This is a genomic window from Rhizobium sp. P1_C7 (assembly GCF_056406295.1).
On sequence record NZ_JBFUAL010000015.1, the window covers coordinates 111,527 to 157,886 of the forward strand.

The 46,360-nt window shown below is 60.4% G+C and carries 41 protein-coding genes and 2 pseudogenes (1 of these 43 only partly in view); 26 read left to right on the forward strand and 17 right to left on the reverse strand.

Annotated features, from left to right (window positions below; genetic code table 11):
* The 5 genes and pseudogenes from AC1D2R_RS22215 to AC1D2R_RS22235 all read left to right on the forward strand — a co-directional run.
* Nucleotides 1-120 carry the 3' end of an FAD-dependent monooxygenase gene (locus AC1D2R_RS22215; RefSeq protein ID WP_477970525.1) on the forward strand. The gene continues 1,422 nt to the left of window position 1, outside the view, so only the last 120 of its 1,542 coding nucleotides appear in the window; its start codon lies beyond the left edge, outside the window; the stop codon is at nucleotides 118-120.
* Nucleotides 121-644: 524 nt separating this feature from the next.
* Nucleotides 645-1,084 (forward strand): annotated as a pseudogene (locus AC1D2R_RS22220) (VOC family protein).
* 76 nt (nucleotides 1,085-1,160) lie between these two features.
* Nucleotides 1,161-1,556: a cupin domain-containing protein gene (locus tag AC1D2R_RS22225; protein ID WP_477970527.1), complete on the forward strand. Its 396-nt coding sequence runs from the start codon at nucleotides 1,161-1,163 to the stop codon at nucleotides 1,554-1,556.
* A gap of 28 nt (nucleotides 1,557-1,584) precedes the next feature.
* A complete protein-coding gene (locus tag AC1D2R_RS22230; RefSeq protein ID WP_477970529.1) occupies nucleotides 1,585-2,898 on the forward strand; it encodes an epoxide hydrolase family protein in 1,314 nt (437 codons plus the stop codon).
* Nucleotides 2,899-3,269: 371 nt separating this feature from the next.
* The gene (locus tag AC1D2R_RS22235) at nucleotides 3,270-4,844 is read left to right on the forward strand and encodes a carboxylesterase/lipase family protein (RefSeq protein WP_477970611.1); all 1,575 of its coding nucleotides are present in this window, start codon (nucleotides 3,270-3,272) and stop codon (nucleotides 4,842-4,844) included.
* Nucleotides 4,845-4,866: 22 nt separating this feature from the next.
* Here the strand turns inward: AC1D2R_RS22235 and AC1D2R_RS22240 are convergent, their stop codons facing one another.
* The 6 genes from AC1D2R_RS22240 to AC1D2R_RS22265 form a co-directional block, all read right to left on the reverse strand.
* The gene (locus tag AC1D2R_RS22240) at nucleotides 4,867-5,109 is read right to left on the reverse strand and encodes a hypothetical protein (RefSeq protein WP_477970531.1); all 243 of its coding nucleotides are present in this window, start codon (nucleotides 5,107-5,109) and stop codon (nucleotides 4,867-4,869) included.
* A gap of 199 nt (nucleotides 5,110-5,308) precedes the next feature.
* Nucleotides 5,309-6,769 (reverse strand): aldo/keto reductase, encoded by a 1,461-nt coding sequence (locus tag AC1D2R_RS22245; protein ID WP_477970533.1) that lies wholly within the window; start codon nucleotides 6,767-6,769, stop codon nucleotides 5,309-5,311.
* A 4-nt stretch (nucleotides 6,770-6,773) separates the two neighbouring features.
* Entirely contained in the window at nucleotides 6,774-7,745 is a 972-nt protein-coding gene (locus tag AC1D2R_RS22250; RefSeq protein WP_477970535.1) for a branched-chain amino acid ABC transporter permease, read from the reverse strand.
* The gene (locus tag AC1D2R_RS22255; protein ID WP_477970537.1) at nucleotides 7,742-8,653 is read right to left on the reverse strand and encodes a branched-chain amino acid ABC transporter permease; all 912 of its coding nucleotides are present in this window, start codon (nucleotides 8,651-8,653) and stop codon (nucleotides 7,742-7,744) included. The genes AC1D2R_RS22250 and AC1D2R_RS22255 overlap by 4 nt, the downstream gene beginning before the upstream one ends.
* Complete coding sequence (locus AC1D2R_RS22260; protein ID WP_477970539.1) at nucleotides 8,650-9,393, reverse strand: ABC transporter ATP-binding protein; 744 nt, start codon at nucleotides 9,391-9,393, stop codon at nucleotides 8,650-8,652. Before AC1D2R_RS22260 ends, AC1D2R_RS22255 begins: the two co-directional genes overlap by 4 nt.
* On the reverse strand, nucleotides 9,390-10,187 hold the full coding sequence (locus tag AC1D2R_RS22265) for an ABC transporter ATP-binding protein (protein WP_477970541.1): 798 nt from the start codon (nucleotides 10,185-10,187) through the stop codon (nucleotides 9,390-9,392). The genes AC1D2R_RS22260 and AC1D2R_RS22265 overlap by 4 nt, the downstream gene beginning before the upstream one ends.
* A 124-nt stretch (nucleotides 10,188-10,311) precedes the next feature.
* Between AC1D2R_RS22265 and AC1D2R_RS22270 the strand changes: the two genes are divergently transcribed.
* The 4 genes from AC1D2R_RS22270 to AC1D2R_RS22285 are packed head-to-tail and all read left to right on the forward strand — an operon-like array spanning nucleotide 10,312 to nucleotide 13,726.
* Nucleotides 10,312-11,064, forward strand: coding sequence for a GntR family transcriptional regulator (locus AC1D2R_RS22270; RefSeq protein ID WP_477970543.1), 753 nt, complete (start codon nucleotides 10,312-10,314; stop codon nucleotides 11,062-11,064).
* Nucleotides 11,057-11,407: a TIGR04076 family protein gene (locus tag AC1D2R_RS22275; RefSeq protein ID WP_477970545.1), complete on the forward strand. Its 351-nt coding sequence runs from the start codon at nucleotides 11,057-11,059 to the stop codon at nucleotides 11,405-11,407. The genes AC1D2R_RS22270 and AC1D2R_RS22275 overlap by 8 nt, the downstream gene beginning before the upstream one ends.
* Before the next feature lie 10 nt (nucleotides 11,408-11,417).
* A complete protein-coding gene (locus tag AC1D2R_RS22280; RefSeq protein ID WP_477970547.1) occupies nucleotides 11,418-12,464 on the forward strand; it encodes an aldo/keto reductase in 1,047 nt (348 codons plus the stop codon).
* Between the two features lie 29 nt (nucleotides 12,465-12,493).
* Nucleotides 12,494-13,726, forward strand: a complete 1,233-nt coding sequence (locus AC1D2R_RS22285; protein WP_477970613.1) for an ABC transporter substrate-binding protein — start codon at nucleotides 12,494-12,496, stop codon at nucleotides 13,724-13,726.
* A gap of 503 nt (nucleotides 13,727-14,229) precedes the next feature.
* Here the strand turns inward: AC1D2R_RS22285 and AC1D2R_RS22290 are convergent.
* Complete coding sequence (locus AC1D2R_RS22290) at nucleotides 14,230-15,162, reverse strand: LysR family transcriptional regulator (protein ID WP_477970549.1); 933 nt, start codon at nucleotides 15,160-15,162, stop codon at nucleotides 14,230-14,232.
* Between the two features lie 71 nt (nucleotides 15,163-15,233).
* Between AC1D2R_RS22290 and AC1D2R_RS22295 the strand changes: the two genes are divergently transcribed.
* On the forward strand, nucleotides 15,234-16,142 hold the full coding sequence (locus AC1D2R_RS22295; RefSeq protein WP_477970551.1) for a DMT family transporter: 909 nt from the start codon (nucleotides 15,234-15,236) through the stop codon (nucleotides 16,140-16,142).
* Between the two features lie 520 nt (nucleotides 16,143-16,662).
* Here AC1D2R_RS22295 and AC1D2R_RS22300 read toward each other — a convergent pair.
* Nucleotides 16,663-17,178, reverse strand: a complete 516-nt coding sequence (locus AC1D2R_RS22300) for a hypothetical protein (RefSeq protein ID WP_477970553.1) — start codon at nucleotides 17,176-17,178, stop codon at nucleotides 16,663-16,665.
* Between the two features lie 40 nt (nucleotides 17,179-17,218).
* Nucleotides 17,219-17,905 (reverse strand): TetR/AcrR family transcriptional regulator, encoded by a 687-nt coding sequence (locus AC1D2R_RS22305; RefSeq protein ID WP_477970555.1) that lies wholly within the window; start codon nucleotides 17,903-17,905, stop codon nucleotides 17,219-17,221.
* Nucleotides 17,906-18,083: 178 nt separating this feature from the next.
* On the opposite strand from AC1D2R_RS22305, the gene AC1D2R_RS22310 reads away from it, so the two are divergent.
* The 6 genes and pseudogenes from AC1D2R_RS22310 to AC1D2R_RS22335 all read left to right on the forward strand — a co-directional run bounded on the left by AC1D2R_RS22310 (nucleotide 18,084) and on the right by AC1D2R_RS22335 (nucleotide 26,523).
* Entirely contained in the window at nucleotides 18,084-19,148 is a 1,065-nt protein-coding gene (locus tag AC1D2R_RS22310; RefSeq protein ID WP_477970557.1) for an efflux RND transporter periplasmic adaptor subunit, read from the forward strand.
* A gap of 1 nt (nucleotide 19,149) precedes the next feature.
* On the forward strand, nucleotides 19,150-20,247 hold the full coding sequence (locus tag AC1D2R_RS22315; protein ID WP_477970559.1) for an efflux RND transporter periplasmic adaptor subunit: 1,098 nt from the start codon (nucleotides 19,150-19,152) through the stop codon (nucleotides 20,245-20,247).
* Complete coding sequence (locus AC1D2R_RS22320; protein ID WP_477970561.1) at nucleotides 20,244-23,297, forward strand: efflux RND transporter permease subunit; 3,054 nt, start codon at nucleotides 20,244-20,246, stop codon at nucleotides 23,295-23,297. The genes AC1D2R_RS22315 and AC1D2R_RS22320 overlap by 4 nt, the downstream gene beginning before the upstream one ends.
* 1 nt (nucleotide 23,298) lies before the next feature.
* A pseudogene (locus AC1D2R_RS22325) lies at nucleotides 23,299-24,581 on the forward strand (alpha/beta hydrolase).
* Between the two features lie 544 nt (nucleotides 24,582-25,125).
* Complete coding sequence (locus tag AC1D2R_RS22330) at nucleotides 25,126-26,133, forward strand: sensor histidine kinase (RefSeq protein WP_477970563.1); 1,008 nt, start codon at nucleotides 25,126-25,128, stop codon at nucleotides 26,131-26,133.
* A gap of 87 nt (nucleotides 26,134-26,220) precedes the next feature.
* Nucleotides 26,221-26,523, forward strand: coding sequence for a hypothetical protein (locus tag AC1D2R_RS22335; protein WP_477970565.1), 303 nt, complete (start codon nucleotides 26,221-26,223; stop codon nucleotides 26,521-26,523).
* A 146-nt stretch (nucleotides 26,524-26,669) separates the two neighbouring features.
* Here the strand turns inward: AC1D2R_RS22335 and AC1D2R_RS22340 are convergent, their stop codons facing one another.
* From AC1D2R_RS22340 to glgX, 4 genes are all read right to left on the reverse strand, one after another.
* Nucleotides 26,670-26,822: a hypothetical protein gene (locus tag AC1D2R_RS22340; RefSeq protein ID WP_477970567.1), complete on the reverse strand. Its 153-nt coding sequence runs from the start codon at nucleotides 26,820-26,822 to the stop codon at nucleotides 26,670-26,672.
* Between the two features lie 523 nt (nucleotides 26,823-27,345).
* Nucleotides 27,346-27,942: a general stress protein gene (locus tag AC1D2R_RS22345; RefSeq protein ID WP_477970569.1), complete on the reverse strand. Its 597-nt coding sequence runs from the start codon at nucleotides 27,940-27,942 to the stop codon at nucleotides 27,346-27,348.
* Between the two features lie 16 nt (nucleotides 27,943-27,958).
* Complete coding sequence (locus tag AC1D2R_RS22350) at nucleotides 27,959-28,276, reverse strand: PepSY domain-containing protein (protein WP_477970571.1); 318 nt, start codon at nucleotides 28,274-28,276, stop codon at nucleotides 27,959-27,961.
* Nucleotides 28,277-28,785: 509 nt separating this feature from the next.
* Nucleotides 28,786-30,903, reverse strand: coding sequence for a glycogen debranching protein GlgX (gene glgX, locus AC1D2R_RS22355; protein WP_477970573.1), 2,118 nt, complete (start codon nucleotides 30,901-30,903; stop codon nucleotides 28,786-28,788).
* A 402-nt stretch (nucleotides 30,904-31,305) separates the two neighbouring features.
* Between glgX and AC1D2R_RS22360 the strand changes: the two genes are divergently transcribed.
* On the forward strand, nucleotides 31,306-32,082 hold the full coding sequence (locus AC1D2R_RS22360; RefSeq protein WP_477970575.1) for an SDR family oxidoreductase: 777 nt from the start codon (nucleotides 31,306-31,308) through the stop codon (nucleotides 32,080-32,082).
* 20 nt (nucleotides 32,083-32,102) lie between these two features.
* Nucleotides 32,103-33,875 (forward strand): malto-oligosyltrehalose trehalohydrolase, encoded by a 1,773-nt coding sequence (gene treZ / locus AC1D2R_RS22365; RefSeq protein ID WP_477970616.1) that lies wholly within the window; start codon nucleotides 32,103-32,105, stop codon nucleotides 33,873-33,875.
* 78 nt (nucleotides 33,876-33,953) lie between these two features.
* Here the strand turns inward: treZ and AC1D2R_RS22370 are convergent, their stop codons facing one another.
* On the reverse strand, nucleotides 33,954-34,502 hold the full coding sequence (locus AC1D2R_RS22370) for a response regulator (RefSeq protein ID WP_477970577.1): 549 nt from the start codon (nucleotides 34,500-34,502) through the stop codon (nucleotides 33,954-33,956).
* 190 nt (nucleotides 34,503-34,692) lie between these two features.
* On the reverse strand, nucleotides 34,693-35,193 hold the full coding sequence (locus AC1D2R_RS22375; protein WP_477970579.1) for a YciE/YciF ferroxidase family protein: 501 nt from the start codon (nucleotides 35,191-35,193) through the stop codon (nucleotides 34,693-34,695).
* Nucleotides 35,194-35,622: 429 nt separating this feature from the next.
* Here AC1D2R_RS22375 and AC1D2R_RS22380 point away from each other — a divergent pair, with 429 nt between their 5' ends.
* Nucleotides 35,623-35,862, forward strand: a complete 240-nt coding sequence (locus tag AC1D2R_RS22380; RefSeq protein WP_477970581.1) for a hypothetical protein — start codon at nucleotides 35,623-35,625, stop codon at nucleotides 35,860-35,862.
* 33 nt (nucleotides 35,863-35,895) lie between these two features.
* Here AC1D2R_RS22380 and AC1D2R_RS22385 read toward each other — a convergent pair whose 3' ends face one another.
* On the reverse strand, nucleotides 35,896-36,144 hold the full coding sequence (locus AC1D2R_RS22385; protein ID WP_477970583.1) for a hypothetical protein: 249 nt from the start codon (nucleotides 36,142-36,144) through the stop codon (nucleotides 35,896-35,898).
* A gap of 56 nt (nucleotides 36,145-36,200) precedes the next feature.
* On the reverse strand, nucleotides 36,201-37,094 hold the full coding sequence (locus AC1D2R_RS22390) for a LysR family transcriptional regulator (RefSeq protein WP_477970585.1): 894 nt from the start codon (nucleotides 37,092-37,094) through the stop codon (nucleotides 36,201-36,203).
* A 107-nt stretch (nucleotides 37,095-37,201) separates the two neighbouring features.
* On the opposite strand from AC1D2R_RS22390, the gene AC1D2R_RS22395 reads away from it, so the two are divergent.
* The 7 genes from AC1D2R_RS22395 (at nucleotide 37,202) to AC1D2R_RS22425 (ending at nucleotide 45,454) form a co-directional block, all read left to right on the forward strand.
* On the forward strand, nucleotides 37,202-38,344 hold the full coding sequence (locus AC1D2R_RS22395; protein WP_477970587.1) for an aldo/keto reductase: 1,143 nt from the start codon (nucleotides 37,202-37,204) through the stop codon (nucleotides 38,342-38,344).
* 52 nt (nucleotides 38,345-38,396) lie between these two features.
* On the forward strand, nucleotides 38,397-39,242 hold the full coding sequence (locus AC1D2R_RS22400) for an oxidoreductase (protein ID WP_477970589.1): 846 nt from the start codon (nucleotides 38,397-38,399) through the stop codon (nucleotides 39,240-39,242).
* A gap of 14 nt (nucleotides 39,243-39,256) precedes the next feature.
* Nucleotides 39,257-40,252, forward strand: coding sequence for an aldo/keto reductase (locus tag AC1D2R_RS22405; protein WP_477970591.1), 996 nt, complete (start codon nucleotides 39,257-39,259; stop codon nucleotides 40,250-40,252).
* Nucleotides 40,253-40,288: 36 nt separating this feature from the next.
* Complete coding sequence (locus AC1D2R_RS22410) at nucleotides 40,289-41,110, forward strand: SDR family oxidoreductase (protein WP_477970593.1); 822 nt, start codon at nucleotides 40,289-40,291, stop codon at nucleotides 41,108-41,110.
* A 35-nt stretch (nucleotides 41,111-41,145) separates the two neighbouring features.
* Complete coding sequence (locus AC1D2R_RS22415) at nucleotides 41,146-42,342, forward strand: (R)-mandelonitrile lyase (RefSeq protein ID WP_477970595.1); 1,197 nt, start codon at nucleotides 41,146-41,148, stop codon at nucleotides 42,340-42,342.
* Between the two features lie 18 nt (nucleotides 42,343-42,360).
* Entirely contained in the window at nucleotides 42,361-42,918 is a 558-nt protein-coding gene (locus tag AC1D2R_RS22420; protein ID WP_477970597.1) for a flavodoxin, read from the forward strand.
* A 1,498-nt stretch (nucleotides 42,919-44,416) separates the two neighbouring features.
* Entirely contained in the window at nucleotides 44,417-45,454 is a 1,038-nt protein-coding gene (locus AC1D2R_RS22425) for an AraC family transcriptional regulator (RefSeq protein WP_477970599.1), read from the forward strand.
* The last annotated feature ends 906 nt before the right edge of the window (nucleotides 45,455-46,360 follow it).

Genomic DNA, 46,360 nt, shown 5'->3' on the forward strand with positions numbered 1-46,360 from the left:
CCGCTGGGCTTGAAGGCCGTACTCATACGTCCTGATGGCTTCGTCGCTTGGGTCGGCGGTGGCGCCAGGCACGATCGGGAGTTTACCGAGGTCGCGATGCAATGGTTTGGTGAAACTTGAAAACGGGGTGGACGCCCGCTTCGGCCGGAAACGGTTATGACCGAGTGCCGCTTTGGGCGGTTGTGGCTGTCTCTCGATTGAGACATGCGCCCTCGTCAACTGGGGTGACAAAATGACATCTCTCCACTCGGCGTCTATGTCCAGCTCCTCATTCTGCTGAAAGACGTTCCTGGCATGACGACTGCAGCCGACTTAGTGGACGCAGCGATGATCGGTTTCGATCGTCAAGAATCTGTGACCATTCCGTCGCTGGAAAGCCCCCGGCGCTGGACGGGTTTCGAGCATGCCCGAAGGACCTTGATGCAGGAGTTGGTCAACGACGAACCTGCGCGTCGACACCGACCGGCCGGTGCATCTGAAGGTCAGCAAACGAGAGGGTGGCTCTCACTTTCCCTCAGTACCGGCCAAAGACCGTGGCGCTTAATTATCCTCCATTCGGCGGAGATTTTCAGCTGGATTGGCCCGCGTCCAACGCGCGCAGGAGGCTGGCGCCTCGACTGCCACATGAGAAAGGAATAGTTTCAGTGAACGACGTTTCAGTAAATCGCAAACAAGCGGTTCAACTCGACGAGGTGCGGGGCCTGCCGGGTCATTCCACTGTCGGAACGAACGATCTCGATGCAGCAGGGGCATTCTACGACAAGCTCCTCGCCGTATTTGGCATCGGACGGATCATCGTACAGCCTGGCCGCGCCGTCTATTATGGTCACCGCACTCTCGAGTTCGGTGTTGTCAAGCCATTCGACGGCCGGCCACTTGGGGTAACGGCGCAATGATCGCTTTCGAAGCCCGGTCGCGCTCCCAAGTCGATGAAGCCCATGCGGTCGCACTGGCTGCAGGGGGATCGGACGAAGGCGCTGCCGGCGCCAGAGGCGAAAATGGCGACGGCCCTTATTGCGCCTACTTCCGCGATCCGGAAGGAAACAAGTTTCTCGTCTTCCCTGCCGGACCGGACGAGGTGTGACCGCACTTTAGAACGAATGGAGTTTGGCTGCCTTGCTGCAGGCAAGCTTCGCCACAATCCACATAGGAAAAGCACAATGAAAGCCCGCAGGCTGATCATCGCCGCATTGGCAGCGAGCGTTCTATCGCTCGAGAGCGCCCATGCACAGGAGCAGGAAATACAGCGCACTGATCTCGTCAGGAACGATATCAGTGTAGCCGGAAAGGAAGTCATCCAGACGAGGGTCGATTTCAATCCCGGTGCGACCGCGATCAATCACAAGCACCCCGGCGAAGAGATCGCTTTCGTCTTGGAAGGCGTTGTCGAATACTGGCTCGAGGGCCGTGAACCCACCACCTTGAAGGCAGGTCAGTCGCTGTTCATTCCGGCGGGCATCGCGCATTCCGCCAAGAACGTCGGCACCGGCAAATCATCCGAACTTGCCACTTACGTCGTCACCAAGGGCGCCGTACTGGTCGAGCCCGTCCAATGAGTTTTCAGATCCAGGAAGGATGCATGTCATGACAATCGAGCAGTCCCTTGACCGAATGGACATGTCCCGGCGCTCCCTGCTCTTCGGCAGCGCCGTAGTCGGGTTTTCGGCGGCCATCCTGCCATTGTCCGCGGCCGCTGCAGATGTCGCTATCGCGGCCGGAAACCGGGAAATCCGTCCATTTCAGGTCAACGTTGCGGAGGCCGCGCTCGTTGATCTGAAGCGACGCCTTGCCGCGACGCGGTGGCCCGATGGCGAAACGGTAGGGGACCGCTCCCAGGGCGTCCAGCCGGAAAAACTCAAGGAGCTGGTAGACTATTGGCAGTCGTCCTACGATTGGAGAAAGGCCGAAGGCAAACTGAACGCTGTTCCCCAGTTCCTGACCACCATTGACGGGTTGGATATCCATTTCCTCCACATTCGTTCGAAGCACGAGAACGCATTGCCGTTAATCATGACGCACGGATGGCCGGGATCGGTGTTCGAATTGCTGAACGTCATCGGCCCGCTTACCGATCCCACTGCCCACGGAGGCAAGGCTGAGGACGCGTTTCATCTGGTACTCCCATCTATTCCCGGTTTTGGGTTCTCGCAGAAGCCGACCGACACAGGATGGAATCCGCAACGTATCGCCGCCGCGTGGGATATGTTGATGAAACGTCTCGGCTACGACCACTACGTCTCCCAAGGTGGTGACTGGGGTGCAATCATCAGCGATGCCCTGGGTCGTCAGGCACCGCAAGGTCTGCTGGGCATTCATGTCAACAGGGTTGAGCGCGCCACGACTTTTCCCGCCGATGCCGCGCTGGCGCTCAAGAACGGCGGCCCGGCACCGGACAGTCTGTCGCCGGACGAGAAGGTCATCTTCGACGAGGCGCGTGATTTCTTGAACAATGGCTTCGGTTACGCCGCGATCATGGGTACTCGTCCCGAGACCGTCGGATACGGCCTTGCGGACTCTCCCGTGGGTCTGGCCGCCTGGCTTTACGACAAGATCGCCGACTGGGTGTTTACGCGCGGGAACCCCGAACAAGCGCTGACAAGGGAAGCGATCCTCGACAACCTCACGCTCTACTGGTTGACCAACACCGGCCCGTCCAGCGGGCGGATCTATTGGGAGAATGTCATGTCCGGCGCGAAGCTCAGCCCGGTCAAGGTGCCAGTTGCGGTCACCGTGTTCCCCGGAGAGGTCTACAGGCCGCCGAGACAGTGGCTCTCGAAGGCCTATCCTCAGCTCGTCTACTATAGCCGCGCTACAAACGGCGGACATTTCGCGGCCTGGGAGGAGCCTGGCTTGTTCAGCGAAGAGGTCAGACACGCATTCAGATCCATGCGGGGCTGAATATCTGCCGTACGAAGTCCCGTCGAAGGCGCGCGGAAACGACGGCCGCCGCCGCCCGCGGTGCGTCAAAGTTAGGGAGCCCGGGCAACTGCAAGCGAGCCGCTGGAATTCCAGCCCTGCGCCCATGCGAGGAGAAGACAAAAAGCCTGTCTTGTCCGCGTTTGTCGATCACGTGATTGGCGGCGCAAGCTTTCCAACGGGACTTCCGTGCACCAGATTTGTACGCGACCAACGCTGGCGCGGGTTGTGAGACCGTGAGAAGGTCGACCCCATTTCACCTTACATTGGTCGACGTCGGATGAACCATTTCCGTTACCCGACATACGGGAGTATTACTCTCAGACCGTCTGAACTTAGCGGTGGAGGGTGCAGTGTTTGTGGACCACAGTCGCACGTTTCTGTTCTTTCTGGCAGTCGCAATTTGTCAGATGATGTTTGCACCTGAACTAGGTGCGGCGGACGACACCGTTAGGATCGACAGCGGAATGCTCAGGGGTGAGCGGTCCGGCATTGTTGTCAGCTTCAAAGGAATACCGTACGCGGCACCACCTCTTGGTGATCTGAGATGGCGCAATCCCAGACCAGTGCAGGAATGGAGCGGCGTCAAGGATGCGCGCAATTTCGGTCCTTCATGCATGCAGACCGACGACTTGCCGAAGTCAGAGGATTGTTTGACACTCAATGTCTGGACACCCGCCAAGCGTTTCAAGATACCCCTCCCGGTGATGGTTTGGGTCCACGGTGACGCTCTTGTCCATGGAAACGCCCCTCAATATCCCGGTGCCCAGCTAGCCGCCCAGAGGGTCGTGTTTGTCAGTATGAACTACCGCATGGGACGATTCGGCTTCTTTGCCCATCCTGCGCTCGTAAATGAATCGCCTGAAGAACCCGTGGGCAACTATGGTTACATGGACCAGCTTGCAGCCTTGAAATGGGTCCGGCAGAACATCAGAGCTTTCGGCGGCGATCCGACGAAAGTGACTATATTCGGAGAGTCAGCAGGTGGCGGCTCGGTCATGGCGCACATGATATCGCCGTTATCACGGGGGCTTTTCCGGGGAGTTATTCTACAGTCACCGGCCGTCCCTACAGCGCGTGCGCAGACCACGCCCTTGTCGTCGTTGGAAGACGCCGAGAGAGGCGCGTTAGACTATGCAGCTTCTCTTGGGATCAATGGTAGCGATGCCGCCGCTCTCACGGCGCTTAGAGCGCTGCCCGCCCAAAAGCTGACCGAGGGTGCATCAGCATCCGAGGTGCTGGTGGGAATGTCGACAGGCAAACCCGTCATCGGCATCTCAGGCGCGATTATTGACGGACGGTTTTTGCCCGAAACGCCAGAAACGGCTTTCGCCGCGGGCCGGCAAGCACAAGTTCCAGTCATCGTTGGGGCGAATAGTCGCGATCTCGGTGTCGGTCAGGCAGCGACGAAAGACGATCTCTTCCAGCAATTCGGGAACGATGCAGCCGAAGCCCGCACCGTCTACGATCCGACGGGCCAGGGAACTCTCGATGAGCTGAAGCAGCAGGTTCTCGCCGATAAAACGCTTGTTGAGCCCTCTCGCCACCTCGCTGACGAGGTGGCCCGCGCTGGTCAGCCGGCGTGGTGGTATCGTTTCTCGTATGTCGCCGAAGCCCTCCGGAACGATCCCAAATTGAGAGGGACCCTGCACGGCTTCGAAATTCCGTACGCTTTCGACATTCCGGCCGCACTGGTGAAGGACGAGGTCACGCCCCGCGACTGGGCCATGGCCGCATTGACTAGTGCATACTGGGTTGAATTTGCAACGACGGGTGACCCCAATGGCGGCTCGCGGCCAAAATGGCCTCTCCACGACCCAGCCGTGGACAGGGTCATCGACTTCACCAATCACGGTGCGACGATAGGAGCCGATCCGCTGAAGCCAAGGCTCGACCTCTGGCAAAGGTATTGGCAGGAACGGAAATGACGGGGTCGGTGCGTGTCGTGGGCTATGCGTCCATCACGGCTTTCGGCATGCCGTGGTCGGGATCGGTTACGCGCTGAAGCGGGTCCCGAAGATTGTGGGCGGCGAACTTCAAGACCAGCGCTTCGGGCACCGGGCAGGGCAGGGTTCCGGTCGCGGCATGGGGCCAGGCCCCCGTTGCGGCAGTCCAGTCGACAGGTAGAACCGTCGTATAGTCTTCATTTCGAACGGAAAGCGCTTTTCGCCGGATCTCGTCAATTGTACGCAATGGCGAGAAATGCGGATTTAGGTAGTAACTTCCACAAGTTGGTGTCCGAAATGAAACGCAGCCCTGTCGGAACGAACTGTGTTGCCACACATCGATGCGGCTCTTGGGCTCTGCGAATTCGAGGACAGCAGTTGTCATGCTGCGATCGGCCCAACGTTCCGCACCGTGCACCAACGCCGTACGGCAACGGTGCTCTCGCTCAGTCGCAGAGTGCTTCCGCCTCGATCTCGACCTCGTAGTCCCCAATCAGGTTTCCTGCCTCGATCAGCGTGTTGGCAGGCAGCAACGATGAGAAGGCGCGGCCGTGGGCACGTGCGACAGGCTCCCATTGGTTGGCGTCGCGCAGATAGATGCGGGTGCGGACGACGTCTTCCATGCTGCCGCCGAGCGCCGAGATGGACGCGGCGATCTTGTCGAGGATGTAAGTTGCTTGCGCACCGGCATCATTTGGAGCGATACAGCGGGTGGTGCCATGGGTCGCGGTGGTGCCGGAGACGAGAATGCGATCGCCGATCCTGACTGCGCGGCTGTAACCGGCGATCGGCTCCCAGATACTGCCGGATGAAACGCGCGACCGGCCTGGCCGGCCGGGCACGGCTTCTGCGGTGTAGATCGATGGGATCGCGTCCAGATGGTGGCTGAGGTCACCCGATGCCGTCAGGAAAGGTGGCTTGCGGTATTCGTCGCCGCAATCGCCCGGAATGGGCAGTGTGGCTGCAAAGGCGGTGTTGAGTGCCGCGTGGTCCTCGTCATCCAGTGCGAACGAAAACACCTTCAGATTGTCGCCGCGATGCTCGTTTTCCCCGAGACGCGCGCCAACAATTGTGGCGGCGACGGCTTGGTGTTCGAGCACCCAGCGGCTGGCGACGTTCGAGATCGAGACGTTGTGCCTTGCCGCAATGCTGCCGGCCGCGCGCAGGATACCCTGAAACGCTTCCCAGCCGCCAGCGGTGTCGATGAAGCGCTTGTATTTCGAGCGGCTCCAGTCAGCGATGGTCGTGGGCTCCGGTTGGCCGAGCCATTTCTCCGAGAGGAAACCACCGCACAGCGTGCCGTAGGCCAGCAGCTTGACACCGCTCTTGGCGCAGAGATCCGATAATGCCACGCCAGCCCGCCGATCGACCAGCGAGAAGGAGACCTGATTGGTGGCGATGTCGATGCCATCGGCCAATGACAGCGCCAGGTGTCCCGCGTCGAAATTGGTTAGGCCGATAGCACCGATCAGGCCTTCTTCGCGCAGGCGCTGCATCTCGTGCAGGGCGTCGAGCCAGGCGGGATGCTCAAAGCTCCACCAATGGAACTGAAGCAGATCAACCTTGTCCACGCCAAGCCGGGTAAGACGCTCCTCGACGCCGCGACGCACCACGTCGGCTGTCATCGGGCCGGGCTTGGGGCACCACTTGGTGAAAGCGACCGGTCGGTTGCGGCCTTCATAGCGCGCTAACAATCGGCCGGTGATCACCTCGGCCGAGCCGTAGTGATCGGCCATGTCGAAGGTATCGAAGCCGTCGCGAGCATAGGCCTGCAGCGCATCGGCCCCCTTGTCGGGATCGATCGTCGTGCCGTTCTTCTCGATGTCAGCTACTTGCCAAAGCCCGCAGACGATGCGGCTGATGGAGAGGTCTTCGGTGAGCGCTATGCGAGGGGCCAGCTGCGGCATGGTTCTATTCCTTGGATTTCTGTGTGCGCTTGCGCGACAGGGATGCCAGTGCATTGGAAGCGCCGAGAATGCCGCGGGGGCGCAGCAGGAGGATCAGGCACAGGCCGACCCCGATCATGACGATCTGGAGCGATGCGGCGCGCGCCTGCTGCTCCGGTGGTACGAAAGCGGCAACCGCGGCGGCCGACAGCGCCCAGAGACCCCAGACGAGCACTGCGCCAAGGATCGCTCCGAGATTGTTGCCGGAGCCACCGACAATCAGCATCACCCAGACCTGAAAGGTCAGGATCGGTAGATAGTTGTCAGGCGCGATGAAGCCGATGAAATGCCCTTGTGCGGCACCAGCGAGCCCCATGATGGCGCCCCCGATAGCAAAGGCCTGTAGCCGGAAACGGATCGGCCGCTTTCCGAGCGCCTGCGCCGCAGTCTCATCCTCGCGGATCGCCCTGAGCACGCGCCCCCAGGGGCTTTTGGCCAGGTGCTGGAGCGCGAGGTAAAGTGCCAGCACGATGGTTGCCATCAGCGCGAGATTGGAGATGCCGAAGGAGAGCGGATCGCCGGCCAGACTGCCGAACGGTCGTGGAATGAAGCCGATGCCGAAGGCACCGCCTGTGAGCGGTTGCAGGTTGAGGACGCAAAGCTGCACAGTGACTGCGACGCCGAACGTGGCGATGGCGAGATAGTCGGACCGCAGCCGGACGGTGAGCGCCCCGACCAGCCAAGCGGCAAGGCCCGCAACAAGTGCTCCTCCGATCCAGCCGACCGCAATCGGCAGGCCGAAGCCGCCAACGCGACCGACAGCGTCGGGCGTCGTCAGCAGGGCCGATACATAAGCGCCGATGGCCACAAAGGCGGCGACCCCGACATTGAAGAGGCCCGTCTGGCCCCATTGCACGTTGAGGCCGAGGCACATGATGGCGTAGGCCAGCGCCATGGTCAGGAAGAAGGCCGCATAGGCGATCAGGTCCAGGCTCATGCCACCCTCCCGAAGAGGCCGCGTGGGCGCACAAGCAGAACCGCAACGAGGATGACGAAGGAGACAGCCGCTCGCCATTCCGCGCCGACCAATTGGACGGCCGCGGCTTCCGACAGGCCGACGATCAGCCCGGCAATCATTGCACCCGGCACGCTGCCGATGCCGCCAAGGATCGCAGCGGCAAATAGCGGAAGCAGCAGGTCGTGGCCGAGATAAGGGCGGATCTGCACCAGCAGCCCGGTCATGATGCCGGCGATACAGGCGAGCGCTGCGCCAACGAACCAGACGACACGGATCACCCGGCGCACATCAACGCCCGCAATTCCCGCAAGCGCCGGGTTCTCACTGACGGCGCGCATCGACCGACCGATATCGGTACGTGTCATCAGCAGATGAATGGCAATGAGCGCGACGAGCGCGACGCCAAGCGCCAGAAGCTGGTCCGGAGTGGCGCGCAACCCGCCGCCGATCTTCAGCGCAATCTGGAGTGCCTTGGTGTAATAGGCGGGTTTCGAGGTGAAGATAAATTCGAGCAGGCTGCGCAGCGCCAGCGAAGCGCCGAAGCTTGCCATCACCAGAATGATAACGGCGCCGCCACGCGCCCTGAGACGACCAAACAGCACAGCGTCCACGGCAAGTGCCAACAGTCCAGTGAGAATGATCGCGAGAACGGCTGCGAGCGGCAAGGACCAACCGAAGGAGAAAGGGCCGATCGGTTTTGTCAGCGTCACGGAGAAGAGGCCGAGGCCGCCACTCAGCGCCAGCGCCAGATAGGCGCCCCAGGAGAGCAATTCGCCATGCGCAAAATTGGCAAAGCGCAGGATCGAATAGGTCAGTGTCACGCCGATCGCACCAAGGCCGATCATCGCACCGGCAATCAGGCCGTCCATCAGAAATTGCGGGTTCATGGCTGCTGCGCCTTTTGCGGCTGGCTGATGCCGAGATAGAGCTTGGCGATCAGCGGATCGCCGAGCAGGGAGGACGCCTCGCCCTCATGACGGATCTTGCCTTCAACGAGGATGACAGCACGACTGGCGATCGCCAGCGCCGCCTTTACGTTCTGTTCGACAAGAATGACCGTGATGCCGCCCGCATTGATCTCCTTCAGCATTGCAAAGACTTCCGCCACGATCTTCGGCGACAGGCTTGCCGAGGGCTCGTCGAGTATGAGCACCGTCGGGTCGACGACGAGCGCACGCGCGACCGCCAGCATCTGCCGCTGCCCGCCGGAGAGGGCACCAGCCAGCCGCGATGGCTTTTTCGCAAGATCGGGAAAGCGCCGGTAGAGCGCCGCGATCGTTTCCGCGCGCCGGGTATTCGGCAGCACGGCGGCGGCAAGCTGCAGATTCTCGTGAATGGTTAGCGTCGCGAAGATGTTTTCCGTCTGCGGCACGAAAGCGAGGCCTTCGCTGATCTTGCGGTGCGCGGCGACGCGGGTGATGTCGCGTTCGCCGAGCGAGATGCTGCCGGAGTGCACGGGCACAACGCCGGCGATCGCCTTGACCAGCGTCGACTTTCCGGCGCCGTTGGGGCCGAGAAGCACCAGCAGCTCGCCCGGTGCGACAGAGAGATCGACACCGCGCACGATCGGCAGGTCGGGCTCGTATCCGGCGACCAACGCTTGGGTCCGAAGAGCAGGAACCGTCATGCCACAGCTCCGAGATAGGCCTCGATCACATCCGGATTAGAGGCGACATCGGCGGGCGTACCCTCGGCCAGCGGCCTGCCGAGCGCCATGGCAACAACGCGCGAGCAGAGCCGTGAAACCATGTCCATGTTGTGTTCGATCAGCAGGATCGACTTGCCCTGCGCGTTGAGCGAGAGAACGCGCTCCATGATGATCTCGAGCAGCGCAGGGTTGACGCCCGCCGCCGGCTCATCGAGCAGGATCGCCTGCGGGGCGGCCATCAGGATGCGTGCCAGTTCCAGCAACTTGCGTTGGCCGCCTGAGAGCACCTTGGCAGGCTGAGCTTCGAGGCCCGACAGCGTCACGAACTCCAGCAGCGTTCGCGCCTTGTCGATTGCCAGCTTCTCCTGCTGCCGGACGCGGCCCGGGCGCAGGAAGTTTGCAAACAGGCTCTCGCCATCCTGCGCCTGCGCGCCAGCCAGCACGTTTTCAAGCACAGTCATCTCGAGAAAGGGTTTGGGGATCTGGAAGGTCCGCCCCACGCCGCGGGCGATGCGCTGGTCCGGCCTCTCCTGCGATACATCCAGGCCGCCGATCCAGATCTCGCCCGATGTCGGCTTCAGGCTGCCAGCAATCAGGTTGAACAGTGTCGTCTTGCCCGCCCCGTTCGGCCCGATCAGCCCGACCATCTCGCCGTCGGCTAGCCTTAGCGACATGCCTGCAACGGCAGTGTTGCCGCCGAACTTCTTCACCAGATTGCGCGCATCGATCACGGCTCGGGCCGGTGGCACGGCGCTCGATGTTGCTTCTGGCATGGGCGAGGGCATGGTTGAAAGAAGTCTCTTGATTTGATCGATGATGTTTGATCAAACTTCACTACATGGCGAAATGCAACCGAAAAAAGCTACTATGGGCGGAGCAGGTCGGATGGCAGTCCAAATGAGAAGAACGTCCGAGACCGGTGCCGGTGGCCACGATCGCGACGATGCTCTGTCGCCGGTCGGCCGCGAGACCCTGCAGGACCGGGTCTATGCGCAGCTGCGCAATTCGCTTATCAACGGCATGTTCGATGCAGGCGACGTGCTGCGTATCGTCGATCTCGCCGAACGGCTGCAGACCAGCACGATGCCGGTGCGCGAGGCGCTTGGCCGACTTGTCTCCGAGCAGGCGCTGGAATCACTGCCCAACCGGTCGGTCCGCGTGCCGCTGATCACCCGCCAACGTCTCGACGATCTCGCCCGCGCCCGCATCTTGATCGAGGGCCAGATGGTGGCATTGGCTCTGCCAAACCTCACGACCGATGATTTGGAGGTGCTGAAACAGATCAATGTCGACTGTGATATGGCCTTCGAGCAGCATGGCAAGGACATCGGCCATGTCACCTCGGCGCTGAACCAGCGCTTTCATTTCCACATCTACCACGCGGCGCGCTCGCAGGTGCTGAACCCGATCGTCGAAAGCCTGTGGCTGCAGTCGGGCGCGATCATCCGCAAAGCTGCGCAGATCCATGACGAGCAGGGGGGATTGGCTGCGACCAACCACCACTGGGCCCTGATCGATGCGGTGGAGCGGCAGGATGTGGAGGGAGCGATGCAGTCACTCTCCAACGATATCAGCAGGTCCTTTGATCTCATTCGCGGGCGGCTGGATGCGGAGCCGGACAGTGCTGCGGAGGGATCGAACCATGGTTGATCCCGTTGACGATAGCTTCGACCTGTTCGACCTGCGGGTCGATGTGATCATTCCCGAAGGCGGTGCCGTCTATTGCGGTGCCAAGCCCGGCGATCATTTCGAACTGCGTGGCGAAATGCTGCATCTGCCACCGGGCCAGGGCATCTCGATCTATTCGCTGTCATCCGTCCTGCCGCTTCTAGCCGCCAAGCAACGCCCGACGGAGCGCAACGACTGGATGACGACGGATGCCGATATCGCCTGCCCGGACCCGAATTGCTCCACACGGCTAAGGATCACCCGCACCAACATCCGCCGTTTCAGCCATGCCGCGACCACAGCGGTTCCATTGAATGACGAATAGGCCAGGCCACATGCAACGTATCTCCATTGCCCCGAATTACGAGATCTCCCGCGTCATCCGCGGTGGCTGGCAACTGGCGGGCGGTCATGGCGCAATCGATGCCGAAAGCGCCATCCAAGACATGTTCGCCTTTGCCGATGCCGGCATCACCACCTTCGATTGCGCCGATATCTACACTGGTGTCGAGGAGCTGATCGGCCGCTTCCGTGTCGAATACGGCAATCTGCGCGGCACTGAGGCGCTCTCCCGGATTCGCGTGCACACCAAATTCGTGCCGGATCTGACGATCCTGCCTGTGATCAGCAAGGCCTATGTCGAAAGTGTCATCGACACCTCGCGCAAGCGCCTCAATCTCGATTGCCTCGATCTCGTCCAGTTCCACTGGTGGGCCTATGATATTTCGGGCTGGTTGGAAACGGCAGAATGGCTGAAGGAGCTGCATCAGGCCGGCAAGATTGGCAAGATCAGCGGCACCAATTTCGACACCGACCACATTGAGGCGATCGTCTCGTCAGGTGTGCCTTTCGCCTCACTGCAACTGCAATATTCGCTGCTCGACCGGCGCCCGGAAAAGCGAATGGTGCAGCTCGCTTTCGAGAAGGACTTCGCACTGTTCTGCTACGGCACGGTGGCCGGCGGCTTCCTTGGCGATCGCTGGCTCGGCCAGTCGGAACCAGATCATCCGCTCGAAAACCGGTCGCTGACCAAGTACAAGCTGATCATCGACGATTTTGGCGGCTGGGACCTCTTCCAGGAGCTGTTGTCGACGCTGAGAAAGATCGCCGACCGGCATCAGGTGGATATCGCCACCATCGCAAGCGCTGCGATGTTAGCCAAGCCCGGCGTGGCCGCGGTGATCGTCGGTGCGCGCAACCGCGATCATCTGCCATCTAATCTTGCGATCGCCGATATCGAGCTTACGGAAACCGACCTGGCAGAGATCGAAACGATCCTGTCACAAGCCCATCCGCTGAAAGGCGACGTCTATACGCTGGAGCGGGACCGGGAAGGCCGCCACGGCAGCATCATGAAATACAATCTCAACAAAGGGGAATAACAATGAGAACCACATTTCTGCTTTCTGCCATGGTTGCTGCCCTGGCAGCGTCTACGGCACCCACGTTTGCAGCCGACTGCGACATCACCGTCGGTCTCGTCATGGAGCTGACAGGCCCCGCGGGTGAATATGGCCAGGCGGGCGCTAAGTCCGTCGAGATGGCCTTCCGAGATTTCAATGATGCGGGGGGCATCGGCGGCTGCAAGATCGTTGCCGACACGCGCGACAGCCAGAGCCAGGGCAACGTCGCCGTCGATCAGGCGACCCAGCTGGTCAACATCAAGAAAGTGCCCGTCATCATCGGCGGCATCATCTCGTCTGTGTCGATCCCGATCCTGACCTCCGTCACAGCACCAGCCGGTGTCGTGCAGGTGTCACCGGCCTCGTCCTCGCCGACGCTGACCGAGCTCGGCCGCGACGGCAAGACGAATGGCGTGTTCTTCCGCACCATCACCTCCGATGCTCTACAGGGCACTGCGGCCGCCAAATACGCGATGGACCAGGGCCTGAAGAAGATCGCTATCATCAACGTCAACAGCGACTTCGGCGTCAACATGGTGCGTGAGTTCGCAACTGCCTACCAGAAGCTCGGTGGTACAATCACCTCGACCACGCCTTACAACGAGAAGCAGTCGAGCTATTCTTCCGAGGCAAGTGCCGCCATGGCCGGCGAGCCGGATGCGCTCTATCTCGTCAGCACGCCGGTTGACGGCGCAACGATCGCCCGGGCCTGGATCTCCGGCGGCGGCAAGCAGACCTTTCTGCTGAACGACGGCATGAACTCCAAGGACTTCATCGAAAGCGTCGGCGCGCAATATCTCGAAAATGCCTACGGCACGTCGTCCGGCACCAGTCCGACGGCATCAACCGAGTATTTCAATAGCAATTATGGGGCGTTCTCGGGAGGCATTTCTCCGTCCGCTCCGGCTGCGGATCGCTCTTATGATGCCGGTGCGATTGTTGCACTCGCGATTGCCAAGGCCGGCAAGTCGGATCCGGTCGCCATCAAGGCCGCCATGCCTGAAGTGGTGGCCGAAGGCGGCACACCAATCCATGCCGGAAAGGAAGAGTTTGCCAAAGCCCTGCAACTCATCAAAGACGGCAAGCCAGTGAAGTACGAAGGCGTCATCGGCCCTGTGAGTTTCGACCAATACGGCGACATTACCGGCCCGTTCCGCCTCTGGAAGATAACCAAGGGTGAGGTGACCACGGTGGGCGAATTGAGCGCAGACGAGGTTACTAAGATCAAGGCCGCGAACTAAGCGAAAGCAAGGGCTTGTGGCAGTACCCCAAGCCCTTGCTATCCAGAAAGACGCGATGGTGTCGCCCGAGCGGTTTCGAGGGAAGGAGCGTTCCCTCTCGCAAACGGATTGCCTCGGACGAACCTCTGGAGGAAGAATTCGATTTTTGATTGAGTTCAGTGGACTATCAGGATTCTGCAACTGGGGTCGAGATCAGGTCACATCGAAGCTGTTGGCAGCCGATCGAGCCCAGCATGTTGCCGGGTCGCGTTCTCGAGGGATCGCGGCTTAGCTCCTAGGGCGTCTCGCTCGGCTCAAACGCTCCTGGAACGGAGCTGTCGATCTCCTGGCTGGGGATGACCCGTCTGTCTCCCTGCTCAGCTGTGGGCGGCCTTGGATTGCGCGATTGGCCAATCACGCCGCGCCTTCAGTCACACCTGGTGAGTGATCTTTCCAATTGGAGGCGAGAAGGTCGAGAAACCCTTGCTCGCCTATCGGCCGACTCCCCTTTTAAAATAGGACCGTCAGAGGGCCTTTGCCCTGGCTGGTGCAGTAAAGGCGGCGATCGTGGCCTCTTCGTGCCCCGCTTCGCGCAACAGACGCTGGCCAAGTTCCGCGGCCGGTCCGCTCAACGCACCGTCTGGCCGGACAAGGTGAAACGAAACATGGTAGTCCAGCGCCCGATGGGAAACCGGGAGCAGGCTACCGGCTGCAAGCGCCGCATCCGAAAGAGGCGGCCGCGCCAAAGCAATACCAACCCCGTGGATACATGCGTCGATGACAAGATTGTAGTCCTCGAACCGGCGGTCCTGCCCGCGCGGTAGATATGCGATTCCGTCGGCAGCCAGCCAGCGGCGCCACCCCTCGATGTTTGAGTCATGCAAGATAGGCAGGGTCAGGATTGTGGGGGCGTCGCTGTTCTGTCCAAGTCGTTCCGCCAGCGAGGGGGCAGCAATGGGGAACGATTTCTCGTGCCAGAGAGGAATTGCGCGTACGCCTGCCCAGGGACCTTTCCCGCAACGAATGGCAAGGTCCGTGCCCTCGCTAAAATCCGCCAGCCGGTGCTCGAGCAGAAGGTCAATGTGAATGTCGTCGCCCTCCAGTTTTGGTAGACGTGAAAAGAGCCAGAGGGATGCGACGGAGGGCGTAAGCGAAAGGCGAACGGTTGCCTTATGCCGACGAGGGATCCAACGCTCGTCAGTTTCACTAAGGAGAGCAAGGGCTTCCTGCGCTCTAGCAAAGAAGCGCATCCCCTCGGGGGTAAGGGTGACACCCCGGGGCTGCCGCGAAAAGAGTTGCACGCCAAGCCAGCGCTCGAGCCGCGATATTTGCCGCGAGACGGCACCATGCGTGATTCCACTCTCTTCGGCGGCAGCGGAAAATGAACCAAGGCGTGCGGCGCGGGAGAAGGCTTCCAGCGTATCGAGTGGGGGAAGAGTTTGCGAGCTGTGAACCATAGGCACATCAGATCATCGATTGCGATGCTTTTCAAGCCAAGGTCGAACGGCGTAAATCGTGGCGCGAACAAATGGAGGCGAGCATGACCGTGGTGAACAGCAGCGAAGCGGCGAACAGCAGATTTGACGTGGCCGCCCTTCTTGCTATCTTTGTCACGGTTGTATTTTGGGCGTCTTCGTTTGTCGTCATCCGAATCTGTCTCGGCCCTTTGACGCCCATCGAACTTGCCACCGCGCGCTACGTGACGGCCGGGCTCATTGCTTTTGTCTATCTGGCAGTTCAGTGGACTCTACCGAGCACGAGAGATCTCGCGCGAATCTCGGTAGCGGCAGTTTTTTTCATCGCTGTCTACGCAGTTCTGCTTAATACCGGCGAGCAAACCGTCCCGGCGGGTCCTGCGAGTTTTATCATCAATACGATGCCGGTCTTTACCGCGCTGATCGCCACCTTTGCCCTTGGCGAGCGCTTCGGATTGTGGGGATGGATCGGGACGGCAGTTTCATTCTGTGGTGTGGCACTGATTGCCGCAGGCGCAGGCGACGGGTTCGGCCTCGATCCCAATGCTATCCTGATCCTCGGCGCGGCACTCTGCTCTGCAGTTGCCAGTGTTCTTCAGAAGCCAATTCTAGGCCGCATGCCGGCATTGACGGTGACCGCCTGGGTTCTGATGATTGGTTCGTTTCCGCTGCTGCCCGCAGTTCCGGCGACCGTTTCGGCGCTGGCTGCCGCGCCGGTGATCGTCAACTGGAGTGTTGCCTATCTTGTGATTTTTCCGACAGTCATTGGCTATCTGACCTGGGCCATCGCCCTGAAGCGCCTTTCCGCTGCGCGGGCATCGAACTTCCTCTATGGCGTTCCGCCAATGGCGACCCTTATAGGGTTTGTCTGGCTCGGAGAAACGCCATCCATTACAGGCGCAATCGGCGGCGCAACGGCTATTCTCGGCGTGTTCATCGTTAACGCGATGCGTGGGAAGTAACGCCTTAAAGCGTTGTTTTTGCTACGGCGATCCTCAGTTGAAGGCGAGCCTACCCTTACGCACGGTAATCGCCGCGGCGAAGGCTACGGATGCAAGTAGGGTACGGCGGTTCACGGACATCGCCTCGTTTGACCTTGGCCACCAACCTGCGACCGCCCTGAATGTTTCCCCGAAGATCGGTTCTGGCCCTCAGCGGGTTCATGTTGAAGGAATAAGTTCCTGACTTTTCCGCACCTTGGCACCGTGTACATAAGGTACAGATCAAGTTTCCAAACGACGTGATGTCGTCCTGTCCAACGCGATTTCGAAAGGATGTCGGCTGCCGGCGCGCTAGCCATCGCCGATCTCCCCGTGAACGCTCGAGGCTTTCGAAGGCGCCGGCGCGAAGGAGAAGGGTTGCCTGCCTTTCGGCAACCCCGAAATCGACCAGGACGCAGTCGAACGCCGCCCGAACCAACGCAACCGCACCGCTTGCACCAAGGGAAAGGTCGCCCGGAGCCTGACGCGACGGGAAGGTGGTTCAGTGGGCGGATGAAAGCGAGGCCGCGGGATGTCGGGCGATATCACGCCCGCGAAGTTCATAGCGCTTCGCGGAGGAGGCCGTAGGCCGTCCCGCCAGTTCCGCCCGGCATGCCTCGCCGAAATCCAGGAGAAAGTTCATCGCTCCGGAATGTGCGAGGTCCCGCATTTCAGAGAGCGAGCGATTGGGGGTCAAGTAGGTTTCGACGATCCTTGCCATCGCCAATTCTGCTGCGTCCACGACCGGGCGCGACGCGATCAGGCGCATCTGGGCGACCAATGCGTAAAGCAGCACGAGATCGGAAACGTCGTCCTTCTGATGGCTTATTGCGTCACCGTAAAGCCGCGTAGCTTCGCCGATGAAGTCCGAAAAGAGCTTTTCCCGCTTGGCGGCCTCGAGCTCTCGTTGCTTTTCCCTCACCTGTGAACGGTGCGTCATCCAGGCAGTGGCGAACGAGGCGAGACCTCCGATCGCGACGCCGGCTAGTCCCATCAGGGCGGAGATGTATGCATCCATGAGAATTCCTTTTCGGGACGAAGGGCGCCACCGAGTATCTTTAACCCGCTAGCGGAGGACCAACCCAAACGCCTTCTGGCACTGCTGGGATGCTGTTCACCAATCCGTCGAGCATTCCTTGCAGGACATTCTCGGTCAGCTCCTCCATCTTGTCGCTCGGGCCGACGAGGCGGTCCACAAGCAGCAACGTGAGCCCATGCATCTGGGACCAAAAGACAAGAATCGCCCCATCGATCGTGCGGGTATTGGGCTCGGTGCTTGCGATCGGCTGCCCGAGGGCGCCGTCGTGCATGGCATCAACTACCAAGGCTTTCATGTTGTAAGCCGCGGTTCTCTCGATCACTGGACGCCCATCGTCCTGGCCGGCAAGGTAGCCACCGAACATCAATCGATAGAGCGCCGGATTGTTGACGCCGCCGGAGACATAGGCGCGGGCCATGGCTGCCAGTCTCTCGCGCGGGCTGTCGAGTTCCTTGGTTGCGTCAGCCATGCGCTTGGCTAGCAGTTCGAACCCCACGGCGGAAACGGCTGCCAGCAATTCGCGCTTGTCGGCGAAGTGCTTGTACGGGGCGTTGTGACTGACGCCCGCTCGGCGGGCGAGCTCACGTAGCGAAAACTCGGTGCTTTGAGACTCGCTCAGCACGTCCAGTGCGGCCTCTACGATCGCCTTGTGCAGGTCGCCGTGGTGGTAGGGCCGCTGGTCTTTGGTGGAAAGTTCCTGGGTCATGTCGTTTATCTAGAGAGTGAAGTTGCTCATGTCAACATTTCGCTTCGAGGATGTTGACAGCGCCCACTTTTGCTTCTAAGTGGGCGCTGTCAACATGGGCGATGGCCCACAGCTCAGACAGGAGACGGCCGCGACGAACGCCGGCTCCTGCTGATCGGAAACCCTATCGGAGCAAAAAATGCAGTCCTTTCGATTGCTGGGAATTGGTCTCGCCTGCACACTTCTGGCTGCCTGCGAGAAGAAAGCTGAAGTGGCGCCACCGCCGCAGCAGGTCCGCGTCGTTGCGGCCGCCGAAACTCAGTATCAACCCTGTGCGGAAATCACCGGCGAGGTGAAGGCACGGGTCCAGACCGAGCTCTCGTTTCGAATAAGTGGTCGGGTTCTCGAGCGAAAGGTCGACGTCGGGTCGCACGTCCACGCCGGCGACGTTCTGGCTCGCCTCAACGACACCGAACAACAGGCGGACGTGATTGTCGCCCGCGCCGCGCTGGAGTCGGCGCAGGCCGTCGTTGCGCAAAAGACGCTGGCCTTCGAGCGGTCGAGGTCGCTCCTGCAGTCGCAGGCGGTTCCTCGGGCGATCTTTGACGATGCGCAGAAGGAGCTCTTGAGCGCGCAGGCGTCCCTCGAGGCCGCGGAGGCCGCGCTGGCGACGGCCGAGGACGCACGGTCCTATACCGAGTTGAAGGCCGCCGCGGACGGCATCATCACGTCGCGCGGCATTGAGGCTGGGCAGGTGGTACCAGCGGCGCAGTCTGCCTTCACGCTCGCCCATGACGGCCCGAGAGACGCGGTGTTCGATGTCTTCGAGGCGTTCTTCCTGGATGGCCGGCCGTTGAAGGACGTCGAGGTCGCACCGGTGTCGCACCCCACCCGCGACGTCCATGCCGGCATACGCGAGGTCTCGCCCGTCATAGATGGGAAGGGTGGCACGATCCGGATCAAGGTGGGGCTCCAGGAAGCCGCGCAATGGCCGCTCGGGACGCCTGTCATAGGCAGGCTACGGGCCTCGCCGCGCGACGGAATCGTGGTGCCCTACACCGCGATCGCATCAGCCGAAGGCGAACCCGCCGTGTGGCTGGTCAATACCCAAAACCATTTGGTCTCGCTCCGCAAGATATCGGTCGGCCGGTACCGCCAGAACGATTTCGTCGTCACCAACGGCGTGGCGGCGCAAGACATGATCGTCACCGAAGGCGGCAAGTTCCTCAAGGAAGGCCAGGCTGTCGCCTGGGAAGGTAAGTGAGATGCACCTCAACCCAATATACACGTGTCTTCCGGTTCTTCTGTCGATCTCCCTGCTTGTCGGCTGTGATCAAAACTCCGCCGCAGGAGAGCAGGCGACCCCCCGTCCTGTCAAAGTCGTCATGGCTGCGGCTGAACAGGACAAAGTGCCAAGCTTACCCGGCGTCGTACGAGCCCGCATCGAGACAGACCTGGCGTTCCGGACGCTCGGGCGAATGGTGTCTCGCAAGGTCGATGTCGGCGACCTGGTGCACAGGGGCGATGTCCTGGCGGAAATCGATCCTCTCACTCTGCACCTCGCGGTCAAGAGCGCGGAAGCCGACCTGCGCAGCGCCCAGGCGCAGTTGGAGAACGCCGCGACCACCGAAACGCGCAAGCGAAGGCTCGTGCAAAGCAATGCAGCAAGCATTGCCGATCACGATCTTGCCGAACAGCAGCTCAAGTCGGCTACCGCCAATGCTGCGAGAGCAAAGGCGAGCCTTGCCAAGGCGAGTGAGCAACTTGGCTACTCCGCGCTGAGAGCCGAGTTCGATGGCGTCGTGACCGCCACGTCCGCAGAAATGGGCCAGACCGTCTCTGCGGGCCAGCCAGTCTTGAAACTGGCGCGCCTTGAGCAGCGCGACGTGGTCGTCGACGTGCCAGAAGCGCAGTTCAGTAACGTTCGCCTGGACGACCGCTTCAGCGTCTCCCTCCAGCTCGACAGCAGGATCCAGGCCATTGGCGTGGTCCGCGAGATCGCGCCCCAGGCCGATCCGAATACCCGCACCTATCGGCTGAAGATCGCCGTCGATGAGGCCCCCGACATCTTCCGCCTCGGCGCCGTGGTCACCGCGATGCCGCTTGTCGGAGAAGTGAAGCAGGCTATCGCGCTGCCGCTCTCCGCTATCCGCCATGAAGGCGGTGCCAGCCAGGTCTGGGTGGTGGATCGTTCGACAGCCCAAGTCGCCCTGAGGGCGGTTGAACTCGAGGGCCCGGCGTCCGCCCCCCGTTCCGTCCTGGTTCTGTCCGGCCTGCGCGAAGGGGAAGAGATCGTCGTCGCCGGGATCGATGAACTCGTCGATGGACAGAAAGTGAAACTCGGACAGGAGCTACGCCCGTGAATAAATTCAATCTTTCGGACTGGGCGCTCGAGCATCGTTCTCTCGTCTGGTATTTCATGATCATGTTCGCGGCAGCGGGCGCCTTCGCCTATCTCGGGCTCGGCCGCGAGGAAGATCCGTCCTTCACGATCAAGACGATGGTGATCCAGGCACAGTGGCCCGGCGCTTCGGCCGCTGAGGTGACGCAGCAGGTTACCGACCGTATCGAAAAGAAGCTGCAGGAACTCGACAACCTGGAACACACCCGCAGCATCACGACCGCCGGTCAGACGATCGTCTTCGTCGACCTGCTGCCGGATACGAGCGCGCGGGACGTGAAGCCCACCTGGTCGCGAGTGCGCAACCTGGTTGACGACATCAAGCACGAATTTCCTCAAGGCGTCATCGGCCCCTTCTTCGACGACCAGTTCGGCGACGTCTACGGCAACATCTTTGCCTTCACGGGCGACAGCGGACTGAGCCAGAGGGAACTCCGCGACTACGCCGAGAACGCCCGAACGCAGATCCTCAAGATCCCCGACGTCGGTAAGGTCGACATCGTCGGGGCGCAGGACGAGGTGATCTACCTGGAATTCTCCACCCGCAAGATCGCCGCCCTCGGCATCGACCGCTCCGCCATCATCGCCACCCTGCAGGCGCAGAACGCCGTCACCCAGTCCGGCTTTGTCGAAACCGGGCCCGAGCGCGTCGCCTTACGGGTCGGCGGACGGTTCATCTCCGAGGAAACGTTGCGCGGGATCAATCTTCGGGTGGACGACCGCTTCTTCCCGCTGACCGACGTCGCCACCATCACCCGCGGCTATGTCGATCCGCCGACGTCGCTCTTCCGGTTTGACGGAAAGCCGGCCATCGGCCTCGCGATCGGCATGAAGACGGGCGGCAATCTGCTCGCCTTCGGGGAGACCCTCGAAAAGACGATGGGCAACATCATCCAGAACCTTCCGGTCGGCGTCTCCGTCGAAAAGGTCTCCGATCAACCGAAGGTGGTCGAGGAGGCGGTTGGCGGCTTCACCAAGGCCTTATTCGAGGCAGTCGCCATCGTGCTCGCAATCAGCTTCATCAGCCTCGGGATGAGAGCGGGGATGGTGGTGGCCGTCGCAATCCCGCTGGTGCTCGCCATCACCTTCCTGGTGATGCTCTACACCGGCATCTCGCTGCAGCGCATCTCGCTCGGAGCGCTGATCATCGCGCTTGGCCTTCTCGTCGACGACGCGATGATTGCCGTCGAGATGATGGTCGCGCGGCTGGAAGCAGGCGACAGCCTCAGGAACGCCGCGACCTACGTTTACACGTCGACGGCCTTCCCGATGCTGACCGGCACGCTGGTCACCGTGGCGGGCTTCATTCCCGTCGCTTTCAACAAGAGCAGCGCGGGCGAGTTCACCTTCACCCTGTTTGTCGTCATCGCTGTTTCGCTCGTCGTTTCATGGGTGGTCGCGGTTTTGTTCACGCCTCTTATCGGTGTGACCATTCTACCGAAGACCATGAAGAAGCACGCCGAGCATAAGGGCCGCTTTGCGACGGTGTTCTCGAGCCTTCTGCAGTTTTGCCTGCGCTGGCGGTGGATGACGATCGTTGCAACGGTCCTACTCTTCGCTGGATCGGTCGTCGGCCTGTCGATGGTGCAGCAGCAATTCTTCCCGAGCTCCGATCGCCCGGAACTGATCGTCGACTGGAACCTGCCACAGAACAGTTCGATTGCCGAAACGAGCCGCCAGATGGCCCAGTTCGAGCATGAGATACTGGCCGGAAACGCTGACGTCGAACATTGGTCGACATATGTGGGACGGGGCGCGCCGCGTTTCCTTCTTTCCTTCGACGTGCAGCCGGCTGACGTGTCCATCGGCCAGACGGTCATTGTCACCAAAGGGCTCGACGTCAGGGACAAGCTGAAGCAGCAAATGGAAGCCTACCTTCAGAAGACTTTTCCGGGAACGGACGCTTACGTGAAGCTTCTGGACATCGGGCCTCCAGTCGGCAAGCCGATCCAGTATCGCGTGTCCGGCGAGAACCTGGAGACGGTGCGCGACCTGGCACAGAAGCTGGGGACAATCGTCGGCACCCATCCCTCCCTCAGGAACCTTGCCTTCAACTGGAACGAGCCGGCCCGCGTCGTGAAGATAGACGTGCTGCAGGACAAGGCCAGACAACTCGGTGTTTCGTCCCAGGATATCGCGACGGCCCTCAACACCGTCGTCCAGGGCAGCGCACTGACGCAGGTTCGCGACGACATCTATCTGGTCGACGTCATCGGCCGTTCGGCGGAAAAGGAGCGGGGCTCGATCGACACCCTGCTTGACCTGCAACTGCAGAGCAGCAGCGGCCAGTCCGTCCCGCTGTCGTCGGTGGCAACCTTTCACTACGAGCTCGAACAGCCGACGATCTGGCGGCGTGACAGAATTCCGACCATCACGATCAAGGCCGGGATCGGTGATGCGACGCAGCCGGCGACCGTCGTGAAGGCGCTTTCCGACAAGGTTTCGGCCTTCGAGAAGACGCTGCCGGCCGGGTACTCGGTCAAGGTCGGCGGCGCGGTCGAGGAGAGCGCAAAGTCGCAGGGTCCGATTGCCAAGGTGGCACCGGCCATGTTCGTCATCATGGCGACGCTGCTGATGATCCAGCTTCAGAGCTTCCACCGGCTGTTGCTGGTCTTCTCGGTGGCGCCGCTGGCCCTTATCGGCGTCGTCGTGGCGCTGCTCGCCAGCAATTCGCCGCTTGGGTTCGTCGCGCTCCTGGGTGTGCTCGCGCTGGTGGGGATCCTCATCCGCAACTCCGTCATCCTGATCGTCCAGATCGAGGAGCTGCGTGCAGAGGGAGTGCCGCCGTGGAAGGCGGTGGTGGAGGCGACCGAGCACCGCATGCGACCGATCATGCTCACCGCCGCGGCCGCGACGCTGGCCCTGATCCCGATCTCGCGCGAGATATTCTGGGGGCCCATGGCCTACGCGATGATGGGTGGGATCGTCGTCGGCACGGCGCTCACCCTTCTCTTCCTGCCGGCGCTCTACGTCGCATGGTTCCGGATTCCTCGTGAAGTCGAGCAGCACTGAAATGAACACGTCACTCTTCTTCCCCGGGCGAATTGCCCGGGGTTCCATCGGGTGTGGATTTTCCAAGGCGATCGCGGGCCGCTTCGGCCGAGCCGTTCCGATCCTTGTGGCCCTATCTCTCGCTGCATCGGGTTGCGCCAACCGGGCGCAGGATGTCCTTCAGCCTCTCGCGGTTGCCCCGACCGGTACAAGTCGGGTCACCATGCTCGTCGCCACGACACGCAAACCTTCGGAGGATCCCGGCAAACTCTATTCCGGCGACCGCGGAACGGCGATCTCGCTTAACAGCGTCGACGTGTCCATCCCGCCCGACCGCAACCGCAAGATTGGCGAGGTGCAATGGCCGTCCCGGATGCCGCCCAACCCACAAAAGCAGTTTGCGGTCACGCACGTCGCCAGGGTGCAATCCGAAGGCCAGGCTTTCGACTGGTACCGGAAGAATCGAAACACGAAGCATCAGGTGGTCATTTTCGTACATGGCTTCAACAATACCTATGCCGACGCTGTCTTCCGTTTTGCGCAGATCGTCCATGACTCGGGAACCGACGCCGCACCGATCCTCTTCACCTGGCCATCAAGGGGACGTGCCTTCGACTACCTCTACGACAGGGAGAGCGCCAACTATTCGCGCCGCGCGCTGGAGGATCTAATCCTCCAGGCCGTGAACAGTCCCGACGTCTCCGACGTGACGATCCTCGCCCATTCCATGGGCGGTTGGCTTGCGGCCGGGCACTGCGCGGCGTCGCCATGCGCGAGAAATCAATCCCGACGAAGGTCAAGAACGTCGTTCTGGCATCGCCGGACATCGACATCGACGTGTTCCGTCGCCAGTTCACCGAGATGGGGCCGAAGCGGCCGCACTTTGTGATCCTGACATCGACACGCGACAAGGCACTGGAGGTCTCCGGCTGGCTATCGGGCGGCATCAATCGCCTTGGTGGAACCGACCTCAGACCCTATGCGCCTCTTCTCGACGAACTTGGCGTTTCGGTCATCGACACCAGCGCCGTCGCGACCAACGATCCGCTCGGCCACAACGCCTTTGCCCAAAGTCCCGAGATCGTGCGCCTGCTCGGGCGGCGGCTGGCCGGCCAGAGCCTTGAGGGCGGAAAGACCAGCGTTGCCGATCAGATCGGCGTGAGCGCGGCAAATTTCGCCGGCTCGGCAGCGCGGGTTGCCGTGGCGGCTCCAGTTGCGGTCATCAGCCCGGAGGCACGAGAAATCCTGAAGCGGGAGATCTCTCCCTCAAGCGGACAGATCCTTGACGGCCAGATCTCGTACTGAACTATCTTCCGCTTCAACCAGACGCCGCCGGAAGCCCGTCCCAGCCAGAGAACTCGGTACGATACGCAAATGGAAATTGGCACGACAATAGGAAGCGAGACGCGAGCTGATCCTAAATCCTCGATCGGCGAGGCCGGCATGGCAGCGTGTCGGCTGTACGGACTGTCGAGAACAAATGTCGCCGATATTGCCCGGCTACTCGCGAAATCCCCGGCAAGCGTGTAAAAAATCTATCGCTCCAAGGCTGCGATATTAGATGCCATTGCAGGCTATTTCTACTGGTGCTTGCCGCCTCGATCGATAAACGACGGCCGAGCATAGGGATGATCATTTTCGGGGAGGGTGATGGTCAGCCGGAACGCGCTCGCGGCGTGTTCCTCTCCAAGTCGTGTACGACGTCGACGATCTCGCCCACGCTTCGGCGACATGGCGTGGTAGCGCCCCCGCTTCGTTCAGACCATTTCACGCGGCCTCGGAAATCATCCCTATATAAGGGGTGGCAGTCGGCACAGAGATCGCCCTCCTCAAGACGGGACCGAAAACGGTGACAGACAACGAGCCCCTCGACCAGCCCGAGTGGAACTCCAATCAGCTACGCAGCGCCATCAAGGCCGCGGGCGTCGCGCTCTGGACGTGGAACGTAGATGACGACGCTTTCCTGATGGACGCCAAGGGTTATGATCTTTGGGATGTCTCCAGGGGCAGTGGGCTAACGTTCGACCGTCTGTCCGCGAAGATTCATCCCGCCGACCGCGACAGGGTTCGGTCCGCGTTCGTCGCAACACGTGCGATCGCCGGCCCATATGAGATTGACTTCCGCATTTTGACAGAAGCCTCCGAAGTCCGTTGGATATCCGCTAGGGGCCAAGGCGACGATGCAGACATCGCCGACCGAAAGATGACCGGGATTTTTCTCGACGTAACCGGCCGCAAACAGGCCGAAGAGGGACACGAGCTGCTTGCCGGCGAGATGAGCCACAGGGTCAAGAACCTGCTGGCACTTGCGTCCGCCATGACTGCTATCACCTCCCGCTCGACGACGTCGAAGGAGGAGATGGTCGTGCAGCTCACGCAACGCCTGACGGCGCTCGGGCGCGCGCACGATCTCGTCCGGCCGCTCAAGGGTGGACAGGGAAGTGCAGCGCTGCTTGGAGATCTTTTTACCGTTCTGCTCGCGCCTTACGAGGACGAAGGGGCATTTGCCGGAAGAATCCGCGTCGCCGTTCCACGGATGGGTGTCGGCGAGGCGTCGGCAACGAGCCTCGCTCTTGTCATCCACGAATTGGCCACGAACTCCCTCAAGTATGGCGCACTCTCGGTCGAAACGGGAACGTTGGACATCGCCGGTCTTCTTTCCAACGGCGAGGTCAAGATCGCCTGGACCGAGCAGGGCGGGCCGGAAGTCGAGGCTCCCACGGATTCAAGCGGCTACGGAAGCAAGCTTCTTCATCGCACAGTGACTGGCCAGCTCGACGGTTCGATCGCCTACGACTGGACCAGGAGTGGCCTCCTGGTATCGCTAACACTGAAGGAAAGCCGGTTGTCGCAATGATGGACCTCCCGTTCTGAACGGACAAAGGCGTGCGGGAACAAAAGGCCGAGATTGGCATTCCTTCTGTCCATCAGGGAGTGCACGCTCATGCAGATCATCGACACCAATGTTACAAACAATTCCAACGGCAAGGTCACTGTGGAATTCAAGGGCGAGGGAGGCGAGGGCATCGCCGTCACCGTAGCTTCATCGACCGGGGATCTCGACGGCGACGCCGCCGTTTGTAGAGCAAAGGAAATGATGGTCCAGGTCGCGACGTTTGGAATCCCGAACGAGGCTTTTGTCGAAGCGCGGCAAGCCGCGGACGAACCTGCAGGCGATCCAGACGACGATCTCGAAGCGACGCCGCCCGCGACCGGTTCGTTCTCTTCTCCCAACGCCGCGTCGTAGTCCCTCGGATTAGAGACGCTCGATCACCACGGCACGGAGGTCGATTTCTCCTGCCGGAAGCGAGCCTCAAGGTCGGCGCGGTACGACGACCACGACGGGCGGTCGAGATTCTCAACCATACCCTCAACGGCGATGACGAGGTCTTCCTAGACTGTGCTGTCGTCCTCCCACAGACCTTCCGCAGGCGCGTTGACATGGAGAGTGACGCCGCCGAAGCGCTCGGCAAGTTCCTTGCGCACGATGTCGAGATTCGCGCGACTGCGGGTGATCGGGAGAAGTATTTCGACAAGACAGGCCATAGGGTGCTCCCGCAGTCGACCTATGCGAGCTCAACATCTTTGAAGCAAACGGTGTCCTGGGCCACCGAAACGTCGAGGCGCCGTTGCGTGTTGTCGAGGGCCAACATGGCAAGCACGAAGAAGATTAACTTGAACTCCGCGAACCCGCAGCTCGACCTCATAAGAAGGTAGCGGCAATCGCGGACACTCTCACTGCGCAAAGGCGTGGTAACGCATCACGAAACGGCCGCCGCGCAGCGCTCTTTCCGATCCCCGTCCTGCTCGGCAACGAAGCCGCCTAGCGCGGCAAGAAGTTCACCTTCTCGGGCTACGCCGACTGGTGGCGTGTTGCGGATCTGCGGAGTCGGATGGGACATCATTCCGGAAGTCAGGAACCACTCCCCTTTTTAATTATATGCGCGATGATCGCAAGCTGCGCGACGCAGTCAGCGATCACCCTCCCGCCTTGAGCAAACCGAGCCCCATAAGGTGGAACCCCCTCGCGAAAACGCGAGGAGGTGAAACCAAGCTCCAGGACAAACACCTAAACAGTGGTACGATAGCGGTTCCGCTCTTGCTCGATCTGCTCGGGTGCGTAGGGATCGAGCGTGTCGTCAAACCGCGTCCAGCCTTGCTCGTTGTACGCTCGCCGACGTTCGACAGGGTCGACCCAATTCGCGCCTCTGAGAATGGTCTCCGCGTCAACAACGCGCGCTTCGTCGACCTTGGCTGTGACCAGTGTTCCACCGCGGCGAACGCCTTCGGCATACAGATGAGCATCTTGTTCCGATACTCCCGAGTCGGTCAGTGCCCCGATCAGCCCGCCGGCCGCTCCACCGGCGACCGCGCCTGCAACGGCGCCGGCAGCCGTCGCGGCCAACCAACCTGCAGCGACAACGGGCCCGACACCGGGTATGGCCATCAGGCCCAGCCCCGTCAGCAGTCCGCCAGCACCTCCAACGGCGGCGCCGATGCCAGCGCCCGTTGCTGCATCTTCTCCGGCATCGGAACCGCGATCAGTTCGGCCGGCTTTGTTGGAGACGATACTGATGTCGCCAGAAGGAACGCCCACCGCTTCCAATTTACTCACTGCGGAGCGAGCGTCCGAGTAGTCGTCGAAAAGTCCAGTTACAGTTTTCATCATGCTTCTCCTTGGGTTACTTGGCGACAATGTTGCCCTGGTAATCGAGGGCGATAGAGACTGCCTTGCCGTCCTTCATGCCGGACGCCATCCAGATCCCCTTGTCATCGAGCTTCAGATCCTTGACGCCGGTGTAGCCGGCTTCGGCGATGCGATCCTTCGCTTGGGCTTCGGTAAAACTATTGGCTCCCTCTACGGGTGCGGTCGGATTTTTTGTGTCTGGAGTTGCAACCGCAGGTGTGTCTCCATTGGCAGATGGTGCTGGCGTTGTCTGGGCGATGGCTCCAAAGGCCGAAGCGCCGAGAATTGCCGCCGCGAAGATGATGTTCTTCATATGTGGTTCCTCCATTTTGCGGATCACGTGACGGATCCATGAACAGAAAACACGCAAAGGCCATTTTTGTTCCGACCGAAACAAGTCATTATACAATTGATTTTTTTGCATATATTTCATCGTTGGTGGGGGATACGCCTTGCGTGATCCTCCCCGGCGGTGTCGAAGGCAACGAATCCGAACAACGAAACCTACGGCGAACCGTCGATCCACCAGGTACATTTTGGAAGTCTCTCAGAGGCAGACCAAGGTCCGATTATCAACCCCTAAAGTTGTGTTGCACTCTAATGTTCGAGGGTTTTTGTGAGCCATAAAAGGCGAGGATGTTCCATGTCCGAATTCGTAATCACCTCTTTCTGTCCGACGGGTTCCAGGCTGCGTCGCCGTCCTATTCCATGGCATACATCGCCATCCGCTCGGGACCGAACCCATCACATGTCCTCATCAGGTGATGCAGTTGCGGTTGTCGATGGGGCCGACCTATCTACAATGGTCGCAGGTAAATAGCTCTAGGTTGGCTCGTCCATGATCTTCGCGTGTCGGGGAGGCTCCTTTGACCTGAAAACTGCGAGAGTTCGAGGTGCCATGACAACGGATCCAGGGGCCGCGTTGTCATCGCCCTGCCGGGCCGGATCAGCGGTGGTGAGTTCCTGTATCCAGCCGGGAAAAATATCCGGAAGCTTGAAATGGACTTCACCGTCGTGCGGATTGAAGACTACGACAACGTCCCGCATCCCTTCGAGACTGGCGTCTTCCGAAGTGAGGCGAAGACCGATTGTCGTGCTCCCTGCATCCTGCCACTGCTCCTCCGTCTGTTCGTTGCCGCCCGGATTGAGCCAGGCAACACTTACTCCGTCACGCCAGCTTTCGCGGCGAAAGATCGGGTTGCCGTGACGCAAGGAAATGAGACGGGTGGCAAACTTTCGAAGCTGATCAGCAGAGTCAGGCAGGTCTTCCCAGTGCACCCAGCTCAGATCGCTATCCTGACAATAGCCGTTGTTGTTGCCCATCTGGCTGCGGCCGAATTCGTCTCCGGCGAGCAGCATAGGCGTTCCATGCGAAAGAAACAGGGTGGCAAGGAAGTTTCTCTTTTGTCGTTCACGTACAGCGTTGATGCTATCGTCCTCGGTCGGACCTTCAACGCCGTAGTTGGAGCTGCGGTTGTCGTTGTGACCGTCCTTGTTATCCTCACCATTGGCTTCATTATGCTTTTCGTCGTACGACACGACGTCGTTCAACGTGAAGCCGTCGTGAGCCGTGATAAAGTTGACGCCGGCCCACGGGCGGCGACCTCTCAGATCGTAGACGTCGCCGGAGCCGAGAACGCGAGCCGCGAAATCCGGCGTCGTTCCGTCGGTGTCCCTCCAGTAGTCGCGGACGGTATCCCGATACTTGTCGTTCCATTCGGCCCACCCTGGCGGGAAGCCACCAACCTGGTAGCCGCCGGGCCCGATGTCCCAAGGTTCGCCGACGAGCTTCAATTTCGAAAGTACAGGATCTTGGCCAACTGCGTCGAAGAATCCGCCCCGCTGGTCGAATCCTTCAGGCTCGCGCCCGAGGATGGTCCCCAGATCGAAGCGGAAACCATCGACGTGCATGTCTTCGGCCCAGTAACGCAGGCTGTCGGTCACCATCTGCAAGACCCGAGGGTGCGACGTATTGACCGTGTTACCGGTGCCCGTGTCGTTTATGTAGTAGCGGGCATTGTCGGGCATCGTTCGATAGTAGGAAAAATTGTCGATACCCTTGAACGATAAGGTCGGTCCAAGTTCATTACCTTCGGCCGTGTGGTTGTAGACGACGTCCAGGATAACCTCGATACCGCCGTCATGGAACGCCCGCACCATGTCCCTGAACCCTGCAAGGGCATTCGGCCCGTAATAGCGGGAGGCGGGCGCGAAGAACCCAAGCGTATTGTAGCCCCAGTAGTTGTGAAGCCCCTTGTCGAGAAGGTGGCTGTCATCTGGGAAGAAATGGATTGGAAGCAGTTCGATGGAGGTGACGCCGAGACTTTTCACATAGTCGATGATCGCCTTGTTGCCGAGACCCTCGAACGTTCCCCGGAGCTTTTCTGGTACAGCGGGGTGTAGTTTGGTGAAGCCTTTGACATGGGCCTCGTAGAAGATCGTCTTAGACCAGGGAACCAGGGGCTTGCGATCCTTCCTCCGGTCGTAGTCTGCAGGATCGATGACCCGGCACTTCGGCATGACGGCCGCGCTGTCGCTCTCGTCGAAAGCGAGGTCTTTGTCCTCGCTGTCCATATCATAGGCGAAATGCGCCTTCGACCATTCAACCTCGCCTACGAGTTCACGGGCATAGGGATCGATCAGAAATTTGTGCGGGTTGAAACGATGGCCATTCTCAGGCTCATATGGCCCATGAACACGGAAGCCATAAAGCGCGCCAGGTCTCAAACCCGGCAGGTAGCCGTGCCATATTTCGTTCGTGTATTCGGGGAGCGTAATGCGGCCGGTTTCATTCCGCCCGCTTTCGTCGAACAGGCAAAGTTCGACACGTTGTGCGTGAGCGCTGAAGATGGCGAAGTTGACGCCCTCGCCATCGTAGTTTGCGCCTAGTCTGGTCCAGTCGCCTGGTCGAATGTCCTGGCCTCCACGATTGTCCGTCATCTGTAACCCTCGTTATTCGCAAGTGCGCCAGAAACACGTGTTGAATGCTTTTGTTCCGCGCATGCTGATCGGTGGGCGCAGGCAAACCCCCGCTCATCTTCCCAAGCACGCGGGGTGGCCAGAATGACGTAGCGTCGTCGAACCTGAACGGCGGCAGAAGTGTGGTTTCACCGGGTCCACTCGTCCCGATATGTTTTTACCGTCCACGGTCCCATTGGAACTTGCGGCGGTTGTCGAAGTTATAGAGCGCAGGTCTGGGAGCGTCATACGACAATCACCCCCAAACCAATAACGGCCAAAGTCAATGTCGTTGGCTGCACCGAATGCCAGATTAGCCGGTAAGCGCGGCGAAGGAACTTGGGCGGAAGACAAGTTGATGCGGCATTGGCAAGGGAGCTATGAATGGACAAGTACGTAGCCCTGGTGACGGGCGCGGGATCAGGAATCGGAAAAGCTTCGGCTTTGGCGCTTGCCATGGATGGTTATGCCGTCGGCGTACTTGGGCATAGCCGCGACGAGCTTCTGCAAACTGTCGGGGAGATAGAAGCAGCGGGGGGTGAAGCTTGCGTTCTTCAGGCCGACATCGCCGTTGAGGCCGAGATGAGAAGCGCGATGACGCCTCTCATGGAACGGTGGGGTCGTCTGGACGTAGTCGTCGCAAATGCTGGCATAAACGGGGTATGGGCTCCCATCGACGATCTGACGCTGGACGAGTGGAATAGGACCATTTCCGTCAACCTGACGGGCACTTTCCTGACCATACGATCCGCCGTCCCTCATCTGAAACGGTCTGGGGGCGGATCGATCATCGTAGTGTCCTCGATCAACGGAACGCGCACATTCACCACGCCGGGCGCGACGGCCTACACCGCGACGAAAGCAGCACAGGTGGCCATGGTCCAGCAGCTCGCCCTGGAACTCGCGCGCCATCACATCCGTATCAACGCCGTTTGCCCAGGCGAGATCGAAACGAACATCGATGCAAACACAGACCTCAGAAGCGAGGAGCAAACCGCCATCCCTGTGATTTGGCCAGAAGGACAGGTTCCCATCACGGGGGGAAGGCCTGGACGCAGCGAGGATGTCGCGGATGTGATCTCGTTTCTTGCGTCTAGCAAGTCCAGGCATATAACGGGATCGCCGATCTGGGTCGATGGCGGGCAGGGGTTGCTGCGATGAGCCCTGACCTGCCGACGTTGATGACTTCGAAGGATCGGGAACAGCAATGGGGTCCATTTCGTCTCCCCGATGGCAGGACCCGCTTCCAGCTATGGGCTCCCGCGGAAGAATCTGTCGGCCTTCGTCTAGGGGGTATGGATCTGCCCATGACCAGAACAAATGATGGCTGGCACCGCTCAGAGGTGCAGGCGGAGTACGGATCATCCTATGCCTTTATTTTGGCAGACGGTAACGTCGTCGGTGATCCCGCCTCAAGGCAGCAGGCTGGAGATCTGGATGGTCCGTCCGTGCTTGCAGATGGCGAGAGCTACGTGTGGCAGAATGCGCAGTGGACAGGAAGGCCGTGGGAAGAGACGATCGTCTACGAAATTCATATGGGTGCCTTCACGCCAGAAGGTACGTTTCGCGCGACGATCGACAAGCTTCCGGTCCTGGCCAGGCTGGGAATAACTGCGGTGGAAATTATGCCGCTTGCTCATTTCCCGGGAACGTGCGGATGGGGTTATGATGGCGTCCTGCAATTCGCCCCTCACAATGCCTACGGTACTCCCGATGACCTCAGGGCTCTTATCGACGCCGCTCACGGATATGGGCTGATGGTGTTTCTCGACGTCGTCTACAATCACTTCGGTCCGGAAGGAAATTATCTTGGGAAGTATGCTCCCGGTTTCTTTCGCAAGGACGTTCCGACCCCGTGGGGGGCAGCGATAGCCTACGAAAGGGAACAAGTCAGAACGTACTTCGTCGAGAACGTCCTCTACTGGCTTTGCGAATTCCGGCTGGACGGACTTCGGTTCGATGCGATCGACCAAATCGAGGACGGCAGTGAGGTTCATATCCTCGAACAGTTCGCCCATGTCGTGCGGGCCGAGATCACCGGGCGCCATGTGCACCTCATTACGGAAAATCCGGCGAACGGAACCGACCTTATGGCCGAAATCCCTGGAGGACGGTATTATAAGGCGGACTGGAATGACGATTTCCATCATGCACTCCATGTCGCGGTCACGGGCGAGGCCGTAGGCTACTACGGGCCATTCAAGGACGATACATGGGGAAAGCTTAGGCGGGTTATGGCGCAAGGATATCTCCGGCCCGGCAAGCCTACCGTCAGCGACACTCCGCCCCCGACAGAAGCTCTCCCTCCGACCGCGTTCGTGCATTTCCTCCAGAACCACGACCAGGTCGGAAACCGCGCCTTTGGAGATCGTCTCCATTTGGGCATAGACCGCCAGCTCTATCGTGCACTGACAGAGGTTCTGCTCCTTTCGCCGCAGATCCCGTTGCTGTTCATGGGCGACGATCACCTGTCCCTGAGCCCGTTCCATTTCTTCACTGACTACGACGGGGAGATTGCCAAAGCCGTTCGGGAAAACCGTCCGAAGGAGGCGGCCAACTTTGGCGGAATTCCGGAAGGAAAATCGGCGGCAGACATGCGTGATCCGAACGCCTACGACACTTTTGCGTGCAGCAAGCTCAACTGGGACGAAGCGAAATCGGAAGATGGGGTTGCACGCGCCGAGCACATCCGTTCCGTGATCGGTGTTCGTCGGGAAAGGGTTGTTCCACTTCTAGCGGACGCCGGCGGCTATTGCGGGACAGCGCTTCACGCCCCGGACAAATGTTTGTTCATAGACTGGAGGCTTGGCAGTCGGATTCTTCAGTTGCGGGCCAACCTTTCCGAAGATCACGTGCCACTCCCGACCGGGTTGGGCAATCGCGTCTATTGCTCTGCGGAACCAGCCGTTGATACGGTTTTACGATCTAAATCGGTTCAAGTTTTCATCAGGTAAGTGAAGAACGGCAATGACGCAGCGGGAGCCCCGATCCTCAACGCCCGCTGGCGATCTGCGACGCTCAACGATGATTGGCTATCGTGGGGTGGCCATAATGGTCAGAAGTGTCTGGGCGGCGAGGGGCTTTGCGAGGAACGACACACCTGGCAAAAGGTCCTGATCACGCAGACGCACCAGGCCGGACGCAATGATGATCTTCGTCCTTGGCCAGAAGGATCCGATATGGGCTGCCAATCCGAGCCCGTCGAGCGAACCCGGCATGTTGATGTCTGTAATCACCGTATCGAACGGCCGATTTCTCAACAGGACCAATGCCTCATCTGCGTTGGCTGCCTCTTGGGTCGCATAGCCTGCGTTTTCCAAAACATCGACGGTATCGAAGCGGAGTTGTGGTTCGTCTTCCACGACGAGCACAGTTCCATGATTGAGCCCGATCTCATCAACGCCTCCGCGTGTTCGCGTCATCACCTCGTTTCCGTCGACGGACGCCATCGTGCGTTCCATCAGCTCTCGTTCGGTGGAGGCCTGCAGCCAGTGGTCCTGATCTCTGCCGAGCGGGCATCCCGCCTGTTCCCAGAGTGCGTATGCCCGCTTGCTGATCCAATTTGATCTCTGATCCGACATGTCACGCTCCATGTTGGCCGCTGTTGACGCGCTTTATGACAGCCAAATTCACAAAGTCTCTAGATCCCGGCCGTATTGGGTTGCCGCCGGGCGACCCAATACGGCTTCGAACACCTGGTATCCTGGTGGTGCCAGGACGGAAGGGCGAGCAAGAGAGGCCCACTCGTATGAGGCCCTTGCTGCAGATCGATCAAGCAGCTTTCTTGCCCTTGGCATTGGCCGAGGCCTGCGCAAGCTGCGTCAGCTTTTTATCAGTCGCTTCTTCCTCAGCAAGGTTTGCCTGCAGAAGCGGTACAACGTCTTTCAGGCCGAGCTGCCTTGCCCAAGCGATCAGCGTTCCGTAACGCGCGATCTCGTAGTGCTCGACAGCCTGTCCCGATGAAATAAGACCTGCATCCAGAGCGGCGGAGCCCTTGTAGGCTTCGATGATTTCCTCACCTTCAGCGATGATCCCTTGAATTGCTTCGCAGGTCTTGCCGCGGGCTGGCTTGCCGAGGAGCTCGAATACCTGCTCGAGGCGCTCGATTTGGCCTTGCGTTTCGTCGCGATGCTGGAGAAAACCGGCTTTACCTTCTTCTGACTGCGCTGCGCGCGCCATTTTCGGCAATGCCTTCAGGATTTGCTTTTCTGCAAAATAGATGTCCTTGAGCGTATCAAGGAAGAGGTCGTCGAGTGTTTTTTCCGTAGCCATTTTGTCCTCCTAAAGGGCTTGGATTTGCAGCGACAGAACGTCGGAGGAGCACCAATGTTCCATGGTCGAGATTGTAGACGTGGCACCCGTGCTTGATGGTGCCGGCAACGTCTGCCCGTCTCTCGAAGCCTCTCTTCTTTTTGAAGCCTCATGACGTAAATTATGACGCCGACGTTCGTTTGCCGACGTCAAAACCTGTCCAACGCCTGGTTTCTTCCAGATCGTGTTGTCGGACGATATTGCAGCCATCCAACCGATCGAAGACGGAATGCCCCGCCGAGGAAGGAACTTACTCCACCTGGCCGTGGCCGCCGATCGCGACAATCGGCGTGGAATGCACAAAAAATCCAAACCATATCTTGAAGAATAATCGGGCAAAAACCATTTGATTTTCGATTTTCAAACTGTGCCAGAAAGGAGGGCTCAGAGATGACGCAACTACTTCGAAACAGACAAAACGAACCATTGGATTCCAGCGATCTTTCCTTGTGCCAATCGATATTCGAGGCCGTTTGCCGTGAGCACGAGATTCCCGCGCCTTCCGAGGAATCAACCCGACTAGCAGCCATCATTATCGAGCTTTTTCAACAGGGAGTTCGAGAGCGTGCGCAATTGGCGACCCTAGCGGCGGCGGCACGAGGTTTGCAAAACCCAGAAAATAAATCCTAGGCTAGAGCGTTCGAGCGAACAACCGAGGGATGGCTAAGGTCTGAACCGTAGAGCCATCCCGCGCATCCGGACTTCCAGGCTCGTCTCGATGTTCGTGAGCGCGCCTCGCGTACGACGGCAACGGAAGGTGCGGACCATCTTGGTGGCGCGGGCTGACCGACGGCCACCGAACCGTTCTGTTGCGTTGTCGGCTTTCAAGAAGGACTGTGCGCATACCGCGCCGGGCAAAGCTGTCAGGACGATGCCGATCGTCAGGAGCATGTTCGCACGCGTGTTCTTCAACCAATCTCTCCGATCTCGCCTCAAGCGTCGAGGGCGCGGGACGGTTGATCACTATGTCATCCTCGAAGGCGGAGAGCATCGACGACGAGAGCGAAGGCAGGCGAAGGGTGCCGGCGGTTTGGATAGTAGAGATGATAGCCGCCAAATGGCGGGCACCAGTCCTCCAGAACTCTGATGAGTTCGCCCTTCGCGAGATCGTCCTGCACCTGATCTTCCGGCATGTAGGCTAACCCCAGGCCACGCAGCGCTGCCTCGCGTCTCATGGCCAGGTTGTTGAACACGAGTTGACCCTCCACACGGACGCGAAGCTCGCGATCATCCTTTTCGAACTCCCAGGCGAAGATCGTGTCGTGGGTCGGGAGCCTCATGTTGATGCAGTTGTGCGCGGTCAGGTCCTGAGGCGTCTCCGGCCAAAGATTCTGGCGGAAGTATGCAGGCGACCCCACCACCGCCATGCGCACGTCGGGGCCGATCGGAACCGCAATCATGTCCTTGGCGATCTGCTCGCCGAGACGGACGCCGGCATCAAACCGCTCGGCGACGATGTCAGTCAGGCCGTAGTCGACAATGATCTCGACCTTCACATCCGGGTTCTCGGGGAGAAACCTCTCCAAAGCAGGAGCCAGCACGGCGACGGCGGCATGCTCGCCTGCGGTGATGCGGACCGTGCCTGTCGGGCGATCTCGCATCTCGCTGAGCGCCGAAAGCTCGGCCTGGATCTCTTCGAACCGCGGTCCGGCAGTCTTGAAAAGGCGCTCGCCTGCTGCAGTGGGCGAGACCCTCCGTGTCGTCCTGGTCAGAAGTCGCATTCCCAGACGGGCCTCAAGTCCCCGAATGGACTGGCTGAGGGCCGACTGGGAGACGCCCAGACGGACGGCGGCTTTGGTGAAACTCTCCTCACGCGCGACGACGACGAAGGCGGCAAGATCATTATAGTTCTCGGAGGGCATTCATAAGTCCTGCTAATAGGGAGATGCGGATTATAGCACCTAATCGAATGCGCGAGCGAGATCTATATTCGAGATCGTCGTCAACGCTGCTCGAAAGGATCCCTTGAATGGCAGATCAGAAGAAACTGACCATTGGCCGCCGTGGCTTCCTCGGAGCTGCAGGGTCGCTCGCCGCCATCCCTCTTGTCGACGCGAGCTACTCCCCGGCTGAGGCGCAGGCGGTGGCCAGGAGAGGCCCGATCGGACGCCGCAAGCTTGGATCGCTGGAAGTATCGAGTATCGGCATCGGCGTCCAGAACATGAGCCGCACCTATCAGACGACGATCCCCGCCCGCAGCGAGATGCACGCGATCATCCGGACGGCGCACGACCGCGGCGTTACCTTCTACGATGCCGCCGAAGCCTATGGTCCGCATGAGGTCGAGCGAATTCTCGGAGAGGGGATCGAACCCTTCCGGAACGACGTCGTCATCACGTCGAAGTTCGGCTGGAACATCGATCTGGAAAGTGGCAAGCGCATGCCGGGCCTGAACAGCCGGCCCGAGCACATCAAGCTGGCTGTGGACGGAATGCTCAAGCGGCTTCGAACGGATCGCATCGATCTTCTCTACCAGCACCGCGTCGATCCGGCAGTGCCGATCGAGGAGGTCGCAGGTGCGATCAAGAAACTCAAGGATCAGGGGAAGGTGCTGCACTGGGGCCTTTCGGAAATGGGCCTGCAGACGGTACGCCGTGCCCATGCCGAACTGCCGCTGACGGCGATCCAGAGCGAGTACTCGATGCTGTGGCGTGGCCCGGAAGAAGCAGTGCTTCCGCTCTGCGAAGAACTCGGAATCGGCTTCGTGCCGTGGAGCCCACTCGGCGTCGGCTTCCTAACGGGCGCGATCGACGAGCGGACGAGATTTGCCGAAGGTGACATCCGCGGCATCGAGGGCAGGTTCTCGCCTGAAAATCTACCGAACAACCTTGCTTTGGTCGCGTTGGTAAAGACGTGGGCCGAACGAAAGGCGGCGACACCCGGTCAGATCGCGCTGGCGTGGCTGATGGCACAGAAGCCGTGGATCGTGCCGATCCCCGGGAGCACGCAGATGCCGCACATGCTGGAAAACGTCAGTGCAGCATCCGTCCGCTTCTCGTCCGACGAGATCGCCGAACTGAACAAGACGGTCGCCGCCATTCAGATCAAGGGCGCCCGTCTTCCAGAACAGGTGCTGGTCTATTCCGGCGTGGAAGCACCGCCACGGATGTGAGCGCACGGCATGGAGTCGCACCGGAAATAGAGATGACACGAAGGGAAACACAATGACGACGTGGCTTATCACGGGATGTTCCACGGGACTGGGACGGAGCCTCGCGGAGGCCGTTCTCGCCGCCGGGCACAACGCCGTCGTCACGGCGCGCGATGTGGCGAAGGTTCTGGCTCTCGCCGCGCAGTATCCTGCCACCGCCCATGCCGCGGCCCTCGATGTGACGGACAAGGCGCAGGTGGCCGACGTCGTCGGCGACGCTGAAAAACGGTTCGGCGCGATCGACGTCCTCGTCAACAATGCCGGCTACGGCTACCGCGCCGCGGTGGAAGAGGGCGACGAGCAGGATGCCGCGAATCTCTTCGGGACCAACTTCTTCGGCACCGTCTCGATGATCAAGGCGGTTCTGCCCGGCATGCGCGCTCGCCGCTCCGGCACCATTCTCAACATATCGTCGATCGCCGGCCGGCTCGCAGCGCCCGGCTCCGGATACTATTCGGCATCGAAGTTCGCCGTCGGCGGCATGTCAGACGCGTTGCGCAAGGAAGTCGCGCCGCTTGGCATCCGTGTGACCATCGTCGAGCCGGGCGCATTCAGAACGGACTTCGCCGGCCGGTCACTGCAGCAGGCCAAGGCCAAGATCGACGACTATGCCGCAACTGCCGGACCGCGCCGGAAGGAGAACGACAAGACGCATGGCACCCAGCCCGGCGATCCCAAGCGTGCGGCCGCCGCCCTTCTCGATCTCGTGGGGAGATCAGAACTTCCGGCGCGGCTTCTGCTCGGCAGCGACGCCGTCAAGATCGTCGGCAACGAGGTCGACAGCCAGCGCCGCGAGATCGACGCGTGGAGGGAACTCAGCGTCAGCTCGGACTTCGCGTCCGAGGAAAGCAACAATTAAAGAAGGAAGCGACAATGCAGAAACGCAAGCTTGGAAGCTCCGGCCTTGAAGTCTCGGCGCTCGGCCTCGGATGCATGGGAATGACCGGCGTCTACGGCACGGTCCCCGATAAGGGCGAGATGATCAAGCTTCTCCGCGACGCCCACGAGCGCGGGATCACTCATTTCGACACGGCGGAAGCGTACGGGCCGTTCACCAACGAATCCCTGCTGGGCGAAGGATTGCAGCCCATCCGGGACCAGGTGACGATCGCCACCAAGTTCGGCTTCGACATCGATCTTGAAACGGGAGCAAGAAAAGGGGGTACCAACAGCCGGCCCGAACACATCAGGGCCGTTGCCGACGCCGCACTGAAGCGTCTGAAGACCGACCGTATCGACCTGTTTTACCAGCACCGCGTCGATCAGAACGTCCCGATCGAGGACGTGGCAGGCGCCGTCAAGGACCTCGTCGCCGAAGGAAAAGTGAAACATTTCGGCCTGTCGGAGGCCGGCGTCCAGACTATCCGCCGCGCACACGCCGTTCAGCCCGTCGCCGCCGTCCAGAGCGAATATTCGCTGGTCTGGCGTGGACCGAAACAGCAACTGCTGCCTGTGCTCGAAGAACTTGGCATCGGCTTCGTTCCCTTCAGCCCGCTCGGCGCCGGTTTTCTCACCGGCAAGATCGACGAGACCACGACCTTTCCGGAGGGCGACTTCCGCAACATGGTGCCGCGGTTCTCTCCGGGAGCTCGCAAGGCCAATCTCGAACTCGTTTCTGTCATCAAGGTAATCGCGGAGCGCAAGCAGGCGACGCCTGCGCAAGTCGCCCTGGCATGGCTGCTGGCGCAGCGGCCGTGGATTGTTCCCATACCTGGCACCACCAAGCTTCACCGCCTGGAAGAAAACATTGGTGCCGTCGAACTGGATCTGACGACGGACGACCTGAGTGAAATCAATCGCGAAGCTTCCAAGATCGAAGTCAAAGGCGAGCGACTCCCGGACGCGGTGCTGAAGATGACTGGCCACTGATCGGTGCCCAGCCGCCCCATGGAAAGGGATAGCAACATGACAAACGTCATCATCGTGATCGGCGCAGGCTCCATCGGCCAGGCGATTGCCCGGCGGGTCAGCTCGGGGAAGCATGTCCTGCTCGCCGACCTCCGGAAGGACAAGGCGGACGCCGCGGCGAAAATCCTGAGCGATGCCGGCTTCGATGTCAGCACCGCCGTCGTCGACATTTCCTCGCGCGTCTCCGTTCATGCGCTCGTCGAAGCCGCGACCGCCATTGGCGACGTGACGGGCGTCATCCATGCAGCCGGCGTCTCCCCCTCTCAGGCCCCGCCGGAGGTGATCCTCAAAGTCGATCTCTATGGGACCGCGGTCGTCCTGGAGGAATTCGGCGAGGCGATCGCGCCGGGTGGCTCGTGCGTGGTCATTGCCTCGATGTCGGGCCATCGGCTTGCCGCGCTGACCGCCGAGCAGGACAGACTGCTCGCAACCACGCCAGCGGAAGCACTGCTGTCGCTGCGAATGCTGCAGGCCGTGACGGACCCGTTGAACGCCTACCAGCTTTCGAAACGCGCCAACGCGTTGCGGGTCAAGGCCGAAGCCGTCAGGTGGGGCAGGCGAGGCGCGCGCGTCAACACGTTGAGCCCCGGCATCGTCATAACGCCGCTGGCCAACGACGAACTGACAGGTCCACGTGGCGCCGGCTATCGCCGGATGATCGACCTCTCTCCTGCAGGGCGAGCGGGTACCCCGGATGAAATTGCTTCGCTCGCAGCCTTGCTCATGGGACCGGACGGAAAGTTCATCACCGGCAGCGACTTCCTGATCGACGGCGGCGTGACCGCGTCGTTCTTCTACGGCGAGCTCGCGACCCAATAACGGGCATGTCTCTTACGAATTGAAGGAGAAGAACCATGAACAAGATCGCAGCTACCATCGCGGCGTCCGCGCTGGCGACGACAGGCGCGGAAGCCGAGGAGAGGCGTCCGCGGGTCGCGCCGCCCGCGGTCTACGAAACCGCGCCGGGACTTGGACACTTCACCGACGACGTCCTCTTCGGAGAAGTCTGGGAACGCGCGGAGCTTTCACCTCGCGACCGAAGCCTCGTTACCGTTGCAACGCTAGTTTCGACCGGCAAGGCGGCACAGGTGGGCAACCACGTCCGCCGTGCGCTCGACAACGGCGTTAACCCCGAGGAGGTCGGCGAGCTCATAACGCATCTCGCCTTCTATTCGGGCTGGCCGAACGCAATGTCGGCGGTGACCGAGGTGAAGAAAGTGTTCGAGGAACGCGGGATCGATCCTGTCGTCAGCAGCGACGCGAGCCGGATCCAGCTCGAGGCCGCGGCCGAGGCGGCACGGGCTTCCACAGTCGACACGCACGTTGCGCCGTCGGCCCCGGCACTTGCCGACCTCACAAACCGGGTGCTGTTCGGCGATCTCTGGCAGCGCCCCGATCTCTCGGCCCGCGATCGCAGCCTGGTGACGATGGCGGCCCTTGTTGCCGTCGGCCAGCCCGAACAGCTCCCTTTCCACGCAAACCGTGCGATGGACAATGGGCTGACACGGCAGGAGGCGGCGGAAGTCGTGACGCACGTCGCATTTTACGCTGGATGGCCGCGGGCTATGTCCACCGTACCGGTGCTGAAGAAGGTGTTCGCGATGCGCGAGGCGGCTTCTAGTGAAACGGCAGCGCCAAGCGCATTGAAGGTAACGCGGGCAGGAGAGGGACGAGCGGCCGCGCCGGAACAATACTTCACCGGCAAGGTCGAGACGTCAGGATTCTATCGCGGCGACGCGCCTGCGCGTATTGGGGGTGCGACCGTGTCCTTTGCGGCCGGCGCTCGAACCGCTTGGCACACGCATCCTCTTGGTCAGACGCTGTTCATCGTTTCCGGGAAAGGACTAGTGCAAATGGAGGGCCGCCCGGCGGAGGTCGTCGGTCCCGGAGACGTGGTCTGGATACCGCCACATATTCGCCATTGGCACGGCGCGTCGCCGAATGATGCGATGACGCACTTCGCGGTTGCCGAGGCACTCGAAGGCAACAACGTCACCTGGATGGAGAAGGTCACAGATGACGAATACACCGTAGGGCAGGCGACAGAGTGACCTTGGATGGAGATTTGAATGCGTAGACGAAACTTCCTGCAGGCACTTCCGCTGGCGGCAGCAGCCATATCGCCGCTTTCGAATAGCGCCTCCGCGCAGGCTGCTGGTTCGTCACGAATTCTGGTCGCCTACTTCTCCCGCACGGGGAACACGCGGGTGATCGCCAACCAGATCCGGAGGGCGAAAGATGCGGTGTTGTTCGAGCTACATCCGGCAACTCCCTATCCTGAGGATTACGAGCAGACGGTTGCGCAGGCCAGTCGTGAGACGACGGCTGGCTACTTGCCGCCGCTGGCGGCCTCGATATCAGACATCGCGCGATACACGACGATCTACATCGGCCTACCGATTTGGGGCATGACCGCACCACCGGTCATCTGCTCGTTCGTCCAGGCTCACGAATTGTCCGGCAAAACCGTGCATCCATTCATAACTCATGGCGGCTATGGCGTCGGCCGGAGCCTCAATGTTCTGAAGGCGATAGCTCCTCAGGCGGACTGGCAGCCGGAGTTCGTCATTGAAGCTGACCAGGAGCGCCGGACGCTTTTGCAAGTCCGGGGCTGGCTGGCCGGTTGAATCGGCAGATGCCGCCTGCCGTATTTTGACCCGCCAATACTCGGCTATCGCTCCAACCAACGACATCCGGTTCGTGAGACCGGCGCCGATGGCTTGTGGGTTGGACCCACAAGATTTTAAACAAAGTTGAGAGGGCATTGACATGTCCACCGATCCCGCGAGCATAAGCTGGCTGTTATATGATCGAGCAAGACCTTCATCTCATCTCGATGCATTGAGGCGCACCGCAGTGCGTCCCTCGTCGTGTGCACCGGCAAACAACGAGGTCGGCTCCTGATCCGGTATCGATCGTGTATAACGCTGCCCACGGGAGATCGCTTGAGACCTGAGGAGTGGTGGGTCAGCTCGAAATCGGTCGATTTTGCCGCAAGTCAGCGGGACTGTATTTCGCCTACGATTGATCGAGCTGCGACGACCGCCTCGCGGCTTCTGCCAACAATGCCCGCTACTTGCTCGTGAAGACCAACTGATTCAGTTTCTGCTAAGCTATGCGGCGCGTCGATGCGGAAGGTGGGAACCGGAGCGGGCTCGGCGCTGCTCGACATTCGTCACGACACTGTGGTGGTGGTCGCAGTAGACGCGGTATGGCGAAGTCGGACCGGCACAAAAGTAGTGACCGCCGGGCACTGATTTGTCTTCGAGAACCGGGAAGCGGCACTGACAAGCGCCCAGCTTGAGGAGAGGGACATTGCTCCTGGATGGTCCTGTGCTTTCACGCATGGTGTGTCTGTGGCTCCTAGGTTGTGGCCCTGCCATGACGCGCTACTTGTCGTCCATGCCTTAAGGGCGGGGCGGCCGTTGGCGAGTTCTCTCGCCGTTCTTGGCCATTGACCACCATGTGGTGTCGGGTGCCACCTCAGTGAACTCCGAAACTTGTTTGGAGAAGCCAATTGTTTGCTGTCAGAAGCCACAGCAGCTGCGGTCGCCACCAGCGCGCTGACCCGGACCCCTGGAGCGTCCACTTACACGTGGCGCCCCCCTTTATCTCGACGAACAGCGCGGCGTTTTCCGCAGGCTTCGCCGGCACCAGGCACAGCGTGGTGCGATTCGTCGGCGGTTCGACCGTCGACCGAATTGGCGTTTTCCTGCGGGAGCGGATTGGTCTTCTCGATTCCAGGCGCGGCATTACGCTGGACAGTCATCGGCGGCGAGTGCGCGAGCGTGGGCTTTCAGCAACAGCATCATTTAATTCAATACGCAGTTGATAACCCTGACCAGCGAAGTGGCTTGCGATAGGAAATGCAAGGTGAACATGGTACAGAGGGTACCATTGGTACTCCGTCGAAGGCAACGACGATAAAACACCCGGGCAGCATTCACGTGCTACTCGGGTGTTTTTACCTTCTGCCTACACCTGTGCCAAAAGGACCCATGTTGCGATCCGCCCGGTAGAGACACGCGGTCAACGCCTTCGATATGTTTGAATTGCCGACGAGTTTGGATCGGTTAAAGAGAAATATGTTTGGTCACGTCACGTACTGCGGACAGGGTGCTCCAAATGCTCGGAACGACTAGTCAAAGGCTTACTGCCGCGCCGACAGCCATGGGACTGGCTTCGCGCCTGGCGCTCTCGCGGATCAAACAGGAAAACATCGACCCGCTGCCATTACTCAAACGAACCAAACTGACGCTGGCCATGCTCGACGAACGAAAGCGGGTCGGTATCGCTTCACAGATAGACTTTCTCGGTGAGGCATCTCGCGCGCTCAACGATGAGTGGCTCGGCCTCACACTGGCCAAGCATCTCGATCTGCGAGAGATCGGAATGATCTACTACGCGGCGGCGTCTTCGCGCTCATTTGGCGACGCTCTCCGCCGTGTCGTGCGATACGCTCACCTGGTCAGCGAGGCTTTGGAGCTTCGGATCGACCGGCAGGGCGGAACCCTAAGCCTTGGAATATCCTATAAGGGGTTTTCCCGACATGCGGACCGGCATCAGGCCGAGTTCTTCGCCTTGGTGCTCCTGCGAATATGTCGCAAACTGATTGGACATCGAATTGTCCCCGTTGCCGCAACGTTCGTTCATCAGCGCTCGGGTGATGCAGCGCAAATTCGGCAGCTGTTCGGCTGTGACGTGCGGTTTAACACCCATGCTGACGGGCTAAGTTTCGACGCAACGCTGCTTGACCGTCCGGTTATTGATGGCGATCCATATCTCAACGACTTGATGGTCAATCTCTGTGAAGAAGCCATAGCCGCCCGTACGTCGAACATCAGTCCACTCCGCACGCTCGTTGAAAACACCATCGCTCCGCTTTTGCCACATGGTGAAGCCAGCGCCGAAAACGTCGCCCGCAAGATCGGCCTCAGCGAGCGGACGTTCGCCCGGCGTCTGGCCTCAGAGGGTATGAGTTTCGGCAGAATACTGGACGATCTGAGGCGCGAGCTTGCCGTGAACTATCTTCAGGAGGGCCTGCAGGCATCCCAGATAACGTGGATGCTTGGGTTTCGTCAGAACAGCTCCTTTACCCATGCTTGCCGTCGATGGACCGGAAAACCCCCTTCCGAACTTCGTCACGTTCCAAGGCTTCGTTGACGCCTGATGAGGTAAGCAATCCACCTCCGGGCGAAGTATGGCCCGACACGATTGCCCCGACCGATTCAATCTGGTGTAGATCCGACGATGCACGCCGTCGATTCAAATCCGGCCGCAGATGGTCACCAGTTCGATCGTCACTGGTGTCTCTGGGATAGGACAGCCCGGCCGTATCGGCCTGCAGCGCGCTCAATGATCTCCATCGAATTCAGGAGGTCCACGAACTCGCATGCCTCTGCCCAGCAAAGCCCGACTACCGGAAGATCGTCCAGCGTGGCGGGCTGCATGGTTAGGCCATCCACCACCAACCATTGTTCATCTTCATCGCGCCTGAGATTGAATCGCCGCACAGCATGCCTCCAAACAACTATACATTAGATGTAGTTAAAATTCATGTTAACTCATAAATCAAGGCTCGAGACGCCGAACGGGGCCATGCGGGAGAGTTTTCAACACTTGCCGCTTTCGCTCGGCCGACCCTACCCATGTCCCAGCCCCCCCCGCCAAACATGTAGATGTTCAACGTGGAATGTCCTCGGTCCCGGTGGGAGAAAACCCATCGCGGCACAAGTTGCGTGCTTCCGCAATCCCGTCTGACCCGGAACAGTGGCCGGAGGCAAATGCCACATAATATCGCCTTTTCAGTCACATCACGGCCAAACCTGCGGCGCGACAATCAGGATGAGAATGCGCGTCAATCAAGATGAGAATCTGTCAGCCCTGCTGGAACGTAGGGAGGGCGTAGCCCTGCCGGAGTTCCAGCAGGGCTGACGGCGAGATTTTTCGGCTCGTTTGTGTATCGCGGCCGGCCCAGTATCGAGGTGTATTCCTGAGAGGAGCACCGATTGCCGGGTCGCCATGTAAACGATCATCAAATGAGGCTTTTTATGACGTTGCGTCAGACGC

Excerpts from the sequence above, each read along its gene's own strand:
- AC1D2R_RS22410 (WP_477970593.1), top strand. The coding sequence starts at position 40,289 with ATGACAAACGTCATCATCGTGATCGGCGCAGGCTCCATCGGCCAGGCG.
- AC1D2R_RS22300 (WP_477970553.1), bottom strand. The coding sequence starts at position 17,178 with ATGGATGCATACATCTCCGCCCTGATGGGACTAGCCGGCGTCGCGATC.
- AC1D2R_RS22280 (WP_477970547.1), top strand. The coding sequence starts at position 11,418 with ATGCAACGTATCTCCATTGCCCCGAATTACGAGATCTCCCGCGTCATC.
- AC1D2R_RS22250 (WP_477970535.1), bottom strand. The coding sequence starts at position 7,745 with ATGAGCCTGGACCTGATCGCCTATGCGGCCTTCTTCCTGACCATGGCG.
- AC1D2R_RS22350 (WP_477970571.1), bottom strand. The coding sequence starts at position 28,276 with ATGAAGAACATCATCTTCGCGGCGGCAATTCTCGGCGCTTCGGCCTTT.
- AC1D2R_RS22340 (WP_477970567.1), bottom strand. The coding sequence starts at position 26,822 with ATGGCCTGTCTTGTCGAAATACTTCTCCCGATCACCCGCAGTCGCGCG.
- treZ (WP_477970616.1), top strand. The coding sequence starts at position 32,103 with ATGACTTCGAAGGATCGGGAACAGCAATGGGGTCCATTTCGTCTCCCC.
- AC1D2R_RS22420 (WP_477970597.1), top strand. The coding sequence starts at position 42,361 with ATGCGTAGACGAAACTTCCTGCAGGCACTTCCGCTGGCGGCAGCAGCC.
- AC1D2R_RS22310 (WP_477970557.1), top strand. The coding sequence starts at position 18,084 with ATGCAGTCCTTTCGATTGCTGGGAATTGGTCTCGCCTGCACACTTCTG.
- AC1D2R_RS22230 (WP_477970529.1), top strand. The coding sequence starts at position 1,585 with ATGACAATCGAGCAGTCCCTTGACCGAATGGACATGTCCCGGCGCTCC.
- AC1D2R_RS22245 (WP_477970533.1), bottom strand. The coding sequence starts at position 6,769 with ATGCCGCAGCTGGCCCCTCGCATAGCGCTCACCGAAGACCTCTCCATC.
- AC1D2R_RS22315 (WP_477970559.1), top strand. The coding sequence starts at position 19,150 with ATGCACCTCAACCCAATATACACGTGTCTTCCGGTTCTTCTGTCGATC.
- AC1D2R_RS22425 (WP_477970599.1), top strand. The coding sequence starts at position 44,417 with ATGCTCGGAACGACTAGTCAAAGGCTTACTGCCGCGCCGACAGCCATG.
- AC1D2R_RS22225 (WP_477970527.1), top strand. The coding sequence starts at position 1,161 with ATGAAAGCCCGCAGGCTGATCATCGCCGCATTGGCAGCGAGCGTTCTA.
- AC1D2R_RS22290 (WP_477970549.1), bottom strand. The coding sequence starts at position 15,162 with ATGGTTCACAGCTCGCAAACTCTTCCCCCACTCGATACGCTGGAAGCC.
- AC1D2R_RS22265 (WP_477970541.1), bottom strand. The coding sequence starts at position 10,187 with ATGCCAGAAGCAACATCGAGCGCCGTGCCACCGGCCCGAGCCGTGATC.
- AC1D2R_RS22345 (WP_477970569.1), bottom strand. The coding sequence starts at position 27,942 with ATGAAAACTGTAACTGGACTTTTCGACGACTACTCGGACGCTCGCTCC.
- AC1D2R_RS22395 (WP_477970587.1), top strand. The coding sequence starts at position 37,202 with ATGGCAGATCAGAAGAAACTGACCATTGGCCGCCGTGGCTTCCTCGGA.
- AC1D2R_RS22360 (WP_477970575.1), top strand. The coding sequence starts at position 31,306 with ATGGACAAGTACGTAGCCCTGGTGACGGGCGCGGGATCAGGAATCGGA.
- glgX (WP_477970573.1), bottom strand. The coding sequence starts at position 30,903 with ATGACGGACAATCGTGGAGGCCAGGACATTCGACCAGGCGACTGGACC.
- AC1D2R_RS22405 (WP_477970591.1), top strand. The coding sequence starts at position 39,257 with ATGCAGAAACGCAAGCTTGGAAGCTCCGGCCTTGAAGTCTCGGCGCTC.
- AC1D2R_RS22415 (WP_477970595.1), top strand. The coding sequence starts at position 41,146 with ATGAACAAGATCGCAGCTACCATCGCGGCGTCCGCGCTGGCGACGACA.
- AC1D2R_RS22335 (WP_477970565.1), top strand. The coding sequence starts at position 26,221 with ATGCAGATCATCGACACCAATGTTACAAACAATTCCAACGGCAAGGTC.
- AC1D2R_RS22295 (WP_477970551.1), top strand. The coding sequence starts at position 15,234 with ATGGAGGCGAGCATGACCGTGGTGAACAGCAGCGAAGCGGCGAACAGC.
- AC1D2R_RS22305 (WP_477970555.1), bottom strand. The coding sequence starts at position 17,905 with ATGACCCAGGAACTTTCCACCAAAGACCAGCGGCCCTACCACCACGGC.
- AC1D2R_RS22390 (WP_477970585.1), bottom strand. The coding sequence starts at position 37,094 with ATGCCCTCCGAGAACTATAATGATCTTGCCGCCTTCGTCGTCGTCGCG.
- AC1D2R_RS22255 (WP_477970537.1), bottom strand. The coding sequence starts at position 8,653 with ATGAACCCGCAATTTCTGATGGACGGCCTGATTGCCGGTGCGATGATC.
- AC1D2R_RS22270 (WP_477970543.1), top strand. The coding sequence starts at position 10,312 with ATGAGAAGAACGTCCGAGACCGGTGCCGGTGGCCACGATCGCGACGAT.
- AC1D2R_RS22260 (WP_477970539.1), bottom strand. The coding sequence starts at position 9,393 with ATGACGGTTCCTGCTCTTCGGACCCAAGCGTTGGTCGCCGGATACGAG.
- AC1D2R_RS22275 (WP_477970545.1), top strand. The coding sequence starts at position 11,057 with ATGGTTGATCCCGTTGACGATAGCTTCGACCTGTTCGACCTGCGGGTC.
- AC1D2R_RS22285 (WP_477970613.1), top strand. The coding sequence starts at position 12,494 with ATGGTTGCTGCCCTGGCAGCGTCTACGGCACCCACGTTTGCAGCCGAC.
- AC1D2R_RS22380 (WP_477970581.1), top strand. The coding sequence starts at position 35,623 with ATGACGCAACTACTTCGAAACAGACAAAACGAACCATTGGATTCCAGC.
- AC1D2R_RS22400 (WP_477970589.1), top strand. The coding sequence starts at position 38,397 with ATGACGACGTGGCTTATCACGGGATGTTCCACGGGACTGGGACGGAGC.
- AC1D2R_RS22375 (WP_477970579.1), bottom strand. The coding sequence starts at position 35,193 with ATGGCTACGGAAAAAACACTCGACGACCTCTTCCTTGATACGCTCAAG.
- AC1D2R_RS22370 (WP_477970577.1), bottom strand. The coding sequence starts at position 34,502 with ATGTCGGATCAGAGATCAAATTGGATCAGCAAGCGGGCATACGCACTC.